Below are 57671 nucleotides of genomic sequence, written 5' to 3' on the forward strand. Positions count from 1 at the left end.
TTTTTTTTGCCTGAAAGTTTTGTGCTGTCTGGTCGGGCCTCTTCGCGGGCAAGCCTCGCTCCTACAAAGTTAGTGTCCTATGAACGTATGAACGTATGAACGTATGAGTGTAGGAGCGAGGCTTGCCCGCGAAGAGGCCATCAGCAACGCCTCAGCTATCAGTTCTCCAATGGAATCAACACTTTCTCATCCGGGGCCAACACCATGAACACCAATAGCTTGGCAGGCTTTGTGGCGCTGGCATTTTTCGAGACCAGATGTTCCGAGCCGGCCGGTTCGTACCAGAATTCACCAGCCTTGTAGGTGGTCGCTTTTTCTCCTTTGACTTGAGAAGTGATCTCTCCCGACAGCACGTAGGCCATGGCCGTGCCCTGGTGTTTATGGGCGATGGACGATTGGCCCGGCGCGTAATCGACTTCGATCATCAACGCCTTTTTGCCGGGGGCGTTTTTTAGCATCTGGTCCTGCAGGACGGTGACGTTTTCCGAAGGGGCGGCGGTTTTGTCGGCGAATGCCGAGGCTGAAACGCTCAGCGCCAGGGCGGTGAGAGAGGCGGCAAAAAAGCGAATTGCATTCATGGTTGATTACCTGTGGTGGTGAGTCGTCAGGGACCACAGTAAGCCGCGCTATCGGCGAATCAAACGGCCAATTTTCCGGAAGGTGAGGGGACCAATCACTGATGTTACGTTCCCTGTAGCAGCTGTCGAGCCTGCGAGGCTGCGTTCGGCTGCGAAGCAGTCGTCAAATCAGAACTCGCGGTGCGTCAGACAGATCGCGTCAGCTGGACTCACGACTGCTTCGCAGCCGAACGCAGCCTCGCAGGCTCGACAGCTGCTACGGGGCTGCGATCTTTTGATCTTGTTTTAGACGATAGGAAAGCTGTTGAAGTCGACGGCGTTGGCCAGTCGGCTGTCGATCAGGCCGATAAAGCCTTGCACTTCGGGGCGATTGAAATGCGCTTGCATGGCCGCTTCCGATTGCCAGCGGGCGCTGACCGTCCAGCGGGTGTCGTCTTCGGGGCAGCGGTCGACCATATAGCCGTCACAGCCCGGAAGTTCGCGCAGGGTGTCGACAATCTTTTGCAGTTGCTTGCCCAGTTCGTCCGAGCGACCGGCGGCAGCCTGCACCTTTACGGTGTTGAACACTTGGTTGGACATTACTCACACTCCTGAATCAGGCCGGACGAATCCTGCTCATTGAGGGATAACGCCCATTCAGGATAGGCCTGCACCCCCGGACCGCCAATAGCCAATCACCGGATAAACCCGCAGACCAATCCCTCAGGCAACCTGCTGCAGAATGTCGCGCAAGCGGTCCAGGGCGATGTCGATGTCCAGGGTTTCGATGGCCCCGAATCCCAGGAAAAGCCCGGCCCGTGGCGCTTGCTGGTAAAAAAAGTCGTCCAGGGTATAGAGCCCCACTTCGACTTTTTTCGCGAGTTCGATCACCAATGGAATATCGACCGGCACCTTGCACAGTACTGCCATGTGAAACCCGGCCGTGGTCGGCACCGCCTCGAACCATGGCGAAAGGTCGCCCGCCATCCGCGCCAGGATCCGTTCGCGGCGCCCGGCGTAAATCGTATGGCAACGCCGAATGTGCTTGAGCAGACAGCCTTCGGCGATGAACTTGGCCAGCGCCCATTGGGGCAGGGTGGAGGTGTGCCGGTCGGTGAGCTGCTTGGCACTGATCACCGCTTCGAGAATCGCCGGCGGCAAAATCGCGTACCCCAGCCGCAACTCCGGCAACAGGGTCTTCGAGAAGGTGCCGACGTAGGCAACGATGCCGCGCTCGTCCAGGCTTTGCAGCGAGTCGGTGGGCCGGCCTTCATAGCGGAACTCGCTGTCGTAATCGTCCTCGATGATGATCGCGCCCAGTTCGTGGGCCCGTTCCAGCAACGCCAGCCGACGCTCGTGGCTCATGGGCATGCCCAAGGGGAACTGGTGGGAGGGGGTGACATAAATCAGCCGCGTGCCGTCGGGAATGTGCTCGACCTGAATGCCTTGCGCATCGACCGGTATGCCGACCACCGTTGCGCCATGAGTCCCGAACAACAGGCGCGCTGGCGGGTAACCGGGGTCTTCCATGGCCACGAGGCTGCCCGGTTGGGTCAGCACCCGGGAGATCAGGTCCAGCGCCTGCTGCGCACCGTTGCACACCACCACGTCTTCGTCCTGACAATTGACCCCGCGGGAAAACGCGATATGCCGCGCAATCGCATTGCGCAACGCCGGCAGGCCTTCGGGCAGACTATAGAAACCCTTGGAACCGGCGATCTGGCGCAAGGCATGGGAAGTACAACGGCGCCAGTCGTCCTGCGGGAACTGGCCCTTGCTGGTAGCGCCACCGATGAAATCGTAGCGTAGCGAGCCTTCCAGTGTCGGGTGGCGCAAGAACGTCGGCAACTTGCGCCAGCTCTCGATGACGTCAAAGCTGGCCAACTCCGAATGGCTCTGTTTAAGGACGACTTTTGCCGCCCGGGCATTGACGTAGGTGCCTTTGCCGATCACCCCGGTGAGGAAGTTTTCGTAGGTCAATTGCGCATAGGTGTCGGAAATGGTCTTGCGCGAAATCCCCAGTTGTTCAGCCAGCAAACGGCTGGGCGGCAATTGTGTGCCGGCTGCCAGACGCCCGGATTCGATGGCGCTGCGCAGTTGCCGGTACAGCTGGCCTGCCAGATCCTTGCGGCCGTTGATGACAACATGAAGTTCCATACCGGCGAGGCTCCTGGGGCGATTGTGAGGCGACTGTACGTCGCGCCAGATTACCCGCATGAACGGCTGTGCAGAAGTTGCGTGGGTGAAAAACCTGCGATTGGCCTGCTACCGGGCGGTCCATGGCTTTTTCGCTGAATTGGCTCTGTAACGCTCGTGCATCAGCGCCTAACGTGGAGATACCGATTCGCGCCACGAGGCCGCCGCCATGACCGTTCGCCTGGATTACTACAGCGCATCGCCCAAGGCGATGAAAGCCATGATCGCCATGGAGGCCTTGACCCGTGATCTGAGCATCGAACCGGCGTTGCTGAACCTGATCAAGATCCGCGCCTCGCAGCTCAATGGCTGCGCCTTCTGCACGGACATGCACTCGGTGGACGCACGTCGTATCGGCGAGACCGATCGGCGGCTGTATGCGATCGTGGTCTGGCGTGACAGCGGCTTTTTCAGCCCTCGGGAGCGGGCGGCCCTGGCCTGGACCGAAGCGGTGACCCTGCTTGCGCAAAGCCACGTGCCGGACGATGTTTATGCACTGGCCCGGGAGCAGTTCGGTGAAGGGGAACTGGTCGACCTGACGATGGCCATCAGCGCCATCAACAGCTGGAATCGCCTGGCGGTGAGTTTTCGGCAAACGCCCAGCAGTTGATTATTGGTTTGGTTTTTACCCGTTTGTCACATCAGATTCATGAACGATCAGCAGGATGAAACGGTCAAGGACAGATCGACAGGGAGTCATCGATGTCATTCATGGAATCCGCCGGGCGTCAGGGCGTGGCCGAGTACCGTTCGCCCGTAGAACACAGCAACGCCTCTCACGCACGGATAGCCGGAATCGATCCGGTGTTGCTGCAGGCTTTCAGGGTCAGCGCCCGCTGTGGCTGTTTCATGCAAGCGGCCCGCAGTCTCAACATCAAGTCGACCCAGTTGCGTAAACAATTGGCGCAACTTGAAGCGCAACTGCAGCGCTCGCTGTTCTGCCATTCGGGCAATGGCTTTGCCCTCAGTCGTGACGGGTTGCAGCTTCAGGCGCAGTTGATGGCCTTGGCCCGTGAGCGCGATTTGCCAGTGATCGAACAGCCGTTGGTGCGCCTGGCCGTTGCCGAGTCGATCCTGCACGACATCCTCGGTCGCGACCTGGTCGCGCTGCTGCGGCGCAACGCCAGTGTGCGCCTGGACATCATCTCCCTCGATAGCGAGTTGTCCCTACGGGCGATCAGCGCCGATGTGGTGGTGTGGCTGGCGGGCACCGATTCGCCATCGCCCGGCCCCAGTTTCGCCATCAGCGAGCCCCAGCGTCTGGCACGGCTGGACTATCTGCCGCACATTGCCAAACGTTACTCGCGGGTCGCGGCCCGCCCGGACAGCCTGGGTGACCTGACCGATTTCATGCTGGTGCAATGGCAGCACGACCGCCAGGTCGACAACTTTCTACCGTGGAATAGCTTGGTGGAACAGCGTCTGGCGGGGGTGGTGCAGTTGCATTCCTATGAATTGATGCTGGAGATGATCCGTTGCAGTGCCTGCATCGGTTTGCTGCCGCACTACATGAGCCGATTCGATCGAGGGCTGCTGGCGTTGCCCGGGCTGTTCAACCAACCGATGCAGCGCCAGGTGTGGATGGCGGTTAATGCCGACTCCCGAAATGAGGCCGAGGTGCAGGGGATCGTCGAGCTGATCCGCAACACCTTCAACGAGCGGCGGGAGTGGTTCGAGCAGCTCGACTGAGCTTCTGGCAAGAGTGCGTTTGTGGCGAGGGGCTTGCCCCTGGCCACAGTGCCTGGGCGTCGACCTCAATCCCGCGCCCGAATCCGCCGCCCCAGCACATCCATCACATCACAACCATCGCGCAACAACATCGCCGCCGCGTGCGCCAGTTGCTGCACGTCGGCGCCTTTGGCCTGAGTGATATCAAGACTGGCCAGGCTTTCCATCATCTGCGTCACCGCCAGAAAGCGACTGGCGGCACTGCGGTGCAGCAGATCCAGTGGTGGCTCGGTGGCAACCAGCAGCACCGGCATGTCGCCGTCATTGTGGGTCATTGGCATGTGTGGGTTCATGCTTCACCCCCTGCTTGCGCGCTGTGCAGACCGTCGATGGAGGCCTGCACCAGAGACCGCGCGGTGCCGAGCATTTGCTGGCTGGCCCAGCGGAGTGAGGCGCTGTGCTCTGGGCGGGTGGCGCTGGGAGCTTGATGGGCGAGGGCTTCGGCGCAGCTGAGGTAGACCGCGGCGTGTTCCAGGGCATCGAGTAGCGGGATGCCGGGTTGTACGGCGAAGAGGTGGTGGTCGACGTGATCGCAGGGGGCGAAGGGGGTGGATTTTGTGGTTGGTTCCGTCATGGGTGTAGCTCCGTGAGATTCAAAAGAGCTGCCACGAAAATCGCCGTCAAACGAAATTGGGTGGCAACTGTGCGTGGGTTGACGGACCGGTCTCACGAACCCGGCGCACCCGAAGGTGCCCCGCGCACAGTCGCCATAAAGAAATGCAACGGGCACAAAAGTGCTCGAGCAGAGAAAGGCTATGCACGTCGTAAGAAAATTCGAGCCGTCAAACCCGATCACGAATGAGTCGTGACAGGCGCGAGGATAGGGAGTGAGGGCAGGGCAGTCAACCGCTGAAGCGCTGCTTTGCGTGTAGGTCTGTGTCGGTATGAATTCCACTCGTTCTGCCTTCTACAAGCGGCAGACCCGGTTCCAGAAATGACGCAGATCCCTGTGGGAGCGCGCTTGCTCGCGAAGGCGGTTATTCAGTCGACCTGGATGTTGAATGACACACCGCCTTCGCGAGCAAGCCCGCTCCCACATTTTAATCTCGCCACTCATGGGAATGGCGGTTTAGAGTGATCGGCCACATCTCGATCAAGGATGAACCCACCATGCCCGACCACGACCCGGCCATCCATCTTGAACGTTTCAACGAATCCCACATCGAGGGTGTCACCGCCCTCTACAACGACCCGGCTGTGGCCCGTCAGGTGCTGCAAATGCCGTTTCAGTCCACCGAAGTCTGGCGCCAACGCCTGATGGCGGACAATGAACGGGCGGTGAAACTGGTGGCGCTGCACCAGGGAATGGTCATCGGCAACATCGGTCTGGAACAGTTTTCGCGTGTTCGCCGCAGCCACGCCGGCAGCTTCGGTATGGGTGTGGCCGTGGCTTGGCAAGGCAAGGGGGTCGGTTCGAAGCTGCTGGCAGCGGCGCTCGACGTCGCCGATAACTGGATGAACCTGCAACGGGTCGAACTCTCGGTGTACGCCGACAACGAAGCGGCCGTCGGCCTGTACCGAAAATTCGGCTTCGAGACCGAAGGCCTGTTCCGCGACTATGCTGTGCGTGACGGTCGGCTGGTCGATACCCTGAGCATGGCGCGCCTGCGTCGCACGCCCAAGGCCGATTGAGTCAGTCGCCCAAGGCAAACGCCACCGCCGCCTGCGCGTGCAGTTCGGTGGTGTCGAACAAGGGCAGGGCGCTGTGCTCGGGTTTGATCAGCAGCCCGATCTCGGTGCAGCCGAGGATGATCGCCTGGGCGCCGCGTTCGGTCAGCGCTTCGATCACCCGTTGATAAACCTGGCGCGACGCCTCGCTGATTACCCCGACGCACAACTCGTCATAGATGATCCGGTGCACCGCCCGACGTTCTTCGGCCTCCGGCACCAGCACCGTCAGGCCTTTGGCCGTCAGACGTGCCTTGAGAAAGTCCTGCTCCATGGTGAATGCAGTACCGAGCAGGCCCACCCGCAGCGCACCGGCATCCAGCGCCGCCTGAGCGGCAGGGTCGGCAATGTGCAGGAACGGAACATCTATCGCGGACTGAATCTGCCCGGCCACCTTGTGCATGGTGTTGGTACACAGCACCACGCAGTCAGCGCCGCCAGCCTCCAGGCGTTGCGCGGCATCCACCAGAATCGCCGCCGCATCGTCCCAGCGCCCGGCATGCTGGGCCTGTTCGACAGGGCCGAAGTCGACGCTGTACATTAGCAATTTCGCCGAACGCAAAGGCCCGAGGCGATCGCGTACCTGCTGGTTGATGAGGCGGTAATACTCGGCGCTGGACTCCCAGCTCATGCCGCCGATAAGGCCGATGGTGCGCATGTCGTACTCCTGTGAATGGCAAACCCTTGGGGGAGAGTGTCCAGTGGATCATTGTTCCGATCTATCAGGAAATTTCACATGCCCGGTGTGCTGAACGAGAACCTGTTGGGCGGCAGACTCTGCCTGCAACTCTTGCCTCGTGCGCCTTACAGTGCGCGGGATCCGGCGCAGTCGCAAACCCTCGGGGTGACGCTGGAACGTCAGCAGGGCGTGCACGCGATCGATTCTGACCGGCGGACGGATTTCGATACCTGGCCGGGCGTATTGGCGTACACGCCGGTCGGCGTGGAGGTGTTTTCCGAATCGGCCTCTGGGGGGGAGTATCTACTGATGCGGCTGGACGAGCCGTTCGCCAGCGAACGGTTACCGGCTGTCGCTCACCGCATGCAATCTTGCGGCAATCGGCGTGCGCTGACCCTGGCGCGAGATATGCGGCGTCAGTTGCTCGCCACGCAGCCCGACCTGCTGGCGCTTGAGCAATCTGCCGTGGCGCTGGTTGGCGTCGCGGGTTCGATAACCGATACAACGCAGCATGCCACGTCCAAGGCCTTTGCCCGAGTCATGGAACAGATCGCCGAGCAGTTCCAGCACCCCCTCACGCTGGAACAATTGGCTGTCACCTATGGGCACAACGAACTGCGCTTTCTGCGTGATTTCACCCGCACTATCGGCCTGACACCCCACGCTTACCTCGTTGAAGTGCGGCTTCAGGCCGCACGCAGGCTGATCGAGCGCACGGCGCTACCCTTGGCCAGCATCGCTCTGGATGTCGGCTTCGCCCATCAGTCCCACATGGGCAGTGCCTTTCGCAAATACCTGGCCATGACCCCCAGCCAGTACCGCTCGCGCTTTTAGTCGTACGCCGGCAGCGCGCATCTGCCATGCTCAAAGTCCGCAGCAGCGCTTCAACCAAAGGAACACCGCAATGGACGATGTACAGCAACTGGGTGAGATGCTTCGCCACTACGCAGAAAGCGAAGCGCACAAGAAGCAACAGTTTGAGGCGCAATCGGCCGTGTGGGCGACGCGCATTGGTGAGTTGTTCGATCAGATCCAGCAGTGGCTGGCACCGGTCCTGGCGCCGAACCTGCTGGAAGTGAGCCGCGAGGCCTATGTCGCGTCCGGGCCGAGCGTGCCGGTGGAGACGTCGACGTTCAAGACCGAAAAACTGAGCATCGTCATCGCAGGGAAACCGGTTGAATTCGTGCCGGATGTGATGGGCGCGGGTGGGCAGATTTCCCTGGCCGTGATGGGGTTGACCGCGGCGCGCTATGGCAGCATTTCGCTGGTGTGCCTGCCACCGTCCAGCGCTTGGCAATGGCGCAAGACCAATGGCCTGAAAGACCCGGACACGTTTGCCTTCGATGCGAACTTTTTGGCGCAGCAACTGCAGAGCCTGATTCCCCGCGAGCGCAACTAATCGATACTCAACCCTGTGGGAGCGGGCTTGCCCGCGATTGCGGAGTGTCAGTCGATACAAATGTTGAATGTTAAGCCGCCATCGCGGGCAAGCCCGCTCCCACAGTGGATGGGGTGTACCTCAGATTTCGAGGTTGCCCCAGCCCGGCTTCGCCTCTTCCGGGGCGATGGCATTCACTTTCTTGCCGGTGGCCAATTCCACCCGCCGCGCCACCTCGGGGTCATCCGCAAACGGTATCAGGCTGGCATCGTCCAGGCTCTCGTTTGTCTGGTGTTTGAGGCAGTATTCGATCGCCAGCCAAAGCCCCAGCAGACCCAATAAATTCAGCGCCATCTCGATCATGTCGGGCTCCTTGCCTCAGGCATACTGCGCTTCAAGTTCGGCCATCTTCACATCTGCAACCCGCACCGTACGCCACACGTTATAAGCCATCAGCAGCATGCCGCTGAGGAAGAACACCCCGCCGACAAACCGCACGATGAAGCCCGGATGGCTGGCCTGCAACGCCTCGACGAACGAGTAGGTCAGCGTGCCGTCGTCGTTGATCGCACGCCACATCAAGCCCTGGGTGATGCCGTTGACCCACATCGAGGCGATGTACAGCACGGTGCCGATGGTCGCCAGCCAGAAGTGCAGGTTGATCAGCGGCACGCTGTGCATTTGCGTGCGGCCAAAGACTTTCGGGACCATGTGGTAGATGGCGCCGAAGGTGATCATCGCTACCCAGCCGAGCGCGCCGGCGTGCACGTGGCCGATGGTCCAGTCGGTGTAGTGGGAGAGGGCATTGACCGTCTTGATCGCCATCATTGGCCCTTCGAAGGTCGACATGCCGTAGAAGGCCAGGGATAGCACGAGGAAGCGCAGGATCGGGTCGGTGCGCAACTTATGCCAGGCGCCCGAGAGCGTCATCATGCCGTTGATCATCCCGCCCCAGCTCGGCGCCAGCAGAATCAGCGACATCGCCATGCCCAGAGACTGCGCCCAGTCCGGCAACGCGGTGTAGTGCAGATGGTGCGGGCCAGCCCAGATGTACAGGGTGATCAACGCCCAGAAGTGCACGATCGACAAGCGATAGGAATACACCGGCCGACCCACCTGTTTCGGCACGAAGTAATACATCATCCCGAGAAACCCGGTGGTGAGGAAAAAGCCCACCGCGTTGTGGCCGTACCACCACTGCACCATCGCGTCGGTGGCCCCGGAATACACCGGATACGACTTGAACCAGTCCACCGGAATCGACAGGTGATTGACCACGTGCAGCATCGCGATCACCACGATGAACGCGCCAAAGAACCAGTTGCCGACGTAGATATGCCTGGTCTTGCGGCGCACCACGGTGGTGAAGAACACGACGGCGTAGGCGAGCCAGACCACCGTCATCCACACCGCGCCGGAGAACTCGATCTCGGCGTATTCCTTGGTGGTGGTGTAGCCCAGCGGCAGGCTTATCAGCATCACCACAATCACCGATTGCCAGCCCCAGAAGGTGAATGCGGCGAGCTTGTCCGAGAACAGCCGTACCTGGCAGGTGCGCTGCACGGCGTAGTAACTGGCGGCGAATTGCGCGCTGCCGGCAAAGCCGAAAATCACCAGGCTGGTGTGCAGCGGGCGCAAGCGGCCGAAGGTGGTCCATGGCAGGTCGAGGTTCATCTCGGGCCATACCAGTTGCGAGGCGATCCATACCCCCATCGCCATCCCGACGACGCCCCATACCACAGTTGCCACGACGAATTGGCGGACGACCTTGTAGTTATAGGCCAGTCCGATTGTTGCTGTGCTCATGGTCAGTTCTTCCACGGTTGCAAAGTCTTGCCAGGCCACCCGGTCTGGCATGCCATGAACTGTAGAAACCCTGCCGGAAACAAAACAGTCTCAGGAAACTTTCATTTATACGGATCAGATGCGGGGCACGCCTGCGGCCATCAGTCGCGTCCTGATACGGTTTTTTAGTGTTTAGCTGAATCTGTAACGTACTGCGCTGTTGCTTCATAGTCATCACCACAAACATCCGAAACCCCGTAGCAGCTGCCGAGCCCGCGAGGCTGCGTTCGGCTGCGCAGCAGTCGTGAAAGCTAACGACGCGGTCTGTCAGGTGAACCGGGAGTGCAGGGTTTGCGACTGCTGCGCAGCCGAACGCAGCCTCGCGGGCTCGGCAGCTGCTACGGGCGATGCGGCGCCGCGGGTAGCGGGTGAGAACTTTCCTGATGAGGTAGCCACATGTATCAATACGATGACTATGACCGGGCCCTGGTGTTCGAGCGTGTTGCGCAGTTTCGCGATCAGGTCGAACGTTTCATGGCCGGCGAATTGAGCGAAGAAGAGTTCCTGCCCCTGCGTTTGCAGAATGGCCTGTACATGCAAAAACACGCCTACATGCTGCGCGTGGCGATTCCTTACGGCACCCTGAGCGCCAGGCAAATGCGCACTCTGGCGAGCATTGCCCGGGACTACGATCGTGGTTACGGCCACTTCACCACCCGGCAAAACATGCAGTTCAACTGGATCGAACTGGCTCAGGTTCCGGACATCCTCGAACGCCTTGCCCAAGTGGAAATGCATGCGATCCAGACCTCCGGCAACTGCGTGCGCAACATCACCACCGAAGCCTTCGCCGGCGTTGCGGCGGACGAGCTGATGGACCCGCGTCCGCTGGCGGAGATCCTGCGGCAATGGTCGACCATCAACCCGGAATTCCTGTTCCTGCCGCGCAAGTTCAAGATCGCCATTTGCTCGTCGAAACAGGACCGCGCGGCGATCATGATGCATGACATCGGTCTTTATCTTTATCGCGACGACAGCGGGCAAATGCTCTTGCGGGTGATTGTGGGTGGCGGGTTGGGGCGTACGCCGATTCTCGGTCTGCAGATTCGCGAAGGCTTGCCGTGGCAGCATTTGCTGTCTTATGTCGAGGCGGTGCTGCGGGTCTACAACCGCCACGGACGGCGTGATAACAAGTACAAGGCGCGGATCAAGATTCTGGTCAAGGCGCTGGGGATCGAAGCGTTCGCCAAGGAAGTGGAGGAGGAGTGGCAACACCTCAAGGACGGCCCGGCGCAGTTGACCGACGTCGAGTATGAGCGTGTCGCCAGTGCCTTTGTGCCACCCGATTACCGTTCACTGGCCGGCACCGACCTGGACTTCGGCACACGCCTGGCCGAGCACCCGGCGTTCGCCCGTTGGGTGGCGCGCAACGTTCAGCCGCACAAGGTGCCGGGGTATGCCAGCGTGGTGCTGTCGACCAAACCGGGCATCGCCGCGCCGCCGGGGGATGTCACGGCCGAGCAAATGGAAGCGGTGGCGCAGTGGTCCGAGCAGTTCGGTTTCGGCGAAATCCGCATCGCCCATGAACAGAACATCGTCCTGCCGGATGTGCCCAAGGCCGATCTTCATGTGCTGTGGTGCCTGGCCTGCGAGCAAGGCCTGGGGAGTGCCAACATCGGCTTGCTGACCGACATCATCGCTTGCCCCGGCGGCGACTTCTGCGCCCTGGCCAACGCCAAGTCGATCCCCATCGCGCAAGCGATTCAGGCGCGTTTCGACGATCTGGATTACCTGCATGACCTGGGCGACATCAGCCTGAACATCTCCGGCTGCATGAACGCCTGCGGCCATCACCACATCGGCAACATCGGCATCCTTGGCGTCGACAAGAACGGCAGCGAGTGGTACCAGATCACCCTCGGCGGCGCCCAGGGCAAGAACAGCGCGTTGGGCAAGGTCATCGGCCCGTCCTTCAGTGCCGCCGAAGTGCCCGATGTGATTGAACGGATCATCGGCACGTTCGTGCGCTACCGCGAGAGCGAAGAACTGTTCGTCGATACCCTGGCGCGCATCGGTCTGGAGCCATTCAAGGAGCGGGTTTATCCGAAGGTGCTGGAGGTGTCGGCATGAACAATCTGGTGCGTTTGCGAGAGGGCGGTGCCGAGTGGGTGCGCGATGACCCGTGGCAGTTGATTCGTGAAACGACCGGTGAACTGCCAACCGGGCCGCTGATCCTGCCATTACCCCAGTGGCTGGCGCTTAACGCCGATACCACAACCGCGCTCGAAGGTGTCTGGCTCGGTCCAGACGATGAAGTGACAAATCTGATTCCGTGGTTCCCCGACCTGCCGCTGATTGCCCTGGACTTCCCGAGTTTTCGCGACGGACGCGCTTACAGCCAGGCCTATCTGTTGCGTACGCGATTCGGTTGGCAAGGCGAATTGCGCGCGATTGGCGATGTGCTGCGCGATCAACTCAGCCACATGCGCCAATGCGGCTTCGACAGCTTTGCCGTGCGCGAAGACAAGTCTGCCGAAGATGCGCTGAAGGGATTGGCGGGGATGAGCGTGTTGTATGGGCGTTCGGTGATTGAGCCGCGGCCGTTGTTTCGACGGCGTTGAGGCTTGCCCCGATGCCAGTGAGCTAAGCGCAATTCTTGTGGGAGCGGGCTTGCTCGCGAAGGTGGTAGATCAGTCAATTTATTTGTTAAGTGACACACCGCACTCGCGAGCAAGCCCGCTCCCACAAGGACTGCGTTTTAACTCGCCGACTTGAATCTAACCCCTTGGCTACAGGGATCTTCCTTGTCCAGGTCTTTTTGCTTGGGCCACTGATGGCATTTTGGTAGAGTCCGCGTCTCTTAAGGAGCTGGTGAAGAAAGGAGTCTGGTTTGGGCGCGGGCAAGAAGATTTTAGGGTTGATGGCGCTGTTGCTGATGGCGGCCCTGTGGGGCAGTTACTTTTATGTGTTCAAAGAGAACCGTAACGGCCAGCTCGGGGATGCATTCGACAGCTACGCCTGGTGCGGCACGCCGCCCGCCAGCGATAGCAGCGGGCAGGGCAAGGATCAACTGTCGCTGCGTATCACCAACAACGTTCACGGCGAGTTCATGCTCTCGGGGGCGGTTGTCGTGTCCGAGCGCACCTTTGATCGCTATGACCTGGGCCGCAACGAACTGCGGCTGCGCATGGAGCCGCTGCAGTGGTCCTACGGCGTTGCGCCGATTTTCATGGAACAGGTCAAGATCAAACCCCTGAGCCGCAATCTGTCTTCAGTCAACAAAAGTGCCTACGCCGAACTTGAGTCCCGGCCCATCGACGTCCAGGGGCGTGCGACGGATTTTCCATTCGACACCTACCGCTACGGCTACAAACCGGTGCTGTACTACCTCAAGGGTAACGAGCGCGTCGACCTGCGTTTCAAAAACGTCACCACCAGCATGCAGATGTCGAACACCTTCACTCCGATCCAGAAATACAACCGTGCCGAGTACATCAACGAGAAAAATTCGTTGATCAGCGAGCAAGACTATAAGCCCTACGGCGCCAACGAATGTGCATTCAGCGTCGAGCGCAAAGGCTCGTTCAAGGTGATTGTGTTGCTGTTGTTGCTGGTGATGTGCCTGCCGCTGCTGCACGTGTTCTATCGCGACGAGCCGGGGATCGACTTTCTCGCGACGCTGGTGAGTATCGGCGCGATCCGGGTGTTCCTGGTGGGGCCATTGAACGACTTCCAGCTGTACACCATCGACTTCCTGTTCGGCGCGGTGATTATCCTGGTGGGCACGGTGTCGTTGATCAAGGCGATGCGGGCCAATAGCCGGCGGGAGTTGGCAGCGAAAAGCGGGTCTTCGTGGTGAACCGGATTCGGGGACGCACGAAGCGTTCGTTGCCCGTGAAGGGGTCTTTGAATAGTGCCGCATTGTAATTTTCGATACAAAAACGCCGAGCATTAGCTATACCTGTAACTCCCGTATGCAATACCGTGGCCGTCCTTCTGACAGGAGTTAAAGCATGAAGCTTGCGTTAATGATGAGCACACTGTGCGTCGCCTCGATCGGGGTAGTGGGTTGCGCCAGCAAAGTCGTCGAGCCAGACCAGTACTCCGGCTTTCTCAAGGATTACAGTCAGCTCAAGGAAGCCAAGTCGCCATCGGGCGCCGTGGTTATGCGTTGGGTCGATCCCAAGCTCAATGTCAACAAATACACCAGTGCCTACATCGAGCCGACTCAGCTCTACCCCAAACCGCAACCGACAGCGAAAATCCCTCAGACAACGCTGAACGGCATTACCAGCTACTACGATCAGGCGCTCAAGCGCGAACTGGGTAAATCCCTGCCACTGGCCAGCGGCCCCGGCCCGGGCGTGATCGTGGTGCGTGCGGCGATTACCGCCGTCAGCAGCAAGACCGAAAGCCTCAAGCCTTATGAAGTGATCCCGATCGCCTTGGTGGCGGCGGCCGTCAGCACCGCGAGCGGTATTCGCGATCAGCAAACCGATCTGGCCACCGAAGCGGTGTTTCTCGATGGCAGCACCAATAAAGTCATCGCCCAGGTGGTGCGCAAGGGCACCGGCAAACCGCTGGAAAACGAAGATCAGGTGATGAAGGCCGATGACGTGAAAAACGTGATCGATGGCTGGGCTTCGGACATGAATCAGTCGTTTGTAAAGTTCAAGTCCAAGTAACGCGGGTTTATTGCTCGCGCAAGATCGTTCCCAGGCATGGGAACGATCAATCCCCCTTGGCTATTCCCCCAAGATGTCGGCCTGTATGACAGTGAGCGCAATCGGCGCTGCATGACTTTGCATTGTCTGGGCACCGACACCACAACTGGCGAAAAGCGCCATCAGGCTGAATCCCGCGACGCGAAGCAAACCTTTCATAGACGTTTCCTCATTTTCCGACGATGACATTCGGTCTGGCCTGCATGAAGGCTTTTTTTACTCTAGCAGGTGGTTGTCGCGTCAACTGTCTAATCATGCTGCTCTTTTGTCGACCCAATCCCTTTGAATGTCGAACCTCGCGTAGGAGCTGCCGAAGGCTGCGATCTTTTGATCTTGCTCTTTCCGAGCGAGCCAACAACAGGATCAAAATATCGCAGCCTTCGGTAGCTCTTACGGGGGTGTCAGGATGTGCTTCAGTGTTTCTTTATCGGCTCTCGCGATCTAAATCCACACCTATAACTATGTACCGCACCTGACTGCGGCTTGATCGACATGCTGTGCCCTACAGACAAGGAGTGGCTGTATGGCACAAAACATATTGAACGATGAATCGACAGGAGAAGTTGTCATCAGGCCGGGACCATCATCCTCGGGCAGCGTTTTAAGCGTCGGTGGAGGGGTTTCAGGCGGATTCGGTGGTACGAGCAGCAAGAAGAGAAAAAGGGCCCGAAAACGGACGCTGAAACGTCGTTGGTGGTCGCGCAAACACAACTCGCTGATGAGCGCTATCAGCAAGGAGTAGGGCCGACTCAGGCGTCCGGGCTGTTTTTTGCACCGCTTGCCTTCGCCGATGCGCGACCGGCTATTTTCCTGGATAGCGGCCTTTCGCGACCCTTGGAAATCCATCGGGTTGCGCTGCAAAAGGCCATACGTTGATCGTAAGGTCACTCCGTTTCCATGAACAGCATTGCCCCGAGTGGTTATGTGAGTCCCGCAACTAGTGTTCCCTTAGGGCCTGTGGTGCTAGTAAATGAAACTCTTTGTCCTTCCTTGAAATGCGGCTTTTCAGATCTAACCGTGACTTCATTGGAATTGCCATCGACAATAACGACGACATCGTATTGTCTTGGAGGGGTATAACCTCCTGAGGAGGGGTAGCTGAAGGAAGTAACGGACTTGATGACCCCGTAATATGTCGTGGTCACTATTGGCGTTGGCATGCTGGCTCTCCTTGCTCTAAAAAGCTTAAGGTTTTTGCGCGCTAAAGAAGCTTATCGCTGCCAAACCGATGTAACTCCGTGTCTTCAAGGATTGCTACTGACATATTTGACAGGTTGAACGTTTTTAGAGAGCGAAAGCGCTACCGATCGTCGTTTTGTCCAAGTGAGTTGTTCGCGGGCCCAGAAAACCGCCTTCTCCTGTGTTGGAAAAAGCGGGTCAATTGGCCAATGTTTCCGGGATAGCTAGCAATTACGCGATACGATGTAGTTCCTATCTCGGAACTGATCAGTTTTTTTTCATTTGCTCGCGTATCTGCTCTTCCTGCTCGCGCAGTTGCGGGGTGAACTCCTCGCCGAAATCCTCCGCCCCATAGATCGGGCGGATCTCGATCTCTGCTTCGGTGCCCGGCATCGGATTCGGGCAGCGTTTAACCCACTCGATCGCTTCCTCTTTCGACTTGACCTCCCAAATCCAGTAACCGGCGATCAGTTCCTTGGTTTCAATAAACGGACCGTCGATCACCGTGCGCTTGTCACCCGAGAAACGCACGCGCGCGCCTTTGCTGCTGGGCTGCAGGCCATCGCAATCGATGAGGATGCCGGCCTTGGCCAGTTCCTCGTTGTAGTTGCCCATCGCGGTCATCAGTTCTTCGCTGGGCATCACGCCGGCCTCGGAATCGGGGCTGGCCTTTACAATGATCATGAATCGCATGGTTTTGTCTCCGTTGTAATGTGAGTTAATCACTGTCTAGTCGAATGGCCAGGCGCAAAATCGACAACGCGGCTAAAGAAATATCGCACAAACCTTCTGACGCCCCGTATCCCGCGGGGGGATAGGTCGGATTTTAGTGTAGTGGTAGTCTGCGAATTCTCTGGCCATTGGAATGCCACTGTTTATGCCCGTACTGGAACTCACCACGCTGATCCCCAATCGCACGCCCTCGCAAGTCCTCGACTTCTGCCTGGAAGGCGTGAATTTCCCGAAGATTTTCCCGGAACGGGTTACACCGTTGGGTGATATCGACCTGAACAACCTGCGCATCGAAGCCGGCCGCCAGTTCCGGTTTCGACACTGGATGTTCAACGTCATCCCGTCGAACTGGACGGTGGTGATCCGGGAGGTTGGCGACACGCATTTCATCGATGAAATGCTCAAGGGGCCGCTGCGTGCCTTTCGTCATGAACATCGGGTGGGGGTGGGTGAGGGCGGTACGCTGTACACCGACCGCGTGACCTATGCGGCGATTGGCGGTGCTTTGACTGAAGGGCTGCTGGTGAATGCTTACATGCGGCGGATTTTCGCGGCGCGGCACCGCAATATGTTGCGGTTGCTCGGATAGTGCGAGCAGGTATGCGGTCCCACAGGGTTGTGCAGTGTTTGTAAGTTTTGTTGGAGCGCTTGTATCCAGTTTGCGCGACGACCTATCACAATTTGTATCTGGGCATAGGTCCTCAGCCCATTTCGTGGTTAACTTCGGCCTCGTCAAAATTCTCTACATCAACGTTCAGAAGGACTCCGTTCATGGCTCAAGTCACTCTTAAAGGCAACCCGGTTCAAGTCAACGGCCAACTGCCACAAGCCGGTTCCCAGGCGCCAGCCTTTTCCCTGGTTGCCGGCAATCTGTCCGACGTGACCCTGGCGAGCTTCGCCGGCAAGCGCAAAGTGCTGAACATCTTCCCAAGCGTCGACACCCCGACCTGCGCCACCTCGGTGCGCAAGTTCAACGCCCAGGCCAATGATGTGGCCAACACCGTCGTGCTGTGCATCTCCGCCGACCTGCCGTTCGCCCAAGCCCGCTTCTGCGGCGCCGAAGGCCTGGAAAACGTACAGAACCTGTCGACTCTGCGCGGTGCCGAGTTCAAGGAAAACTACGGCGTGGCCATCGCCGATGGTCCACTCAAAGGCCTGACCGCCCGTGCCGTCGTGGTTCTGGACGAAAACGACAAGGTTCTGCACAGCGAACTGGTCAAGGAAATCGCTGAAGAACCGAACTACGACGCAGCGCTCGCCGTTCTGAAGTAAGCAAAGTTTTACAATTGTTAACGGCCTGGCCCTGTCCAGGCCGTTTTCATTTGTGTCCTAACTTCCTGTTACGTAAGCCAAAGGTAAATTGCCGGTAAAGGCGCTTTGCTTAATACCCGCCAGTGCTTATCGTTCAGCCTCCCGTAGAAAAAAGCGCACGCGCCCAATGGTTGATCATTCCATGCAATCCTCCGCTTCCCGCAATCCTCGTCGCTGGCTGTTCGGCCTGCTTGTCCTGTTGGTCATCGCCGGCCTGTGCTGGAAGTTCTGGCCCGCTGGCAGCACCCCGAAGGAGGGCGCAGGGCAGAAAGCCGTTGCCGGGCATACCGGTCGGTCGGGGGGGATGCGTCCGGGATTCGGCGGGGCGACGGGACCGGTTCCGGTGCGCGTGGCGCCGGTGGTCAAAGGCGATTTTCCGCTGTATTACAAGGCGCTGGGCACGGTCACGGCGCTGAACACCATCAATGTGCGCAGCCGCGTCGGTGGCGAACTGGTCAAGGTCTATTTCGAAGAAGGGCAGATGGTCAAGGCGGGTGACTTGCTGGCCGAGATCGATCCACGTCCCTATCAGAATGCCTTGCTCCAGGCCGAAGGCACCTTGCTGCAGAATCAGGCGCAATTGAAAAACGCCCAGGTCGACGTCGAGCGCTATCGTGGCCTGTACCGCGAAGACAGTATCGCCAAGCAAACCCTGGACACTGCCGAAGCGCTGGTCGCCCAGTATCAGGGCACGGTCAAGACCAATCAGGCGGCGGTCAACGACGCCAAGCTCAATCTCGAATTCACCAAGATCCGTGCTCCGATCACCGGGCGTGTGGGCCTGCGGCAGCTGGACGTCGGCAACCTTGTGGCGGCCAACGACACCACGGCGCTGGTGATCATCACCCAGACCCAACCGATCAGCGTGGCGTTTACCTTGCCGGAAAACAGCCTGGACACCGTGCTGACCCGCTATCGCACCGGCGCCAAGCTGCCCGCCGAAGCCTGGGACCGCGGCGACACCCAATTGCAGGCCACCGGCGTGTTGCAGAGCCTCGATAACCAGATCGACGTCACCACTGGCACCCTGAAATTCAAGGCCCGCTACGAGAACCGCGATCAAGCGTTGTTCCCGAATCAGTTCGTCAACGTGCACCTGCTGGCGGATACCCTCAAAGACGTGATGCTTGCGCCCTCGGCGGCGATTCAGTTCGGCACCAACGGCACGTTTGTCTATGCCCTGGACGGCGACAAGAAAGTCGCGATCCGCCAGTTGAAAGTCGGTGCCAGTGACGGGGAAAACACCGTGATCACCGAAGGCCTGGCCATCGGTGATCGGGTGGTGCTGGAAGGCACCGACCGCCTGAAGGACGGCAGTGAAGTGGAAGTGGTCAACGACAGCAAGGATGTACCGACCACTCCGACCGAACATCTGCAAGGCAAATCGGCGGCGACCCCAGGCGAGCCGGCGACCACCGACAAGGCGAAAAAGGGCGGCGCATGAACATCTCGCGGCTGTTCATCCTTCGCCCGGTCGCCACGACCCTGAGCATGCTGGCCATTATTCTGGCCGGGGTGATCGCTTATCGGCTGCTGCCAGTGTCGGCATTGCCCCAGGTCGATTACCCGACCATCCGCGTCATGACGCTCTATCCCGGCGCCAGCCCGGATGTCATGACCAGCGCCGTGACCGCGCCGCTGGAGCGTCAGTTCGGCCAGATGCCCGGCCTGACCCAGATGGCTTCGACCAGTTCCGGTGGTGCCTCGGTGCTGACCCTGCGGTTCAGCCTCGACATCAACATGGACGTCGCCGAGCAGCAGGTGCAGGCGGCGATCAACGCCGCGACCAATTTGCTGCCCAAGGATCTGCCCGCGCCGCCGGTGTACAACAAGGTCAACCCGGCGGATACCCCGGTGCTGACCCTGGCCATCACCTCCAAAACCATGCTGCTGCCCAAGCTCAATGACTTGGTCGATACCCGTATGGCGCAGAAAATTGCGCAGATCAGCGGCGTCGGCATGGTCAGCATCGCCGGCGGTCAGCGTCAGGCGGTGCGGATCAAGGTCAACCCCGAGGCCTTGGCGGCCAACGGCCTGAACCTGTCGGACGTGCGCACCTTGATCGGTGCCTCCAACGTCAACCAGCCCAAGGGCAACTTCGACGGCCCGACCCGGGTGTCGATGCTCGACGCCAACGACCAGCTGACTTCGCCCAAGGACTACGCCAACCTGATTCTGGCCTATAAAAACGGCGCGCCGTTGCGGCTCAAGGACGTGGCGGAAATTGTCGATGGCGCCGAGAACGAACGCCTGGCGGCATGGGCCAATGAAAACCAGGCCGTGCTGCTGAACATCCAGCGTCAGCCCGGCGCCAACGTCATCGAGGTGGTCGACCGGATCAAGGCCTTGCTGCCGAGCATCACCGACAACCTGCCGGCCGGCCTCGACGTCACGGTGCTCACCGACCGCACCCAGACCATCCGCGCCTCGGTCACCGACGTGCAACACGAACTGCTGATCGCCATCGCCCTGGTGGTGATGGTCACGTTCCTGTTCCTGCGGCGGGCCAGTGCCACGATCATTCCGTCGGTGGCGGTGCCGCTGTCGTTGATCGGCACCTTCGGCGTGATGTACCTCGCCGGGTTTTCGGTCAACAACCTGACCCTGATGGCGCTGACCATCGCCACCGGTTTCGTGGTGGATGACGCGATCGTGATGCTGGAGAACATCTCCCGCTTCATCGAAGAGGGCGACAGCCCGCTGCAAGCGGCGCTCAAGGGCGCCAAGCAGATCGGCTTCACCCTGATTTCCCTGACGCTGTCGTTGATCGCGGTGCTGATTCCGCTACTGTTCATGGCTGACGTGGTGGGGCGTTTGTTCCGCGAGTTCGCGATCACGTTGGCGGTGGCGATCCTGATTTCGCTGGTAGTGTCTCTGACACTGACGCCGATGATGTGCGCGCGGCTGCTCAAGCGTGAGCCCAAGGAAAAAGACCAGGGCTGGTTCTACCGCTCCAGTGGCGCGACCATCGACTGGATGATCGCCGCCTACGGGCGCAAGTTGCAGTGGGTGCTCAAGCATCAACCGCTGACTTTGCTGGTGGCCATCGGCACCCTGGCATTGACCGTGTTCCTGTACATGGTGGTGCCCAAGGGCTTCTTCCCGGTGCAGGACACCGGGGTGATCCAGGGGATTTCCGAGGCGCCGCAGTCGATTTCCTTCGCGGCGATGAGCGAGCGCCAGCAGGAACTGGCCAAGGTGATCCTGGCTGACCCTGCGGTCGAAAGCCTGTCGTCCTATATTGGTGTCGACGGTGATAACTCGACGCTCAACAGCGGCCGGTTACTGATCAACCTCAAGTCCCACAGCCACCGCAACCTGAGCGCCACCCAAGTCATTGCCCGCTTGCAACCGGAGCTGGACAAGCTGGTTGGCATTCGCCTGTTCATGCAGCCGGTGCAGGATCTGACCATCGAAGATCGGGTCAGCCGTACGCAGTACCAGTTCAGCATGTCGTCGCCGGATGCCGAGTTGCTTAGCCTGTGGAGCGGGCGTCTGGTCGAAGCCCTGGCGCAACGGCCGGAACTGACCGATGTCGCCAGCGATTTGCAGGACAAGGGTTTGCAGGTTTATCTGGTGATCGACCGCGATGCGGCGTCGCGGGTCGGTGTGTCCGTATCGAACATCACCGACGCGCTGTACGACGCCTTCGGTCAGCGGCAGATTTCCACCATTTACACCCAGGCCAGCCAGTACCGCGTGGTGCTGCAATCGCAGTCCGGCGAGAAGATCGGCCCAGATGCGCTGAACCAGATTCACGTCAAGACCACCGATGGCGGGCAAGTGCGCCTGTCCAGCCTGGCGCATGTCGAGGAGCGTCAGGCACAACTGGCTATCACCCACATCGGCCAGTTCCCGGCGGTGATGATGTCCTTCAACCTGGCACCCGGCGTGGCACTGGGGCATGCGGTCGAGATCATCGATCAGGTGCAGAAAGACATCGGCATGCCGATTGGCGTGCAGACCCAGTTCCAGGGCGCGGCTGAAGCCTTCCAGGCGTCGCTGTCGAGCACCTTGCTGCTGATCCTGGCGGCGGTGGTGACCATGTACATCGTGCTCGGCGTGCTCTACGAGAGCTACATTCACCCGATCACCATCCTCTCGACCTTGCCCTCGGCGGCGGTCGGCGCCTTGCTGGCGCTGCTGTTGAGCGGTAATGACCTGGGGATGATTGCGATCATCGGCATCATCTTGCTGATTGGTATCGTGAAAAAGAACGCGATCATGATGATCGACTTCGCCCTTGAAGCTGAACGCAATCAGGGCATGGACCCGCAGGCTGCGATCTATCAGGCGGCGCTGCTGCGCTTCCGGCCGATTCTGATGACCACCCTGGCCGCGTTGTTCGGTGCGGTGCCATTGATGCTGGCCACCGGCTCCGGCGCGGAGTTGCGCCAGCCTTTGGGTCTGGTAATGGTCGGTGGCTTGCTGGTGAGTCAGGTGCTGACGCTGTTCACCACGCCCGTTATCTACCTGTACTTCGATCGCCTCGGGCGGCGCTGGGGCCGTAAGTCCGAGTCCGTGGACCCGGTAGAGCAGCCATGAACCTGTCCGGACCGTTCATCAAGCGCCCCGTCGCGACGATGTTGCTGAGCCTGGCGATCATGCTGCTGGGCGGCGTGAGTTTCGGCCTGTTGCCGGTATCGCCGCTGCCACAGATGGATTTCCCGGTGATCGTGGTCCAGGCGAGCCTGCCCGGTGCGAGCCCGGAGGTCATGGCCTCCACCGTGGCCACGCCGCTGGAACGGTCCTTCGGCGCGATCGCCGGGGTCAATACCATGAGCAGCCGTTCCAGCCAGGGCTCGACCCGGGTGATTCTGCAGTTCGACCTGGACCGCGACATCAACGGCGCGGCGCGGGAAGTGCAGGCGGCGATCAACGCCTCACGCAACCTGCTGCCGAGCGGGATGCGCAGCATGCCGACCTACAAGAAGGTCAACCCGTCCCAGGCGCCGATCATGGTGCTGTCGCTGACCTCCGATGTGCTGGAAAAAGGCCAGCTCTATGATTTGGCCTCGACCATCCTGTCCCAGAGCCTGTCCCAGGTGCAGGGCGTGGGTGAGGTGCAGATCGGTGGCAGTTCGTTGCCGGCGGTGCGCATCGAGCTCGAACCCCAGGCGCTCAACCAGTACGGCGTGGCACTGGACGATGTGCGTACCACCATTGCCAACGCCAACGTGCGCCGGCCCAAGGGCTCGGTCGAAGACGGCCAGCGGCTGTGGCAGGTCCAGGCCAACGATCAGCTGGAAAAGGCCAAGGATTACGAGTCGCTGATCATTCACTACGCAGACGGCGCGGCCCTGCGCCTGAAGGATGTGGCGAAGGTCAGCGACGGTGTCGAGGATCGCTACAACAGCGGGTTCTTCAACGATGACGCAGCGGTGCTGCTGGTGATCAACCGCCAGGCCGGCGCCAACATCATCGAGACGGTCAACGAGATCAAGGCGCAGTTGCCGGCCTTGCAGGCGGTGCTGCCGGCCAGCGTCAAGCTGAACCTGGCGATGGACCGTTCACCGGTGATCAAGGCCACCCTGCACGAAGCGGAAATGACCCTGCTGATTGCCGTGGCGCTGGTGATTCTGGTGGTGTTCCTGTTCCTCGGTAACCTGCGCGCCTCGCTGATCCCGACCCTGGCGGTGCCGGTTTCGCTGGTGGGCACGTTTGCGGTGATGTACCTCTACGGTTTCTCTCTGAATAACCTGTCGCTGATGGCGCTGATTCTGGCCACCGGGCTGGTAGTGGACGATGCCATCGTGGTGCTGGAGAACATTTCCCGGCACATCGACAAGGGCGTACCGCCGATGAAGGCCGCGTACCTCGGGGCGCAGGAAGTCGGCTTCACGCTGCTGTCGATGAACGTCTCGCTGGTGGCGGTGTTCCTGTCGATCCTGTTCATGGGCGGGATCATCGAAAGCCTGTTTCGCGAGTTTTCCATCACCCTGGCGGCGGCCATCGTGGTGTCGCTGCTGGTGTCGCTGACGCTGACACCGATGCTCTGCGCGCGCTGGCTCAAGCCACATACGCCGGGGCAGGAAAACCGTCTGCAACGCTGGAGCCAGCGGGCCAATGAGTGGATGGTCGGCAAATACGCCACCAGTCTCGACTGGGTGCTGCGTCATCGCCGACTGACCTTGCTCAGTCTATTCGTGACGATTGGCGTAAACATTGCGCTGTATGTTGTTGTTCCTAAAACCTTTCTTCCCCAGCAAGACACCGGCCAGCTGATCGGTTTCGTGCGCGGCGATAATGGCCTGTCGTTCAGTGTGATGCAGCCGAAGATGGAAACCTTCCGCCGCGCCGTGCTCAAGGACGAGGCGGTGGAAAGCGTCGCCGGCTTCATCGGTGGCAACAACGGCACCAATAACGCGTTCATGCTGGTGCGGCTCAAGCCGATCAAGGAGCGCAACCTGTCCGCGCAGAAAGTCATCGAGCGATTGCGCAAGGAAATGCCCAAGGTGCCCGGTGCGCAATTGATGCTGATGGCTGACCAGGACCTGCAATTCGGCGGCGGTCGCGAGCAGACCACCTCGCAGTATTCCTACATCCTGCAAAGTGGCGATCTCGGCGCTTTACGCGAGTGGTATCCGAAAGTCGTTGCCGCCTTCAAGGCCCTGCCTGAGCTGACGGCGATTGACGCCCGCGAAGGCCGTGGTGCCCAGCAAGTCACGCTGATCGTCGATCGCGACCAGGCCAAGCGCCTAGGCGTGGACATGAACATGGTCACGGCGGTGCTGAACAACGCCTATAGCCAGCGGCAGATTTCGACGATCTACGACAGCCTCAACCAGTATCAGGTGGTGATGGAGGTCAATCCGAAATACGCCCAGGACCCGGTCACCCTGAATCAGGTCAAAGTGATCACTGCCGACGGCGCGCGTATTCCGTTGTCAACCATTGCCCATTACGAAAGCAGTCTGGAAAACGACCGGGTCAGCCACGAAGGCCAGTTCGCTTCGGAAAGCATTGCCTTCGACATGGCCGACGGCGTGACGGTGGAGCAGGGCTCGGCGGCCATCGAACGGGCGATTGCCAAGGTTGGCCTGCCGGAAGACGTGATCGCGAAAATGGCCGGCACCGCCGACGCCTTCGCCGCTACCCAGAAGAGCCAGCCGTGGATGATTCTCGGCGCGCTGGTGGCGGTGTATCTGGTGCTGGGCGTGCTGTATGAAAGCTACATTCATCCGCTGACCATCCTGTCGACCTTGCCGTCGGCCGGTGTCGGTGCGTTGCTGTCAATCTATGTGCTGGGCGGCGAGTTCAGCCTGATCTCCTTGCTCGGGCTGTTTCTGCTGATCGGCGTGGTGAAGAAAAACGCCATCCTGATGATCGACCTGGCGCTGCAACTGGAACGGCACCAAGGCCTGGAGCCGCTGGAATCGATCCGCAGCGCCTGCCTGCAACGGCTGCGACCGATTCTGATGACCACCCTGGCAGCGATCCTCGGTGCCTTGCCGCTGCTGCTGAGCCGCGCCGAAGGGGCGGAAATGCGTCAGCCACTGGGCCTGACCATCATCGGCGGGCTGGTCTTCAGCCAAGTGCTGACCCTTTACACCACCCCGGTGGTTTACCTCTATCTCGACAAACTGCGCCATCGTTTCAACCGCTGGCGCGGGGTGCGTACCGATGCTGCTCTGGAAACTCCGCTATGACTGATCGTTCGCTTCTCAACCTGGCTGCACCGCTGATCACGGCCCGAGGCTCGCGTTTACTGAGCCTGTCGCTGTGCGTGGCGATGCTCAGCGCCTGCGCTATCGGCCCGGATTACCAGCGCCCGCAAACCGCCGCACCTGCGCAGTACAAAGAGGCAGCCGGCTGGCGTCAGGCTAACCCCAGCGATTCGTTGGTGCGCGGTGCCTGGTGGGAGCTGTATGGCGATCAGCAGCTCAACGGCCTGATCGAAAAACTCAACAGCGCCAACCAGACCGTCGCTCAGTCCGAAGCCCAGTACCGTCAGGCCCAGGCCTTGGTGCGCAGTGCCCGGGGGGCGTTTTTCCCGACGGCGGACCTGACCGTCAGCAAGAACCGCTCCAGCCAGGGCACCGGTAGCAGCAGTTCGAGCCTGAGCAGTTCGTCCAGCGGCATCCGTGACACTTACTCGGCACAGGTCGGGGTCAGTTGGGAAGCCGACATCTGGGGCAAATTGCGTCGAGGCCTGGAAGCCGACACAGCCAACGCCCAGGCGAGCTTTGCCGACTTGGCGGCGATGCGCCTGAGCCAGCAGTCGGAGTTGGTGCAGAACTACTTGCAACTTCGAGTGATCGACGAGCAGAAACGCCTGCTGGAAGCGACGGTCGAGGCCTATCAGCGCTCGCTGACCATGACCGAAAACCAGTACCGCGCCGGGGTTTCCGGTAAGGATGCAGTGGCCCAGGCCACCACACAGCTCAAAACCACTCAGGCGGAAATGGTCGACCTGATCTGGCAGCGTGCGCAGTTCGAGAACGCCATCGCCGTGCTGATCGGCCTGCCGCCGGCGGAATTCAGCCTGGCCGAAACCCCGGACATCCCTGCGTTGCCCCACGTGCCGCTAAGCCTGCCTTCGCAGTTGCTGGAGCGCCGCCCGGACATCGCCGCCGCCGAGCGCTCGGTGATGGCCGCCAACGCCAACATCGGCGTGGCCAAAGCTGCCTACTACCCGGACCTGACCCTGAGCATGAACGGCGGCTATAGCAGCAGCACCTACGCCAACTGGATCAGCCTGCCGAACCGCTTCTGGTCGGTTGGGCCGCAACTGGCCATGACCCTGTTCGACGGCGGGCAGCGCTCGGCCGAAGTCGATCGCAGCGAAGCGGCTTACGACGAGACCGTCGCCAAGTACCGCCAGACTGTGCTCGATGGCTTCCGCGAAGTGGAAAACTATCTGGTGCAGCTCAAGGTGCTGGAAGACGAAGCCGTCGTGCGCCAGGAAGCACTGGATGCGGCACGCGAGTCCCTTCGCTTGACCCGGAACCAGTACAAGGCCGGGTTGATCGCTTATCTGGATGTGGTGGTGGTTCAGGCTACGGCGTTGAACAACGAACGCAACGCGCTGAGCCTGTTGCAGAGCCGGCTGATTGCCAGCGTGCAGTTGATTGCCGCGCTGGGCGGCGGGTGGGACGGGCAGCTTCAGGTGAGTGACAAGCAATAACTCCATCCCTGTGGCGAGGGAGCTTGCTCCCGCTCGGCTGCGAAGCAGTCGCAAACCGATTGATGCGTTTGACTGAATGTACGCGTGAGTATCTTTGGGACGGCTTCGCCGTCCAGCGGGAGCAAGCTCCCTCACCACAATCATCTTGGTGGCCTTTTGATTACTTTGTGAGTGCGTTCGTCCACGGAATCAGTACAATCGCCGGCTTTGCTCCCCGAGAACAAACTACAGTACGGCGGGGGCGGTTGCGAGAAGTCCCATGCTCATCGGTAGTTATTCCCTTTCGCTGGTTTTCATATCGCTGTGCGTGGCGATACTGGCCTCTTATACTGCGCTCGACCTCACCGGACGCATCGCCACGGCCAAGGGCCGAGCGGTGCATTTATGGACGGCGGGCGGCGCTTTTGCGATGGGCATTGGCGTGTGGTCGATGCATTTCATAGGCATGCTCGCGTTCACATTGCCAATCGACCTGGGCTACGACACCACCCTCACGTCGCTGTCACTGTTGATTGCGGTCCTGTCTTGCGGCTTTGCCCTATGGCTGGTCAGTCAGCCACGGTTGCCGGCCTGGCAACTGGCGTTTGGCGCGCTGGTTATGGGCGCGGGCATCAGCGCGATGCATTACACCGGCATGGCTGCGATGCGCATGCAGCCGGGCATCGATTACGACCCGACACTGTTTGGCGCGTCGTTGCTGATTGCCGTCGGCGCGTCGGGCGCGGCGCTATGGATCGCTTTCCGTCTGCGCCAGCACACGCCGTATGTTCGCCTGTTCCGTGCGGGTGCTGCAGTCATCATGGGCATTGCCATCGTCGGCATGCACTACACCGGCATGGCCGCTGCGCGCTTTGCCGACGGCAGTTTCTGTGGTGCGGCGGTCAGCGGCTTGAACGGCAAGGGCCTGGACAGCCTGGTGCTGATCACCACCTTGGCGATATTGAGCATCGCCTTGCTGACGTCGGTCCTCGATGCCCGCCTGGAGGCTCGCACGGCAGACCTCGCCCATTCGCTGACGGTGGCTAACCGCGAACTCACTCAACTGGCTCTGCACGATACCCTCACGGGTCTGCCGAACCGGGTATTGCTGGCTGACCGTATCGATCAGGCCATGTCGAAAGTGCAGGAGCAGGGCGGTTGTTTTGCGCTGATGTTCATTGATCTGGACGGCTTCAAACCGGTCAACGACGCATTCGGCCATCACATGGGCGACCAACTGTTGCGTGAAGTTGCACTGCGCCTGCGCGAAGACCTGCGTAGCCAGGACACCCTGGCGCGGATCGGCGGCGATGAGTTCGTGTTGTTGGTGCGCCTGAACGAGCCGAACGATGCGCTGAGCCTGGCGGAGCGTCAGGTCGGGTTGATTGCACGCTCGTTCCGGGTCGCTGAACATGACTTGCAGATTTCCGCCAGTGTCGGCATCGCGCTCTATCCGGGCAACGGTCAGACGGCCGATGAGTTGCTGATGAACGCCGACGCGGCGATGTACCACGCCAAAGGCGCCGGGAAAAACGGGCATCGCTTCTTCGACGCCTCGATGAACAGCAACGCGCGCAAACAGCTGCAATTGCTTCAGGATCTGCGCAATGCCGTCGATCATCAGCAGTTCAAACTTTATTACCAGCCCAAATTCGACGCCGGTCATGGCCGACCAGTGGGCGCCGAGGCGTTACTGCGCTGGGAGCATCCGACCCAGGGCCTGCTGCAGCCGGACACGTTCATTGACCTTGCGGAGAAGACCGGGCTGATCATTCCGATTGGCGAGTGGGTGCTCAACGAGGCCTGCCGGCAGATGCGCGAGTGGTACGTGCTCGGTTACACCGATTGGCGTATCGCGGTGAACCTCTCGGCCTTGCAATTCTGCCATGCGGGGCTGGTGCAGAGCGTTGCCAAAGCCCTGGCCACCCATCATCTGCCGGCCAACAGCCTGACCCTGGAAATCACCGAAACCACCGCCATGAGCGACGCCGATGCGAGCATGACGGTGTTGCAGGAGCTGTCGGAAATGGGCGTCGACCTGTCCATCGATGACTTCGGTACCGGCTATTCGAGCTTGATGTACCTCAAGCGCCTGCCGGCCAATGAACTGAAGATCGACCGGGGTTTCGTCCGCGATCTGGAGCACGACAGCGACGACGCAGCCATTGTCTCGGCCATCGTCGCCCTGGGCCAGGCGCTGGGCTTGCGGATCGTCGCCGAAGGGGTGGAAACCGATGTTCAGCAAAACTTCCTGACCCAGCTGGGCTGCGACTCGTTACAGGGTTACCTGCTCGGGCATCCGCTGCCGGCCGATCGCTTCATGGTCGACATACACCGAGCGGAACAGGTTGGGGACGTCGTACCTGTAGCAGCTGCCGAGCCCGCGAGGCTGCGTTCGGCGGCGAAGCCGTCGTAAACCCTACATGCAAGGTTGTACCGACACACCGCGATAGCCCATTTCACGACGGCTTCGCCGCCGAACGCAGCCTCGCAGGCTCGGCAGCTGCTACAAGATGTACCATGCCCCTTGATGTGGACCCATGCAAAACCGCGCAATGGCGGTTATTCTTGGCCCCGACTGCTTACGCTTGGAACGGGGGGAAGCCAGCATGGACAAAGTTATCGTCATCACCGGCGGCAGCCGTGGAATCGGCGCCGCCACGGCCCTGTTGGCCGCCGAACAGGGTTATCGGATCTGCATCAATTATCAGTCCGACGAACAGGCGGCGCTCAGTGTGCTGGAGCAAGTCCGCGCACGCGGTGCCCAAGCCATTGCCGTGCGTGCCGACGTCAGCATCGAAGACGAAGTGATCGCTCTGTTTCATCGGGTGGACACCGAACTGGGTCGGGTCACCGCGCTGGTGAACAACGCCGGCACCGTCGGACAAAAGTCGCGGATCGACGAAATGTCGGAATTCCGCATTCTGAAAATCCTCAAGACCAACGTCCTGGCGCCGATTCTCTGCGCCAAACACGCGATTTTGCGCATGTCGCCCAAACACGGCGGGCAGGGCGGCAGCATCGTCAACGTCTCCTCGGTCGCCTCGCGTTTGGGCTCACCCAACGAGTACGTGGATTACGCCGCGTCCAAGGGGGCGCTGGACACCTTCACCATCGGCCTGTCCAAGGAAGTGGCGGGCGAGGGGATTCGCGTCAATGCGGTGCGTCCGGGTTACATCTACACCGATTTCCATGCATTGAGCGGCGATCCGGACCGGGTCAGCAAGCTGGAATCGGCGATCCCGATGGCCCGTGGTGGGCGGCCGGATGAAGTGGCGGAGGCGATTGTGTGGTTGTTGTCGGATAAGGCGTCGTATGCGACGGGGACGTTTGTCGATCTAGGTGGCGGGCGTTAGTTTTCGAAATTTGTGTTGTCCCGGCTGGCCCCTTCGCGGGCAAGCCGCGCTCCTACAGGATTTGCGGTGTTCGCGAATTCCGTAGGAGCGAGGCTTGCCCGCGAAGAGGCCGGTACTGGCAACATCAAACCCTCAGAACGACCGCACAATCCGCCCCAACGTCTCCATCGCCTTCTCCGAATCCTCGGTCCACGGGCTGCCGTAATTCAACCGAATACAATTCCTGAACCGCTGAGTCGGTGAAAAAATCGGCCCCGGCGCAATGCTGATCCCCTGCGCCAGTGCCATCTGAAACAACTTCAACGAATCCATCTGCGGCGGCAGTTCCAGCCACAGGAAGTAACCGCCGGCCGGTTGGCTGACGCGGGTTTGGGCCGGGAAGTAGCGGGCGATGGCGGCGAGCATGGCACTTTGCTGTTCTTCCAGGGCGTAACGCAGCTTGCGCAGGTGCCGATCGTAGCCGCCGTGTTGCAGGTAATCGGCGATGGCCGCCTGGGCGGGCATCGAGGCGCATAGCGAGGTCATGAGCTTCAGCCGTTCGATTTTCTGCGCATAGCGCCCGGCGGCGACCCAGCCGATGCGGTAGCCGGGGGCCAGGCTCTTGGCGAACGAACCACAATGCATCACCAGCCCTTCGGTATCGAAGGCCTTGGCCGGTTTCGGCGCCTGCTGCCCGTAATAGAGCTCGGCGTAAACGTCATCCTCGATCAGCGGCACCTGATGGCTGCGCAACAACTCCACCAGTTCCTGTTTCTTCGCCTCGGGCATGGTCGCGCCCATGGGGTTCTGGAAACTGGTCATGCACCAGCAGGCCTTGATCGGGTGCCGTTCGAGGGTCTGGGCGAGTACGCCGAGGTCGATGCCGTCTCGCGGGTGGACGGGGATTTCCACGGCTTTGAGTTTCAACCGTTCCAGCACTTGCAGGCTGGCGTAGAACGCCGGGGCTTCGATGGCCACCAGATCGCCAGGCTCGGTGACGGCTTGCAGGCACAGGTTCAGCGCTTCCAGCGCACCGTTGGTGATCAGCAGTTCTTCCATCGGCAGCATCAGCCCGCCGACCATGTAGCGCAGGGCGATTTGCCGACGCAGTTGCGGGTTGCCCGGCGACATGTCGGTGACCACCATGCGCGGGTCCATCTCCCGGGCGGCACTGGCCAGCGAGCGGGACAAACGCTGCAGCGGGAACAGCGTGGGGCTGGGGAAGGCCGAGCCGAAGGGCACGGTGGTGGGGTCCTTGATCGAGTCCAGCACTGAGAACACCAGTTCGCTGACGTCGACTTCGGTGGACTCGTTGACCTGGCTGCTGATCACCGGCTCCGAGAACGGGCTTGGTGCATGCGCATTGACGAAGTAGCCGGAACGCGGTCGCGCGCGGATCAGGCCGCGACGTTCGAGCAGGTAATAGGCCTGGAACACCGTGGACGGGCTGACGCCGTAGGTCTGGCTGGCGTAGCGTACCGACGGCACCCGATGGCCGGGGCCAAGAACGCCGGAGCGGATCAGTTCAGCGATGTCGTCGGCGAATTTTTCGTAGCGTTTCATCGAGTGCCCGGTTTTAAGTTATTCAGTGGGTGCGCTGTTGTGGCGAGGGAGCTTGCTCCCGCTGGGGTGCGAAGCGCCCCTGAAAATTTACGACTGCTGCGCAGCCGAGCGGGACGGTGCGGCGATCCGACAAGCTCCCTCGCCACAGAGGACCGCATCCGACAAAGGATTGCATCTTAAAGGCTCAGCGGTTCATCGGTGCAACAAACCGGCTCTTGGCCACGCTATGGATGTCCGGCTCATCGCTGTCGACAATCTTGAAACTGATCGTCTGCGAGCTGCTGCTCGGCCGCTCCGTGGTCATCGCCACCGACACCGGCACATCGACAATTTCACCGGGGGCCAGGCTCAGTTCGGTCCTGCCTTGCAACTGGAAGCCGTCGCCATCGACCAGCGTCAGGCGGTAATCCTGACGTTGCTGGGTCTTGTTGATGACCTTCAGGCTGTAGATGTTTTCAATCTGGCCTTCACTGTTCTCGCGGAACAGGCCACGGTCCTTGCTCACGTCCAGCGACACCATCGGTCGCTCCACCAAGGCCAGGGCGAAGGCGCCGATCATCACCAGCAGCACCGCGGTGTAACCGATCAGACGCGGGCGCAGCAGGTGGGTCTTGCCACCCTGCAATTGATGCTCCGAGGTGTAGCTGATCAGCCCTCGGGCGTAGCCCATTTTGTCCATGATCGAATCGCAGGCGTCGATGCACGCGGCGCAACCGATGCATTCCATCTGCAAGCCATCGCGGATGTCGATGCCGGTGGGGCAGACCTGCACGCACACCTGACAGTCGATGCAGTCGCCCAGTCCGACCTCGGCGGGTTTCACCTCACGCTTACGCGGGCCACGGTTTTCGCCGCGAGCCACGTCGTAGGAAATGGTCAGGGTGTCCTTGTCGAACATCACGCTCTGGAACCGTGCGTACGGGCACATGTGCATGCACACCGCTTCACGCAGCCAACCGGCGTTGATGTAGGTGGCACCGGTGAAAAACAGCACCCAGAACAGGCTGACACCGCCGATTTGCAAGGTCAGCAGTTCTTCGGCCAGGGGCCGGATCGGCGTGAAGTAGCCGACAAAGGTCAGGCCGGTGAGCAGGCTGATCGCCAGCCACAGGGTGTGCTTGGCCGAGCGGCGCAGCAGTTTGTTCAGGCCCCAGGGCGCGGCTTGCAGCTTGATCCGCTGGTTGCGCTCGCCTTCGGTGATTTTCTCGCACCACATGAAGATCCAGGTCCAGGAGCTCTGCGGGCAGGTGTAACCGCACCAGACCCGGCCTGCGAACACGGTGATCGCAAACAGGCCGAACGCAGCGATGATCAGTAGCGCCGACAGCAGGTTGAAGTCCTGGGGCCAGAAGGTCGCGCCGAAGATGTGGAATTTGCTTTCGGACAAATCCCAGAGCACTGCCTGACGACCGCCCCAGTTCAGCCACACGGTGCCGAAGAACAGCAGAAACAGAAACCCCGCGCCGCTCATGCGCAGGGTGCGGAACAGGCCGGTGAAGCTGCGGGTGTGGATCAGGTTGTCGCTGGACTTGGCCTTCATCTTCGGACGCGAAGGCTCATTGCTTTTTATGAATGAGGCAGGTTCAACGGTTCGGACAGGGATTCTATCGCTCATGGTCTTTCGCTCATCAGCCTCCATCAGGCCTGAGCACTATGACCAGCGATCTGTTTGCATAACAGACTCAGCTAACGCAATAAAAAGCGGATCAGATGGTTTGCCCGCACCCGCCTGCGACAAGTTGATGCACCCGCAAGGGCGGGCTGCAAATACCTATGTCAGGCGCTGGCGGGGTGTGTTGATGCGGGTCAGTCAAATCACCGAATCACTGTTCGTGGCCTTCAGATGCCGGCGACCGTCCGCAGCGCCTGCTACGGTCAATGCGTCGGCTTCTGCTTCGGTGATGTAGAAGCGTCGGCCGTCGAAGTCCACTGCCGACATGGATTTTTCCTCATCAGTGATTATGGTGATATCAGGGCAAAGGCGAATTTCTTCGCTGTCCTCGGTGATGAAGAAACAGGTCTGGTTTTCGATTCGCACGGTCATGGAGGAGGCCTTTTTGCGGATTCATTAAGTGTTAGGACGCATTTGCCGGTGATTGTTCTGTGCAGCCGATAGATGGCGTGAGTCGTGCTTAAGTTGGTTGACCCGTGCCCGAAGGATTCGATTCCCCGAAGGGCCTGGCAAATCCCTCTGAACTTTGCCGGCGCCTGTGGCTCGGAACTTATGTGTGTTCATACCCTTGAGTTCATCTCGGGGCAGATTGCTTCGTGTGAGTGATGACCAGGCACAAGAGCGTCCTTGGGGCGTAAGGAGAGATGCTCGATGACCGCTGAAAAACCCACAGAACTGAGCTACAACCCGCATATACCGCTGTCCCAGGCGTTACTGCTGCCGCGAATCGTGATCGAAAGCACCATGCCGACCCTCGATGGCGGGCAATTTGCCGTTAAAGCCGTGGTCGATCAGGACGTGGTGGTGACCAGCAAAGTGTTTGCCGACGGTCATGACAAACTGGCCGTGCGCATCCGTTGGCGTGCCGAAGGCGACGACACCTGGCAGAGCGAGGTAATGGCCGAGTTGGGCAATAACGGCTGGCAGGGCCAGTTTCGTGTCAAGAAGCAGGGCCGCTATACGTTCTGCATCGAAGCCTGGATCGATCAGTACGCCAGTTTTTGCTATGAACTGAAAAAAAAGCACGGGGCCTGCATGTCGGTCAGCCTGGAATTACAGGAAGGGCGCCTGCACGTCCAGCAGGCAGCCGAACGCAGCGAAGGCCACCTCAGCGAGCAGCTGATGGCGTTACACCGTGAGTTGTCCGGTCTGCTCGAAACCGAGCAGGTTGCCTTGTTTCTGCACCAACGCAGCGCGGACTTGATGGCCCAGGCCGATCATCGTCCCTTCCTCAGCCTGAGTCCTGAATACCCGGTGGACGTGGAACGGGAGTTGGCGCAGTTCGCCAGTTGGTATGAATTGTTTCCGCGCTCGATCACCGATGATCCGGCCCGTCATGGCACCTTTAATGACGTGCATACGCGGCTGGCGATGATTCAGGACATGGGGTTCGACGTGCTGTACTTCACGCCGATCCACCCGATCGGCCGCAGCTACCGCAAAGGCCCGAATAACTCGTTGACCGCTGGCCCCGACGACCCGGGCAGTCCTTACGCCATCGGCAGCGAAGAAGGCGGGCATGAGGCGATTCACTCGGAACTGGGCAGCCGCGAGGACTTTCGCCGGCTCGTCGCGGCGGCTGCCGAACATGGGCTGGAAGTGGCCCTCGACTTCGCGATTCAGTGTTCCCAGGATCACCCGTGGCTCAAACAGCATCCGGGCTGGTTCAACTGGCGGCCGGACGGCACGATCAAATACGCCGAGAACCCGCCGAAGAAATATCAGGACATCGTCAACGTCGATTTCTATGCCGTGGACGCGATTCCCAGCCTGTGGGTTGAATTGCGCGACATCGTGGTGGGCTGGGTCGAAGAGGGCGTGAAGCTGTTTCGCGTCGATAACCCGCACACCAAACCGCTGCCGTTCTGGCAGTGGCTGATTGCCGATGTACGGGCGCTGTACCCCGAGGTGATTTTCCTCGCCGAAGCCTTTACCACGCCGGCAATGATGGCGCGTCTGGGCAAGGTCGGTTATTCCCAGAGCTACACCTATTTCACCTGGCGCAACACCAAGACCGAACTGGCGACCTATTTCACCGAACTCAATGAATCGCCGTGGCGTGAATGCTACCGACCGAATTTTTTCGTCAATACGCCGGACATCAACCCGGCATTCCTGCATGACTCCGGGCGCCCGGGTTTTCTGATTCGCGCGGCGCTTGCGACCATGGGTTCCGGGTTATGGGGCATGTATTCGGGCTTCGAACTGTGTGAAGCGGCGCCGGTGCCGGGCAAGGAGGAGTACCTCAATTCCGAGAAGTACGAGATCCGCCCACGGGACTTCAACGCGCCGGGCAACATCATTGCCGAAATCGCCCAGCTCAACCGCATCCGCCGGCAGAACCCGGCGCTGCACACGCATCTGGGCCTGAAGGTCTACAACGCCTGGAACGACAACATTCTGTATTTCGGCAAGCGCAGTGAGGATGGCAGCAATTTCATTCTGGTGGCCGTCAGCCTCGATCCGAATAACGCCCAGGAAGCGAATTTTGAATTGCCGCTGTGGGAAATGGGCCTGCCCGACGATGCCCGCACCCAAGGCGAAGACTTGATGAACGGTCACCGCTGGACCTGGCACGGCAAGTACCAGTTCATGCGGATCGAACCGTGGCATCTGCCGTTCGGGATTTGGCGGATTACTCATTCCTGAGGGTGGTAAGGGGGGCTTTCTCCTGTACCGGTAAGTGAAGCGGCAAGTGCGATCTATAGCAGCTGCCGAGCCTGCGAGGCTGCGTTCGGCTGCGAAGCAGTCGTGAAATCAAACGACGCGGTCTTGCAGATATACCGTGCACTCATGTTTTACGACGGCTGCGCCGCCGAACGCAGCCTCGCGCTGCTCGGCAGCTGCTACAGCCGGACGCAGCCTTCGGCTCATGACGAACTCGAATTCAACAGGAGTTACAAATGGCGAAGAAACCCAGGTCTGCCACCTTCATCAAGGACCCGCTCTGGTACAAGGATGCGGTGATCTACCAGGTTCACGTTAAGTCTTTTTTCGACTCCAACAATGACGGGATCGGCGACTTTCCCGGTCTTATCGCCAAACTCGATTACATCGCCGATCTGGGCGTCAATACCATCTGGCTGTTGCCGTTCTACCCCTCGCCACGCCGCGACGACGGCTACGACATTGCCGAATACCGTGGCGTGCACGCCGACTACGGCACCCTGGCCGATGCCAAGCGTTTCATTGCCGAGGCCCACGAACGCGGCTTGCGGGTGATTACCGAACTGGTCATCAACCACACCTCGGACCAACACCCGTGGTTCCAGCGTGCGCGCAAGGCCAAGCCCGGCTCGGCGGCCCGCGACTTCTACGTCTGGTCGGACAACGACCAGAAATACGACGGCACCCGCATCATTTTTCTCGACACTGAAAAGTCCAACTGGACCTGGGATCCGGTGGCCGGTCAGTACTTCTGGCACCGCTTCTATTCCCACCAGCCGGACCTCAACTTCGACAACCCGCAAGTGATGAAAGCGGTGCTGTCGGTGATGCGCTACTGGCTCGACATGGGCATCGACGGCTTACGGCTGGACGCAATCCCGTACCTGATCGAGCGCGACGGCACCAACAACGAAAACCTCCCCGAGACCCACGACGTCCTCAAGCAGATCCGCGCCGAGATCGACGCCAATTACCCCGATCGCATGCTGCTGGCCGAGGCCAATCAGTGGCCGGAAGACACTCAGCTGTATTTTGGAAACACCGACGCCAAAGGCCAGAATGGCGATGAGTGCCACATGGCGTTTCACTTCCCGCTGATGCCGCGCATGTACATGGCGCTGGCCCAGGAAGATCGTTTCCCGATCACCGACATTCTGCGCCAGACCCCGGAAATTCCCGCCAACTGCCAGTGGGCGATTTTCCTGCGCAACCACGATGAGCTGACCCTGGAAATGGTCACCGACCGGGAGCGCGATTACCTGTGGAATTATTACGCGGCCGACCGTCGGGCGCGGATCAATCTGGGGATTCGCCGGCGTCTGGCGCCATTGATGGAGCGTGATCGCCGCCGTGTGGAGTTGCTCAACAGCCTGCTGCTGTCGATGCCCGGCACGCCGACCCTGTATTACGGCGATGAAATCGGCATGGGTGACAACATCTACCTCGGCGACCGCGACGGTGTGCGCACGCCGATGCAATGGTCAATCGACCGCAACGGCGGCTTTTCCCGCGCCGACCCGGCCAGCCTGGTGTTGCCTCCGATCATGGACCCGCTATACGGCTACCTGTCGGTCAATGTCGAAACCCAGGCCGGCGACCCTCATTCATTGTTGAACTGGAACCGGCGCATGCTTGCGGTGCGCAAGCAATCCAAGGCTTTCGGTCGCGGCACGCTGAAAATGCTCTCACCGAGCAATCGCCGGATTCTGGCCTATACCCGCGAATTCACCGGTGAGGACGGCAAGCACGAGATCATTCTGTGCGTGGCCAATGTGTCCCGCAGCGCGCAAGCGGCGGAGCTGGATTTGTCGGCTTATGTCGGCATGGTTCCGGTGGAGATGCTCGGCGGCAATGCGTTTCCGCCCATCGGCCAGTTGAATTTCCTGCTGACGCTGGCGCCTTACGGCTTCTATTGGTTCGGCCTGGCGGCGGAGAACCAGATGCCGAGCTGGCACGTGGAGCCGGCGCAAAGCCTGCCGGATTTCACCACCCTGGTGCTGATGAAGCGCATGGAAGAGCTGCTCGAAGCACCGTCCCGGCAATCGTTGGAGCAGGGTATTTTGCCGAGCTGGTTGCAGAATCGCCGCTGGTTCGCCGGCAAGGACGGCACCATCGACAGCGTCAATCTCGCTTACGGCGTGCGCTTCGGCGATCCGCAGCATCCGGTGCTGTTGAGTGAAGTCGACGTTACCAGGGCTGGCCAGACCAGCCGCTATCAATTGCCGTTCGGCTTTATTTCCGAGGAGCAGGTTGGTGCAGCCTTGCCCCAGCAATTGGCGCTGGCCAGGGTCCGGCGCGGTCGGCAGGTCGGTTTGATCACCGACGCCTTCAGCCTCGACAGCTTTGTTCATGCCGTGTTGCAGAGCATGCAGGCCGGCATGGTGTTGCCGTCGGACGGCGGCGAGATCCGCTTCGAGCCTACCGACGAATTGGCCAGGCTCGGCCTGACCTCTGAGTCGGAGGTGCGTTATCTGTCGGCCGAGCAATCCAACAGTTCGGTGGTGATCGGCGGCAGTATGGTGTTGAAGTTGATTCGCAAGGTCGCGTCAGGGGTGCACCCGGAACTGGAAATGAGCGCGTACCTGACCCATGCCGGTTTCAAAAATATTTCGCCGCTGTTGGGGGCGGTGATCCGTCGCGATGCGGCGGGCGAGGACACGCTGTTGATGATCGCCCAAGGCTATTTGAGCAATCAGGGCGATGCGTGGGAGTGGACCCAGAACAACCTCGAACGGGCGCTGCGCGACGAACTCGCCGATGCCGTGTCCGAGCAGGCGCAGCACTACAACGCCCTCGGCGAGCTGAAGGATTTTGCCGGCATGCTCGGCCAGCGGCTTGGGGAGATGCATCAGGTATTGGCTACCCCGAGCGCCAACCCGGACTTCGCCCCACACATCATGAGCCAGAAAGATGCCCTGGCCTCGGCCAAGGACGTGGCGGCGCAGCTGGAACACGCGCTGAAGCTGCTCAAGCAACATCAATCCGAACTGAACGCGGCGGATCAGACGTTGGTTGGCCGATTGCTGGACAACAAAAAAGCCATCCTCGGTCATGTTCAGGAGTTGGGTAAAAAGGCCGCTGGCGGCTTGCGCATTCGCGTTCACGGCGACTTGCACCTGGGACAAGTGCTGGTGATCAAGGGCGATGCCTACCTGATCGATTTTGAGGGTGAACCCGCGCGGCCGCTGCGTGAACGCCGCGGTAAACACAGCCCCTATAAAGACGTCAGCGGCGTATTGCGCTCCTTCGATTACGCTGCGGCGATGGCGATCAACGTGCACAACGTCGACAACACGGCGGATGCCCAGGCGGCGCGTCAACGAGTCGCCGATCGTTATTTGAAAGAGGCGCGACAATCATTTGTCGACGCTTATCGGCTGGCGGCAGCTAGTCTTGCTCATGCATGGCAAGATCCCGAAGGCGAGGACGCTGCGCTGGCGTTGTTCGGGCTGGAGAAGGCGGCTTATGAAGTGGCCTATGAGGCGGAAAATCGCCCCACCTGGCTGCCCGTGCCGTTGCACGGTTTATATGGATTATTGAGTGGGCTTAAACCCTTTTCCGATCTTGGTGGAGAGTAGTCATGAGTTTCTCGAACAAGGAACAGGGGCACGTTAAAGAGGCGCTGCTGCCCAGGGCGCGGGACATCGACGCATTGGTACGCGCCGAACATCAGGATCCCTTCGCAATTCTCGGCCCACACAGCGATGGCGCTGGCGGGCAATTCATACGGGCCTATCTGCCGGACGCCTTGAGCGTGCAGGTGGTGGACAAGGCGTCCGGGGAAGAACTCGGCAGCCTTGAGGCGACCCAGACTCCGGGGTTGTTCGTCGGGCACTTCGAGCGGGCCCAACCCTATCTGTTGCGGACCCGTTGGGCCGGCGGCGAGCAACTGGCCGAAGACCCTTACAGCTTTGGCCCGTTACTCGGCGAGATGGATTTGTACTTGTTCGCCGAGGGCAATCACCGCGACCTGAGCAGTTGCCTCGGCGCGCAGCTGAAGACGGTCGATGGCGTGGACGGCGTGCGCTTCGCCGTGTGGGCACCGAACGCCCGGAGGGTTTCGGTGGTCGGCGATTTCAACGTATGGGACGGTCGTCGGCATCCGATGCGCCTGCGCCATCCCACTGGGGTCTGGGAGTTGTTCATCCCGCGCCTGCAAGCGGGGGAGGCCTACAAATACGAAATCCTCGGTGCCCACGGCATTCTGCCGCTCAAGGCCGACCCGATGGCGCTGGCCACCGCGTTGCCGCCGGATACCGCATCGAAAGTCGCTTCGCCGCTGCAAGTCGACTGGCAGGACCATGACTGGATGCAGTCGCGCAGCGAGCGTCAGCGAACCAGTGCACCCCTGTCGATCTACGAATTGCACGCCGGTTCCTGGCAATGCGAGCTGGATGACCTGGGCGAGGTCGCCCGTCAGTACACCTGGCCCGAGTTGGCCGAGCGGCTGATTCCGTATGTCAAAGAGCTGGGCTTCACCCACATCGAACTGATGCCGATCATGGAGCACCCGTTCGGTGGCTCCTGGGGTTATCAATTGTTGTCGCAGTTTGCCCCGAGCGCCCGTTACGGCTCGCCGGATGAATTTGCCGCTTTCGTCAACGCCTGTCACCAGGCCGAAATCGGCGTGATCCTTGATTGGGTGCCGGCGCATTTCCCCACCGATGTCCACGGCCTGGCGCAGTTCGACGGCACGGCGTTGTACGAATACGGCAACCCGATGGAGGGCTTTCACCAGGATTGGGACACACTGATCTACAACCTGGGCCGCACCGAGGTGCATGGTTACATGCTGGCGTCGGCGCTGCACTGGCTCAAGCATTTCCACGTCGATGGCCTGCGGGTCGATGCTGTGGCGTCGATGCTGTATCGCGATTACTCGCGCAAGGCTGGCGAGTGGGTGCCCAATCGTTACGGTGGTCGGGAGAATCTGGAGGCCATCGATTTCCTGCGTCATCTCAATGACGTGGTGGCCCTGGAAGCACCGGGCGCTCTGGTGATTGCCGAGGAATCCACCGCGTGGCCGGGTGTCAGCCAAAGCACGCAACAGGGCGGGCTGGGGTTTGCCTATAAGTGGAACATGGGCTGGATGCACGATTCGCTGCATTACATTCAGCAGGATCCGGTGTACCGAGCCCATCATCACAACGAGCTGAGTTTCGGCCTGGTGTATGCCTGGTCCGAGCGTTTCATCCTGCCGATTTCCCACGATGAAGTGGTGCACGGCAAGCATTCGCTGATCGACAAGATGCCTGGCGATCGCTGGCAGAAATTTGCCAACCTGCGGGCTTACCTGAGTTTCATGTGGACCCATCCCGGCAAGAAGCTATTGTTCATGGGCTGCGAGTTCGGCCAGTGGCGGGAGTGGAATCACGATCAGCAGCTGGACTGGTACTTGCTGCAATACCCAGAACACCAGGGTGTGCGCAAACTGGTCGGCGACCTGAACCGGTTGTACCGAGAAGAGCCGGCGCTGCACGATCAGGACGATGCGCCGCAAGGCTTCCAGTGGTTGATCGGCGATGACGCGATCAACAGCGTCTATGCCTGGCTGCGCTGGAGCAAGGAGGGCCGGCCGGTGTTGGTGGTGGCCAACTTCACCCCGGTGCCGCGTCAGTCCTACCGTATCGGCGCGCCGTTTGCCGGGCGCTGGGTCGAGTTGATCAACAGCGACGCCGACACCTATGCCGGGTCCAATTACGGCAACGGTGGCGGGGTGTTCACCGAGGAGGAACCGAGCCATGGGCAGGCGCTTTCACTGGTATTGAATTTGCCGCCGTTGGCGGTGTTGATCCTGCGTCCGGAGGGTTGATCCAGGACCGAGTCGCTCCTATCGCGAGCGGGCTTGCTCGCGAAGGGGCCAGACCGAACAAAGCGTTTCCTGAAGTCATGCGCTCACCAACGCATCCGCACACCCAAGCTGCCAATCAACCCATTCAAATCATTGTCATCCACATCGCTGCTGTAATCGGCGCTGACATACAGGCTGACCAACGGCGTCACTCTGGCCACCAGTCCCAGCCCCACATCCACCGTCGATGAATTGCGGCTGCTGCTGATTTTGTCGACCTGATCCAGGCTCACGGTGTTGCCGGTGTACACCGTGTGCCACAAATTGGTCCGCACATAGGGTTCGACCGGCAGGCCGTTGATATCGTAACTGCCTTTCAAGCGTGCACCGACCCGTCCGCTCCAGGAGGTCATGTCGCTGGACGACGCGTTGCCTGACCCGGCATACGGCGTATCCAGCGTGATGCGTTGATTGATCAACTGCGCCTGGGGTTCAACCACCCAGTTTTCGCTCAGGCCTATCGGGAAACCACCTTCCACCGACACTGTCATCGCGCTGCCTTCGGTGGTCTGTCGCACGCCCTGGTCGTTGCGGCTAAAACCGCTGACCCGGCCGCCGCTGGCCGTCAAGTCGACGTGCCAGCCTTGTGGCCCGGTCAGGCTCCAGTAGGCGCCAAAGCTTTGGCCTTGAAGGTTGAGCGTGTCATGGCTGGGGTCAGCGAGGGCGCGATTGGTCAGCAGGCCGTTGTCATTGCCCTGGAATTGAGCGGTGCCGCCGATCAGGCCGAGCCGTTGGGTATGGCCGCTGTTGCTTTGCACGGTCAAGAGCGCCGGGCCTTTGAGTTCGCTGGCGCCAGGGATAGAACCCAAGGCCAGGTAATCAGTTTGAGCCTGCCGCGATGACGGCCCATAAGTCTGGTCCCAGGCCGAAGGTGCGGCGTCTTCGATCGTCAGGCGTGAGCTTGGTAAGTCGGGATTGACGGGTAAACGGTCGGGATACGTGGTGGAGCCAAACGGCAAGGTGAGTGTCGGCAGTTGCTGGCTGTGCCAGGGCGTCGTTTCGTCCCCGGCAGGTGACGCTTGCACCTCCATGGATGAGCACAGCAGCAGTGAACCCGAAACAATGCAGAAAGTGATTTTTATCTCTTGTGAGGTGAGTGAATTTTTCATGGGGGGCTACCTTGCAGTTGCATGCGTATCTCGCCGTGGCGTCTCTCCTACCCCGAATGAGGGGCGACCGAATGGATTGAGGCAAGGTCCGACCCGCCCGTTTTGCGGGTGTCTGGAGACTTGCCCCTGATGGATTTCCGGGGGTAGTAAGGACTAGCTAAGAAGACCGATGGTGTCGCGTCAAGAAAATGGCCGATAAGTGGTATGGCTATTTTAGAGTCTGTAAGTGACTGATTTTTGGCGCTGATCTAAGTTGTTGTTTGTGCGAAAAATCATCCTGAAAGGTGCAATCCAGACGTGTTGGGTAGTGGGCTATCGGTTGCGTGACAGATGAGCAGTGCAAAATTCATGAGCAAGTCCGTGACGTGATTACTGTCATTTTTTCCGTTGCAAACGGTCGTCCTTGGCGCCTGTCGCTTGACGGTGTTACAGACGAACTTCCACCGCCAGCGGCAAATGGTCCGATAGGTGCGTCCAGGGTTTGTAGCCGAGTATGCGCGGTTCATGGCTGCTGGCATTGCGCAGGTAGATGCGGTCCAGGCGCAGAAGAGGAAACCGCGCCGGGTAGGTTTTTGCCGGTCGGCCGTGGTGGCGTTCGAACGCTTCATGCAGGTAGTCGCGTCGGGCGAGGGTGGCATTGCCTTGCAGCTGCCAGTCGTTGAAATCGCCGGCAATGATCACCGGCGCATCCTCGGGCAGCGATTCGAGCAACAGGCAGAGCAACTGCAGCTGGAGTTGTCGATGGCTTTCCAACAGGCTCAAGTGCACGCAAATGGCGTGAACTTCGGCATGGCCCGGTACATCCAGCACACAATGCAGCAACCCGCGCCGCTCGGGGCCGGTGATCGAGGCATCGAGGTTGCGAAATTCGCGAATCGGGTACTTCGACAACAGGGCATTACCGTGGTGACCGTCGGGGTAGACTGCGTTGCGACCGTAAGCAAAATCGCTCCACATACTGTCGGCCAGGAACTCGTATTGCGAGGTTGGGGGCCAGTCGTTGTAACGTGAAGAATACCGGTCGTGCTCACCGACTACTTCCTGCAGAAACACCAGGTCTGCGGACGTACTGCGTACCGCTTCACGCAGTTCCGGGAGGATGAAGCGTCGATTGAGGGCGGTGAAACCCTTGTGAGTATTGACCGTCAGCACTCTGAGTCGGTGAATCGTCGAGGGCGTGTTCGATGGCACTGATTCGACGGCTTGGCGTTCGGCATCGTGGGTCACGTTCACTCCTCTGAATCAGGGTTGCTGTATGTATGCGACTGATGTATGGGCGAGCAGTTCAGTTTGAGCTACGCCAATCCATGTGGGAGCGGGCTACTGTGGCGAAGGGGCTTGCCCCGTTGGGTCGCGAAGCGGCCCCAAAAACTTTGCGACTGCTTCGCAGCCGAACGGGGCGATGCGGCGTTCCGACAAGCCCCCTCGCCACAAAAGCCCCCTCGCCACAAAAAACATTCTTCGAGTCATTCAGACAAACACAATTTCATACGGCAACCGCATGCGTTCCAGAATCACTCGCGGCAGCAGCGGGGCGATGCCGATCGCCGGTTCGCCGTCGAGCTGGCTGGCGTAGGCATAGGTGGCGTGGCTTTTGCGCGCGACAGTCCAGGTGTCGAGGCGTAGCTTGCGCGCGCGATGCCAAGGAAGTTGCCCGTGGTCGCGCATCGGCCAGTGCCAGGCCCAGACCGGTATTTCGTTGAGCGTCGCCCCGACCAGGGCTGCGGCCCTGGCGCTGGCCCGGCCGACAGCGTCGTGGTCGACGATGCCGTCTTCGCGCCAGGTGGTGAACACTACATCGCCGGGGCGCAGGTAGCGGATGATGAATTGGGTCAATTCAGACTCCCGCTCTGCCAGAGCGTTGTCGGCGAAGCCGCCGCGAATCCATTTCAGGCTGTGCATCGGCAATCCGAGCCGACGCAAGGCTTCGACGCTTTCCTGGGGGCGGAACACACTCAGGCGTTTTTCCGACCACTGGCGCGACCCCGGATGGCTGGCACTGCCGTCGGTGATCGAGATCAATTGCAGAGGATGGCCGAGGGAGCACAGCAGTTGCAGCAGGCCGCCACAGGTCACCACTTCATCGCCGGGATGCGGGGCGATCACCACCGCGCGTGCCCCGGTCGGGACCAATGTTTCGGTGTTGATGACAGGAATGTTGTCCAGTTGCGAGGCGCTGTTCCAGATCTGCGCAGGCAAGCTGTTTTCGCTGATGGAAACCGGTTTCATAGGCGCTACGTCCTTGTTTTGTCTTGCCCTCAGTCGTGCGCGATGCTTGCGTGGGTGCAAGCTGGCAGACCCGTGAAGGCGGATAGATAGCAATCTGCAGCGCTCCGAACCCTGGATTGCCGCCGGCAGAGTATTGCCCATGAAACGCTATTCGTCGCCTCAGCCTTTGGTCTGATGCGGTTTTTTTAACCCAGGCTGTGTCGGGTTTCGCAAATAACCAACAAAACCTGTAGGAGCGAGGCTTGCCCGCGAAGGCGGTGTATCAGGTAACGAAGATGTCGACTGACACACCGCCTTCGCGGGCAAGCCTCGCTCCTACAGGATGTCCCTGATCACTTTCACTCTTCTTCCTCATGCTGCAATTCAAACAACAGCAGCGAACGGCCAGTAACCGAGTATTGGCGACCAAACTCAAAACGTTCCTGGCCCCGAATCGACGGTTGATTGGTATCGATCATACAGGTCCAGAAACCGCCGTCAGGCACTTCCGGCAGCAGGAAGTTGACGATGTCATGGTGCGCGTTGACCACCAGCAGCAAGGTCGCGTCGGCGCCCTTGCGACGGATACCGGTTTCCTGGGCGCGGCCATCGAGCAGCATGCCCAGGCAGCGACCGTGGCCTTCTTCCCATTGCTCATTGGACATTTCGCTGCCGTCCGGGGAAAGCCAGGTCACGTCCTTGACGCCGATGTCTTCGTTGTAATTGCCCACCAGGAAGCGCCCGCGCCGCAGGATCGGATAGGCCAGGCGCAACTTGATCAGGCGTTTGACGAACTTGAGCAGCGCCTTGCCGTCTTCGCTCAGGTTCCAATTGACCCAACCGATTTCGCTGTCCTGGCAATAGGCATTGTTGTTGCCTTCCTGGGTGCGGGCGAACTCGTCGCCGGCCACCAGCATTGGTGTGCCTTGAGCCAGCAGTAACGTTGCGAAGAAATTACGCATTTGCCGGTGGCGCAATGCATTGATCTCGGGGTCGTCGGTCGGGCCTTCGACGCCGTGGTTCCAGGATAGATTGTTGTTGCTGCCGTCCTGATTGTTCTCGTCGTTGGCCTCGTTGTGCTTGTCGTTGTACGACACCAGATCGTTGAGGGTGAAGCCGTCATGGGCGGTGACGAAGTTCAGCGAAGCATACGGTCGACGGCCGCGCTGGTTGAACATCTCACCGGAGGCGGTCATGCGGCTGGCGAAGTCGGCGAGCTGGCCGTCGTCACCTTTCCAGAACGCGCGCACGGTGTCGCGAAATTTGTCGTTCCATTCGACCCAGCCCGGCGGGAAGTTCCCGACCTGATAACCGCCGGGGCCACAGTCCCAGGATTCGGAAATCAATTTCACCTGACGCAGCACCGGGTCCTGACGACAGGCAACAAGGAAGCTGTGCCGTTCGTCGAAGCCATCGTGGTAGCGGCCCAGGATGGTTGCCAGGTCGAAACGGAAACCGTCCACGTGCATTTCCGTGGCCCAGTAACGCAGCGAGTCAGTGACCATTTGCAGCACGCACGGGTGGCTCAGGTCCAGGGTGTTGCCGGTTCCGGAATCGTTGATGTAGTAGCGCTTGTCGTCGGGCATCAAACGGTAATAGGAGGCGTTGTCGATGCCGCGCATCGAGAGAGTCGGACCTTGTTCATTACCCTCGGCGGTGTGGTTGTAGACCACGTCGAGGATCACTTCCAGATTGGCCTCGTGCAGATGCGCGACCATCTCCTTGAACTCGGCGATCTTGCCGCTGGCCAGGTAGCGCGGGTCCGGGGCAAAGAACGCGATGCTGTTGTAACCCCAGTAATTGGTCATGCCTTTGTGCAGCAGATGCTGGTCGTTGACGAAGGCATGGATCGGCAGCAGCTCCACGGTCGACACACCGAGCTTGCGGATGTGTTCCAGCACGTCATCGACCATCAACCCGGCGAAGGTGCCGCGCAGGTTCTCGGGAACGGCGGGGTGAAGCATGCTGAAACCGCGTACGTGAGTCTCATAAATGATCGTCTTGTCCCATGGCACGCTGACCCGATGGTCATGGCCCCAGGTGTGGGCCGGGTCGATCACTTTGCACTTGGGCACGAAGGGCGCGCTGTCCCGCTCATCGAAACTGAGGTCGGCGTCGGGGTGGCCGATGGTGAAGCCGAACAACGCTTCGGACCATTTCAATTGGCCGACCAACTGTTTGGCATAGGGGTCGATCAGCAGTTTGTTCGGGTTGAAGCGATGACCGTTGGCCGGGTCGTAGGGCCCGTACACGCGATAGCCGTAGATCAGCCCCGGATGGGCGTCGGGCAAGTAGCCGTGGTAGATCTCGTCGGTGTATTCCGGCAGCTCGATACGCTCCAGTTCCACCTCGCCGGCATCGTCGAAGATGCACAGTTCGACCCTGGTCGCGTTAGCTGAAAACAGCGCGAAATTGACCCCCAGGCCATCCCAGGTCGCGCCTAGAGGGAAGGGCAAGCCTTCACGGATTCGCGAGGCCTCGCGAGGTTCGGGCGCGGTTTTCTTTGGACTGGTCATAGCTGCTCCTGCAACGTTTTTTCGAGGCCGAATGCGCTCTCGGTGGCGAGAGCGCTCGCCACGCAGTCAATCAGCACAAGGCAGTGAAGCGTCAGGTCGTTGGCGGTTTACGCGCGACGCGAGGCTTTTTCACAGTGGCTTTTTCACCCGGCGGGACCACTGCCGAAGCGGCGTCGGGTTTGGCTTTGGGTTTGGCACGGGGTTTGGTTTCGATACCCTTGGCAGTGACCAGCTTGCCGTCGGGCTTGCCGACCGCGGGCTTGGTGCCTGCGGTTTTACTGCCGCTCGCCTTGGCTGATTTGCCGGGCGCCAGCGCTTCGGCTTCGGCGAGTTTGCAGGCCATCTCCCAATGGCGGGTTTCCTGACCTTCGGGTTTGCCTTCGGATTCCCAGATTTGATAGGCAAATTCGCGGATGCGTTTATCGTCGATACTCATCGCAATGCTCCTGAACTGTACTCAAGCTTGGGTAGTTTGGATAAAGAGATTGACCGGGAAATCCCCCAGCGCGGCGCTGACCATCAGCTCCCTGTGTTTTGTGACTGCGACGCTGGTAAAAAGTCCCTTCAGATTTTCTTCAGTAACCGCGAACGGCAATTTGATTCGGGTATCGCCCCACAGCGACGCATCGACCAGGGGGGCGGCACTGTTTTCCAGCAGTTCGGCACAGCGTATCGGCACTGTCACGATAGCCCGTTCTCCCTGCCATTCTCGAGCAAACGCCAGCACCCGATGGGCCTGGCTCCCCGTCACTTCAAGGGCTTGATAAGTGCCTTTTTGAAACAGCCCGGCATGCTCGGCCCGTCGGTTCAACCCCCGGGCGATCAGCGTTTGCTTGATCCGCCCATCACGCCAGTTCGCCAACAGATCAGGCAGGTCAAACGGTAGGTGCATGGCCTGCTGACGGCTGGCGTAATCCACTGGCCGACGGTTGTCCGGATCGACCAGCGTGAAGTCCCAGAACTCGTTGCCCTGATAGAGGTCAGGCACTCCCGGCACGGTCATTCGCAGCAAGGTTTGCGCCAATCCATTCAGTGCACCCGGGACCGCAATACTCTGCGCGGCAGCACCTACAGCCGCACGCCAAAGCTGACCTTCGGGGCTCAGCAGCAGGCGTTCGAGAAACCCGTGGGTCGCCTGTTCATAGGCCTCGTTTGGTGTGCTCCAACTGCTTTGCAACTTGGCTTCACGCAGGGCTTTTTGCTGCCACTGCCAGAGGCGCTTGGCGTAATTCTCAAGCGCGGACGGATCGTCGCTACGCAATTCCAGTGGCCAACTGCCGAGGATTGCTTGATAGAGAATCAGCTCGTCGGCCGCCGAGGGCGCGCCGGGGTCGCTGCGCAGTTCGCCTGCGAGGGTTCGCCAGTGCTCGACCTGTTCGGCGTACCAGGCGCTGCGCTCGCTCAACACCGCCAGCCGCGCGCGGGTGTCTTCACCGCGTTTGTGGTCGTGGGTCGCGGTGGTCAGCAGGTTGTCGGGGAACTCGGCGAGGCGATTGGTGCAGGCGGCATGGAAGTCGGCAACCGGGGCGCTGAACTGCTCGGTGTTGTAGCCGACATCGTTGCGCGACAGCAGCACCGCCGAGCGATAAAGCGCGGTGTCTTCCACCGCTTTGGCCGCCGTCGGTGAGGTCAGTTGCTGGAAGCGCACGCACGCATGCTTGAGCAGTTTGCGCGGGCGGCCCGCTGGACGCTTGCGCCAGGGTTGGCCACCGAGCCAGCCAGCCAGGCAATCGAGCACCGGCCAGTCGGCCTCGCCAAGGGTTTGCCTGGCACCGGCCATGGCCTGCTGGAAAAACACCTCGTCCTGAGCAGAGCGGCCCAACGGACTGATGTAAGTTCGGTACACCGGGAAGTGCACGATCAGCTCCTGCAAGGCCCGCCGGATTGCGCCGAGGGTCAGGTCCCGGGTCATCAGGTCGTCCCGGGCCACTTGCAACAGGGCGTGGGCAACACTTTCGAAATCCCCGGCGAGGGAGCCGTTGAGAATCTGCTGGCGCGCCAGTTGCGCTTCTTGTCGAAAGTCCGCGGGCCGTTCACTGTGCCGGCTCCAGAGTTCGCCCAGGGTCTGAGCACCTTCGGGGGCGTGTTGCAGCAATGACAACTGGTTCATGAGTTCATAACCGGTGGTGCCATCGACGCACCAGTCGCGGTGCAGGGTTTCGCCTTCGCCGAGGATCTTCTCGACGTAGATCGGCAGGCGTCGGCCCGGTGCCAGGCGATCGATCCTACGCCGCAGTTTGCGGCAGTAGCCATGCGGGTCGGCGAGGCCGTCGATGTGATCGATGCGCAGTCCGTCGACCAGACCTTCGGCCACCAGCTCGAAGATTTTTGCATGGGTCGCTTCGAACACCGCCGGCCGCTCGACGCGCAGGCCGCCCAGTTCATTGATATCGAAAAAGCGCCGCCAATTGATGTCGTCCGCTGCGGTGCGCCAACTGGCCAGGCGATAACTCTGGCGCTCCAGCAGGTTATGCAGGCGCTGGAAACCGTCGGGGGTGAGCGAGTCGTAAGTGTCGAGGGTGTGCTGGATGGCGTGCAGAATGGCCGGATCACTGGCCAGTTCCCGCAACTCGACTTTCAGTGGAATCGCCAGGCTGTACACGTCGGACTGATAACTCAAGGTACTGAAGCGGTCTGCCAGGGATTTGAGCCGTTCGGCCTGCTCGGCATTCAACTGATCATCGGCCTTGAGCAGTTCGCCGTAGTCGGTGGGGCAGATGGGGAAGTGGTGTTCATAGTGTTCGACATGGAAGGCGCCGCGCCGGGCATCGAAACGCAAGGGCAGGGTGCCGCTCTGCAAGGCAACGCCGTAATCGCTGCCCAGGAAGGGCAGCAGCAACTGGCCTTCCATCAACGGGTCGGGCGAGTGCCATTGAATGTCGAAGAACTCGCCGTAAGGGCTCAGTCGTCCCCATTCCAGCAAGTCGAGCCACCAGGGATTGTCGCCACCGCCGACGGCCATATGGTTGGAAACGATGTCGAGGATCAGCCCCATGTTGTGTTCGCGCAACGCAGCGACCAAATGGCGTAACGCCGCTTCGCCGCCCAGTTCAGGATTGACCGTGGTCGGGTCTACCACATCGTAGCCGTGCATGGAGCCGGCGCGGGCGGCGAGCAGCGGCGAGGCATAGAGATGACTGATGCCCAGACTGGCAAAATACGGCACCAGCGGCACCGCTTGATCCAGGGTGAAGCCTTTATGAAATTGCAGCCGCAGGGTCGCCCGCAGCGGCTGGATGAGCAGTTGATTCATTGGTCACGCTCGGCCGCCTGAAGTCGCGCACAGGCGAGCAGTTCCAGGCGTCGGGCAGCATCCGGATCATCGAGCAGGGCTTCGCTGTCGCCGGGCAGCCGGCGGGACCAGTTGGGGTGGGTGTCGGTGGTGCCGGGCAGATTGGCTTGCTGTTCGATACCCAAGGCATCTTCCAGCGGCAGCAACACCAGCGGCGCGCGGGTATGCCCGAGGAACCGGATGGCGGCGTCGAGCACCTGATCGGTTTCATGGTGCTCTTCGCGAAAGTTCTGCGGATCCTGGCTCAGCACCCGGCGCAAGCCTTCACGCTCGCGTTCGCGATGTTGACGCCATTCGATTTCACCCGTGGCGTCGACCAGGCCCAGGCGTGCGCTCCAATCGATATCGCGGCCATGCCACCAGCCATTGAGTGTCGGCAGATCGTGGGTGCTGGTGGTGGCCAGGGCGTTGTCCGGCCAGTCGAGAATCGGTTTGAAGTGTGTGTTGTCCTGTTCGAACAACAGCACGCGCATGCCGAGGATCGAGCGCGCGATGAGTTTTTCGCGCAGGCCATCAGGCACGGTGCCGAGGTCTTCACCGAGGACGATGGCCTGATGCCGATGGGATTCGAGGGTCAGAAGGCGCAGCAGATCATCCACCGGATAATAAAGGTACGCTCCGTCGCTGGGCGGTGCGTCTTTAGGGATCACCCACAGCCGTTGCAGGCCCATGACGTGATCGATGCGCAGGCCGCCGGCATGGGCGAAATTGGCCCGCAGCATTTCGATGAACGCGCGAAAGCCGTTACGCACCAGACCTTCGGGGGAAAACGCGGAAATCCCCCAGCCCTGGCCGGTGCGGTTGAGGATGTCGGGTGGCGCACCCACGGTCAGCGAGGCGAGTAGTTCGTCCTGGCGACTCCAGGCCTGGCTGCCGCCGCCGTCAGCGCCCACCGCCAGGTCGGCGATCAGGCCGATTCCCATGCCGGCACCACGGGCGGCGGTTTGTGCGCGCTCAAGGCTGCGGGCAATCAGCCATTGGCAGAACGCGTAGTAGCCGATGCGGGCCGAGTTCTCTTCGGCAAATTGCGCCAGGGCGGCGCTGCGCGGGTTACGCCATTGCTCGGGCCACTCGCGCCAGTCCAGGCTTTCACCGCGCCTTGCTCGGGCCTCCTGGATCGCTTCGAAGCGGCAATGATTTTCCAGCGCTTCGCCACCGGCGTGGCGGAAGCTGCTGAAGTCGGCATGCAAGGGGTGTGCGCCGTGGGTGAATCCTTCGTACAAGGCTTCCAGCAAGCGATGCTTGGCCTCGGCGGCGGTGGGCCAGTCGATCAGCTGTAAGGTTTCCAGATGCTTGAGTTCGCCAGCCAGGCCCGTGGCGTCGATTGCGGTGCGCAGGGCACGCTCACCGAGAATCGCGCCGGGCGCTGCGTACAGGCTATTGAGAAACAGACGGCTGGACGGCGAGTAAGGGCTGTAGCGCTGGGTGTCGCCGCTGAACATCGCATGCAGCGGGCTGATCGCTAATGCTTCGGCGCCCCGTTCGCCGGCCACCCGGGCCAGATCTTCGAGAGCCTGGGTATCGCCGAAACCGCCATCGCCAGGACGGCGCAGCGAATACAACTGCACGCTCAGGCCCCAGACGCGAGGGGTTTGACTGTCAACGGCGTCGCCGACGCTGTAGCAGCGCTCGGGGGCCACCGCCAGGGTGAACGACTGATCGTCGATGCTGACATGCTGATAACCCACCGGCACCAGCCCGGGCAAAACAGCGTTGTCATCGAGCTTGAGGTTGAGCCGCGAGCCGTCTTCCAGATGGATCTCACACGGGGTTTGCGGTGCGAAGTAGTGGGCCAGATCAAGCCCGACGCCAACGTCGCAGGTCAGCATCGGCGGCAGATGTCGGGTTTGCTGCACCTCCTGCAGTTGCCGCAGGCTGGCGTCGATTTCATGGGCGGTGCCGGCGGGGTGGCCAAGCCCTGCAAGCACCGAACGCAGTACCGCCGGGGTGACTTTTTGTGGCCGGCCGTTGGCGTCGATCCAGTCGACAGCCAGGCCGGCTCGGCTGGCCAGTATTTCCAGTTGCGCATCGCTCATGGGCGCTCTCCATCCAGGGGTAGCAAAGGGGCTGCGGCTGTGAGGCTGACGAGCGCGCAATACGGGGCAAGGGTGCCCTGATCCAACAGACCGGCCGAGTGCGACGGGTATTCGAACAGCAACGTCGCGTCGGCCTGTGGGGTGTGGACCACGGGCGTGTCGCTGAGGTTCAGGTCAATGCGCAGCTGACGGCCATCGCCCAATCGCCAGCGCGCCGTCACCGCGCCCCTGGCCAGTGCCTGCGCGCCCAACGCCTGGGCGCCGGGCAGGTGCGGGATGATGTGTCGATGGCGGATTTGCAGCAGTTGGCGATACAGATCATGAGTCGCCGATTGCCCGGTGGCGGTCAGTTTCGGCCGCGACGCCTCGAAAGTCTGCGTCGCGTTCGGGTCGGGAATCTGCTCGCGTTTGTGCGGGTCGGCAAAGGCGCTGAAGGCCGCGAATTCATTACGCCGACCTTCGCGCACCAACTCCGCCAATTCACCGTGGTGGCTGGTGAAGAACAGGAACGGTTGCTCGGCGGCGAACTCGTCGCCCATGAACATCAACGGGATCATCGGCGATAACAGCAGTAACACGGTGGCGGCGTTCAGGGCTTCGGAACGGGCCAGTTGATGCAGGCGCTCGCCAAAGGCGCGGTTGCCAATCTGGTCGTGGTTCTGCAGGAACAGCACGAAGGCCGTCGGCGGCAAGTGACCGCTCGGTTCACCGCGCGGCGTACCGTGGCGGGTGATATGGCCTTGAAACACGAAACCCTGGCTCAGGCAACGGGCCAGTTGTTCGGTGGGGTTTTGGGCATAGTCGGCGTAATAGGCATCGGTTTCACCGGTGAGCAGAACGTGCAGGGCGTTGTGGCCATCGTCGTTCCACTGCGCATCGAAACCTTGCTCCAACAGGCTGGCTTGATTGTGCTCGTTTTCTGCCATCAACCACACATGCCGCGCCGGATTGATATGTTGGCGAACCCGTTGTGCCAGCTCTTGAAGGAAGTCTGGGTCTTCGATGGCGTGCACCGCATCCAGGCGCAGGCCGTCGAAACGGTATTCCAGCAACCACATCAGCGCGTTTTCGATAAAGAAGTCGCGCACCTCGCGTCGGCGAAAATCGATGGCAGCGCCCCAGGGGGTGTGTTGGTCTTCGCGGAAAAAGCCTTTGGCGTAGTGATGCAGGTAATTGCCATCCGGGCCGAAGTGGTTGTAGACCACATCGAGAATCACCGCCAGGCCATGTCCGTGGGCCGTGTCGATCAAGTGTTTGAGTTGTTCGGGCGAGCCGTAGGAGGCCTGCGGCGCATATGGCAGAACCCCGTCATAGCCCCAGTTGCGCTCGCCGGGAAACTGCGCCAACGGCATCAGTTCGATGGCGGTAATCCCCAACTCGATCAAGCGCGCCAGATGCTGTTCGACCTCGCTGAAACCGCCGAGCGCACCGACATGCAATTCGTAGATCACTGCCTCGTTCCATGGCCGACCTTGCCAGGCAGTGTGTTGCCAGCGATAGGCGAGGGGATCGACCACCACGCTGGGGCTGTCGATATCGCCCGCTTGCGCGCGGGAGGCCGGGTCCGGCACCTCCAGCTCGCCATCAATGTTGTAGCGGTAGCGGGTACCCGCGGGACAGCGGGTCTTGATCACAAACCAGCCGTCGGCCTGAGGCAGCAGCGGCAGGGATTGTCCATTTTCCAGCTCAAGACTGACGTAAAACGCATCTGGCGCCCACAAGGCAAAACGCGTGTGTTCAGCGTCCAGCATGATTGCGCCGTGGGGCCAGGTTTCAAGAGTCCGTAACGGCATCGTTGAAAACCTCTTACTGTTTGCCCGATTTACCCAGCGCTTTAGCCACCAGTTGTTCGTAGAGTTCGGCGTAGGGTTCGACCGCCTTGCACCAGTTGAAAGGCGCCGCCATGGCCCGGCAACGCATGGCGTTGAGCAGGCCGGGGAAGGCGAACACCTTGAACGCGCGGCTCAGGGCTTCGCGATAGCTCTCCACGGTGGATTCGTCGAAAAGAAAACCGGTCACGCCGTTTTCAATGGTGTCGGCCAGGCCGCCGGTATTGCGCGCCACCGGCAATGAACCGAAGCGCTGGGCGTACATCTGGCTCAGGCCGCAAGGTTCGTAACGCGAAGGCATCAGCAGGAAATCACTGCCGGCAAACATCCGGCGGGCGTCGGTTTCATTGAAGCCGATGTGCACGCCGATTTGCCCGGGGAAGCGCAACGCCAGCTCACGCATGGCTTGTTCTTCTTCCGGTTCGCCACGGCCGATAATCGCGATCTGCCCGCCGTTGGCGACAATGTATTCGGCCACCGCTTCGGTCAGGTCCAGGCCTTTCTGGTACACCAGCCGCGAGACCACGGCGAACAGTGGGCCTTCGGAATCATCCAGGCCAAACAGCCGGCGAACGTGCGCCGCGTTGACTGCTTTACCGTCCCAGTCGCCGATGCCGAACGGGCAGAATAGGTGCGGATCGGTGGCTGCGTCCCAGCTTTCATCGATGCCATTGGGAATCCCGCTGAGCAGACCTTGCTGGGTCTTGGCGGCGAGAAAACCGTCGAGACCGCAGCCGAAGGCCGGCGTGGTGATTTCCTGGGCATAGGTGGCGCTGACGGTGGTGATGTGGCTCGAGTAGGCCATGCCAGCCTTGAGGAACGACATCTTGCCGTAAAACTCCATGCCTTCCTGCTGCAAGGCATGCACGGGAATACCGAGTTCCGGGCATGAGCCGAGGCTGGTGACGCCCTGGTACGCCAGGTTATGGATGGTGAACAGGGTCGGGGTGCGTTGGCCACGCCAGTGCATATAGGCAGGGGCCAGGCCGGCGGGCCAATCGTGGGCGTGCACCAGATCCGGGCACCAGTGAATTTGTGCGAGGTTGGCGGCGATATCGGCGGCCGCAAGGCCCAGGCGGGCGAAACGAATATGGTTGTCTGGCCAGTCACGGCCGTTGTTGGCGCCGTAGGGTGAACCTTCGCGCTCGTACAGTTCAGGGCAGATCAACACGTAAATGACCAGGCCGTCGGGCATGTCCATGCGCCCGATCTTGCAAGGCGGCAACGCGGCGTGCCCGCCCAGTTCACCGATGATATGAATCGGGTTTTCGCTGTTCAGCACTTGCGGGTAACCGGGGATCAACACCCGGACATCGTGCAGGTGAGCCATGGCTCGCGGCAGCGCGGCGGAAACGTCGCCCAGGCCACCGGTCTTCACCAGATCGGCAATTTCCGAGGTGACGAACAGCACTTTCTTCTTGTTGGGATTCTGACTGACTACCGGTGCCAACGTCTTGGTGACCGGGACGCTGACCGATTTGGCTGTGAGGGCCACGGTGCTGGCTTCGCCGACCTGCTGATGAGCACGTTCTCCCTGAACATCTAACGCCGTACTGATCATATGCATCTCCCCGTGTTGTTGATCTGATTCCAGGCCTGGCACAAACGGTGTTGGCCAAATCCTGTGGCCGGGCGCAAACGCGCTACGCATCGGTGAGCAAGTGCTGCCCATGCGCTGAAGCTCAATGGGTGAAGTGGCTGTTGCAAGGAATGCACCAGTCTCTGCGGCCCTACTTTTCACCTGACCTGAAGCCAGCACCAAAAGTTTCGATTTTTTTCACCGAATGACCAGTCGGTTTTATTCCCCGAAATCAGTCTAGGCCAGAACCTGGAGGGGGACGGTCAACCAGCCGGATTGTTCGACAATCGGTTGCGGGAGGGTACAAAAACAGGGGCTTTAATGGGGAAACGCACCGACGAAGGGCAGGTTTCATTCTGGGTGTGGGTCAAATCGGGACCATTGAGTCACGATTGTTGGGCGCGACGGAATGTGGGCCGCACCATTGCGGTGCGTATGTTTTGGGAGGCTGGATTTGAGGGCCTCATCGCGGGCAAGCCCGCTCCCACAGGGGATCGGTTGTGTTCACCGATTTTGTGTACACACGAGATCAATGTGGGAGCGAGCTTGCTCCAGGTGGCGATCCGACGATGAACGATAACGCGGTCTCAGCCCAGCAACCGAATCGGCTCTCCCGCCGCCCAGGCTTGAATATCCTCGATCATCTGCGAAAAGAACAGCTGATAGTTCTGTCGGCTGACGTACCCGACATGGGGTGTGGCCAGCACATTGTCCAGGGTTCTGAACGGATGATGGCGAGGCAACGGCTCGTGCTCGAACACATCCAGCGCAGCACCCGCCAGGCGTTGTTTCTGCAGGGCCTTGATCAGCGCCGCTTCATCGACAATCGGCCCGCGCGCGGTATTGACCAGCCATGCCGTGGGCTTCATCCAGTCCAGCGCCTGAGCATCCACCAGCCCGCGACTGCGCTCGCTGAGCACCAGATGGACCGACAGCACATCAGCTTGTTCGAACAGTTCCTGCTTGCTGAC

Annotated in this window: 43 protein-coding genes (1 of these 43 running past the window's edge); 20 read left to right on the top strand and 23 right to left on the bottom strand. The window is 60.5% G+C overall.

Annotation, left to right across the window (positions count from 1 at the left end):
• Positions 1-158: 158 nt before the first annotated feature.
• The 3 genes from AC30D7_RS03470 to pdxR all read right to left on the bottom strand — a co-directional run bounded on the left by AC30D7_RS03470 (position 159) and on the right by pdxR (position 2714).
• A complete protein-coding gene (locus AC30D7_RS03470) occupies positions 159-578 on the bottom strand; it encodes a cupin domain-containing protein (protein ID WP_490133060.1) in 420 nt (139 codons plus the stop codon).
• A 285-nt stretch (positions 579-863) separates the two neighbouring features.
• Entirely contained in the window at positions 864-1157 is a 294-nt protein-coding gene (locus AC30D7_RS03475; protein WP_490133061.1) for a putative quinol monooxygenase, read from the bottom strand.
• 123 nt (positions 1158-1280) lie between these two features.
• Entirely contained in the window at positions 1281-2714 is a 1434-nt protein-coding gene (pdxR, locus tag AC30D7_RS03480; RefSeq protein WP_490133062.1) for a MocR-like pyridoxine biosynthesis transcription factor PdxR, read from the bottom strand.
• A 208-nt stretch (positions 2715-2922) separates the two neighbouring features.
• Between pdxR and AC30D7_RS03485 the strand changes: the two genes are divergently transcribed.
• Together AC30D7_RS03485 and AC30D7_RS03490 are read left to right on the top strand one after the other, a co-directional pair.
• The gene (locus tag AC30D7_RS03485) at positions 2923-3363 is read left to right on the top strand and encodes a carboxymuconolactone decarboxylase family protein (RefSeq protein WP_019579292.1); all 441 of its coding nucleotides are present in this window, start codon (positions 2923-2925) and stop codon (positions 3361-3363) included.
• A gap of 92 nt (positions 3364-3455) precedes the next feature.
• Entirely contained in the window at positions 3456-4442 is a 987-nt protein-coding gene (locus tag AC30D7_RS03490) for a LysR substrate-binding domain-containing protein (RefSeq protein ID WP_490133063.1), read from the top strand.
• 65 nt (positions 4443-4507) lie between these two features.
• Here AC30D7_RS03490 and AC30D7_RS03495 read toward each other — a convergent pair whose 3' ends face one another.
• Together AC30D7_RS03495 and AC30D7_RS03500 are read right to left on the bottom strand one after the other, a co-directional pair.
• Entirely contained in the window at positions 4508-4774 is a 267-nt protein-coding gene (locus AC30D7_RS03495) for a short-chain dehydrogenase (protein ID WP_490133064.1), read from the bottom strand.
• Positions 4771-5055 (bottom strand): DUF3077 domain-containing protein, encoded by a 285-nt coding sequence (locus AC30D7_RS03500; protein WP_490133065.1) that lies wholly within the window; start codon positions 5053-5055, stop codon positions 4771-4773. Before AC30D7_RS03500 ends, AC30D7_RS03495 begins: the two co-directional genes overlap by 4 nt.
• Before the next feature lie 536 nt (positions 5056-5591).
• Here AC30D7_RS03500 and AC30D7_RS03505 point away from each other — a divergent pair.
• Entirely contained in the window at positions 5592-6113 is a 522-nt protein-coding gene (locus AC30D7_RS03505) for a GNAT family N-acetyltransferase (protein WP_490133274.1), read from the top strand.
• Position 6114: 1 nt separating this feature from the next.
• On the opposite strand, the gene AC30D7_RS03510 is transcribed toward AC30D7_RS03505, so the two are convergent.
• Complete coding sequence (locus AC30D7_RS03510; RefSeq protein WP_490133066.1) at positions 6115-6807, bottom strand: aspartate/glutamate racemase family protein; 693 nt, start codon at positions 6805-6807, stop codon at positions 6115-6117.
• A gap of 78 nt (positions 6808-6885) precedes the next feature.
• Here AC30D7_RS03510 and AC30D7_RS03515 point away from each other — a divergent pair, with 78 nt between their 5' ends.
• Entirely contained in the window at positions 6886-7662 is a 777-nt protein-coding gene (locus AC30D7_RS03515) for a helix-turn-helix domain-containing protein (protein ID WP_490133067.1), read from the top strand.
• A gap of 70 nt (positions 7663-7732) precedes the next feature.
• Positions 7733-8227 carry a hypothetical protein gene (locus AC30D7_RS03520; RefSeq protein WP_490133068.1) on the top strand — a complete coding sequence of 165 codons (495 nt, stop codon included), beginning with the start codon at positions 7733-7735 and terminating at the stop codon, positions 8225-8227.
• A gap of 120 nt (positions 8228-8347) precedes the next feature.
• On the opposite strand, the gene AC30D7_RS03525 is transcribed toward AC30D7_RS03520, so the two are convergent.
• Both AC30D7_RS03525 and ccoN read right to left on the bottom strand, forming a co-directional pair.
• Complete coding sequence (locus tag AC30D7_RS03525; protein ID WP_490133069.1) at positions 8348-8569, bottom strand: cbb3-type cytochrome c oxidase subunit 3; 222 nt, start codon at positions 8567-8569, stop codon at positions 8348-8350.
• Positions 8570-8584: 15 nt separating this feature from the next.
• A complete protein-coding gene (ccoN, locus tag AC30D7_RS03530) occupies positions 8585-10012 on the bottom strand; it encodes a cytochrome-c oxidase, cbb3-type subunit I (RefSeq protein WP_490133070.1) in 1428 nt (475 codons plus the stop codon).
• Between the two features lie 435 nt (positions 10013-10447).
• Between ccoN and AC30D7_RS03535 the strand changes: the two genes are divergently transcribed.
• The 4 genes from AC30D7_RS03535 (at position 10448) to AC30D7_RS03550 (ending at position 14676) form a co-directional block, all read left to right on the top strand.
• On the top strand, positions 10448-12121 hold the full coding sequence (locus AC30D7_RS03535; RefSeq protein WP_490133071.1) for a nitrite/sulfite reductase: 1674 nt from the start codon (positions 10448-10450) through the stop codon (positions 12119-12121).
• The gene (locus tag AC30D7_RS03540) at positions 12118-12612 is read left to right on the top strand and encodes a DUF934 domain-containing protein (protein ID WP_490133072.1); all 495 of its coding nucleotides are present in this window, start codon (positions 12118-12120) and stop codon (positions 12610-12612) included. Before AC30D7_RS03535 ends, AC30D7_RS03540 begins: the two co-directional genes overlap by 4 nt.
• 269 nt (positions 12613-12881) lie before the next feature.
• Positions 12882-13850 carry a hypothetical protein gene (locus AC30D7_RS03545; RefSeq protein ID WP_490133073.1) on the top strand — a complete coding sequence of 323 codons (969 nt, stop codon included), beginning with the start codon at positions 12882-12884 and terminating at the stop codon, positions 13848-13850.
• Positions 13851-14004: 154 nt separating this feature from the next.
• Positions 14005-14676, top strand: a complete 672-nt coding sequence (locus tag AC30D7_RS03550) for a DUF3313 domain-containing protein (RefSeq protein WP_490133074.1) — start codon at positions 14005-14007, stop codon at positions 14674-14676.
• 60 nt (positions 14677-14736) lie between these two features.
• On the opposite strand, the gene AC30D7_RS03555 is transcribed toward AC30D7_RS03550, so the two are convergent.
• Together AC30D7_RS03555 and AC30D7_RS03560 are read right to left on the bottom strand one after the other, a co-directional pair.
• Positions 14737-14874 (bottom strand): hypothetical protein, encoded by a 138-nt coding sequence (locus AC30D7_RS03555; protein ID WP_490133075.1) that lies wholly within the window; start codon positions 14872-14874, stop codon positions 14737-14739.
• A 1287-nt stretch (positions 14875-16161) separates the two neighbouring features.
• The gene (locus tag AC30D7_RS03560; protein ID WP_490133076.1) at positions 16162-16587 is read right to left on the bottom strand and encodes a YciI family protein; all 426 of its coding nucleotides are present in this window, start codon (positions 16585-16587) and stop codon (positions 16162-16164) included.
• A gap of 184 nt (positions 16588-16771) precedes the next feature.
• Here AC30D7_RS03560 and AC30D7_RS03565 point away from each other — a divergent pair, with 184 nt between their 5' ends.
• From AC30D7_RS03565 to AC30D7_RS03600, 8 genes are all read left to right on the top strand, one after another.
• Complete coding sequence (locus AC30D7_RS03565) at positions 16772-17215, top strand: SRPBCC family protein (RefSeq protein ID WP_490133077.1); 444 nt, start codon at positions 16772-16774, stop codon at positions 17213-17215.
• Positions 17216-17397: 182 nt separating this feature from the next.
• The gene (tpx, locus tag AC30D7_RS03570) at positions 17398-17898 is read left to right on the top strand and encodes a thiol peroxidase (protein WP_018926141.1); all 501 of its coding nucleotides are present in this window, start codon (positions 17398-17400) and stop codon (positions 17896-17898) included.
• A 166-nt stretch (positions 17899-18064) separates the two neighbouring features.
• Positions 18065-19381 (top strand): MdtA/MuxA family multidrug efflux RND transporter periplasmic adaptor subunit, encoded by a 1317-nt coding sequence (locus AC30D7_RS03575; RefSeq protein ID WP_490133078.1) that lies wholly within the window; start codon positions 18065-18067, stop codon positions 19379-19381.
• Positions 19378-22482 (top strand): MdtB/MuxB family multidrug efflux RND transporter permease subunit, encoded by a 3105-nt coding sequence (locus AC30D7_RS03580; protein WP_490133079.1) that lies wholly within the window; start codon positions 19378-19380, stop codon positions 22480-22482. Before AC30D7_RS03575 ends, AC30D7_RS03580 begins: the two co-directional genes overlap by 4 nt.
• Entirely contained in the window at positions 22479-25586 is a 3108-nt protein-coding gene (locus AC30D7_RS03585; RefSeq protein ID WP_490133080.1) for an efflux RND transporter permease subunit, read from the top strand. Before AC30D7_RS03580 ends, AC30D7_RS03585 begins: the two co-directional genes overlap by 4 nt.
• A complete protein-coding gene (locus AC30D7_RS03590; protein ID WP_490133081.1) occupies positions 25583-27064 on the top strand; it encodes an efflux transporter outer membrane subunit in 1482 nt (493 codons plus the stop codon). The genes AC30D7_RS03585 and AC30D7_RS03590 overlap by 4 nt, the downstream gene beginning before the upstream one ends.
• A 259-nt stretch (positions 27065-27323) precedes the next feature.
• A complete protein-coding gene (locus AC30D7_RS03595) occupies positions 27324-29459 on the top strand; it encodes a putative bifunctional diguanylate cyclase/phosphodiesterase (protein WP_490133082.1) in 2136 nt (711 codons plus the stop codon).
• A 193-nt stretch (positions 29460-29652) separates the two neighbouring features.
• Positions 29653-30399: an SDR family oxidoreductase gene (locus AC30D7_RS03600; RefSeq protein WP_018926135.1), complete on the top strand. Its 747-nt coding sequence runs from the start codon at positions 29653-29655 to the stop codon at positions 30397-30399.
• Positions 30400-30531: 132 nt separating this feature from the next.
• Here the strand turns inward: AC30D7_RS03600 and mapR are convergent, their stop codons facing one another.
• The 3 genes from mapR to AC30D7_RS03615 form a co-directional block, all read right to left on the bottom strand.
• A complete protein-coding gene (gene mapR, locus AC30D7_RS03605) occupies positions 30532-31941 on the bottom strand; it encodes a GntR family transcriptional regulator MpaR (protein WP_019579269.1) in 1410 nt (469 codons plus the stop codon).
• A gap of 184 nt (positions 31942-32125) precedes the next feature.
• A complete protein-coding gene (gene ccoG, locus AC30D7_RS03610) occupies positions 32126-33556 on the bottom strand; it encodes a cytochrome c oxidase accessory protein CcoG (protein WP_490133083.1) in 1431 nt (476 codons plus the stop codon).
• A 195-nt stretch (positions 33557-33751) separates the two neighbouring features.
• Positions 33752-33985: a DUF3203 family protein gene (locus tag AC30D7_RS03615; RefSeq protein ID WP_490133084.1), complete on the bottom strand. Its 234-nt coding sequence runs from the start codon at positions 33983-33985 to the stop codon at positions 33752-33754.
• Positions 33986-34264: 279 nt separating this feature from the next.
• Between AC30D7_RS03615 and AC30D7_RS03620 the strand changes: the two genes are divergently transcribed.
• The 3 genes from AC30D7_RS03620 (at position 34265) to glgB (ending at position 42092) form a co-directional block, all read left to right on the top strand.
• Positions 34265-36262 (top strand): alpha-1,4-glucan--maltose-1-phosphate maltosyltransferase, encoded by a 1998-nt coding sequence (locus tag AC30D7_RS03620; protein ID WP_490133085.1) that lies wholly within the window; start codon positions 34265-34267, stop codon positions 36260-36262.
• A gap of 254 nt (positions 36263-36516) precedes the next feature.
• Positions 36517-39858 carry a maltose alpha-D-glucosyltransferase gene (gene treS, locus AC30D7_RS03625; RefSeq protein ID WP_490133086.1) on the top strand — a complete coding sequence of 1114 codons (3342 nt, stop codon included), beginning with the start codon at positions 36517-36519 and terminating at the stop codon, positions 39856-39858.
• A 2-nt stretch (positions 39859-39860) separates the two neighbouring features.
• On the top strand, positions 39861-42092 hold the full coding sequence (gene glgB / locus AC30D7_RS03630) for a 1,4-alpha-glucan branching protein GlgB (RefSeq protein WP_490133087.1): 2232 nt from the start codon (positions 39861-39863) through the stop codon (positions 42090-42092).
• Between the two features lie 83 nt (positions 42093-42175).
• Here glgB and AC30D7_RS03635 read toward each other — a convergent pair whose 3' ends face one another.
• The 10 genes from AC30D7_RS03635 to AC30D7_RS03680 all read right to left on the bottom strand — a co-directional run.
• Entirely contained in the window at positions 42176-43240 is a 1065-nt protein-coding gene (locus tag AC30D7_RS03635) for an autotransporter domain-containing protein (RefSeq protein WP_490133088.1), read from the bottom strand.
• A gap of 426 nt (positions 43241-43666) precedes the next feature.
• Entirely contained in the window at positions 43667-44467 is an 801-nt protein-coding gene (locus tag AC30D7_RS03640) for an endonuclease/exonuclease/phosphatase family protein (protein WP_490133089.1), read from the bottom strand.
• A gap of 243 nt (positions 44468-44710) precedes the next feature.
• Complete coding sequence (locus tag AC30D7_RS03645) at positions 44711-45469, bottom strand: PIG-L deacetylase family protein (RefSeq protein WP_490133090.1); 759 nt, start codon at positions 45467-45469, stop codon at positions 44711-44713.
• 338 nt (positions 45470-45807) lie between these two features.
• Positions 45808-47964 (bottom strand): glycogen debranching protein GlgX, encoded by a 2157-nt coding sequence (gene glgX, locus AC30D7_RS03650; RefSeq protein WP_490133091.1) that lies wholly within the window; start codon positions 47962-47964, stop codon positions 45808-45810.
• Positions 47965-48055: 91 nt separating this feature from the next.
• Complete coding sequence (locus tag AC30D7_RS03655) at positions 48056-48400, bottom strand: DUF2934 domain-containing protein (RefSeq protein WP_490133092.1); 345 nt, start codon at positions 48398-48400, stop codon at positions 48056-48058.
• A 21-nt stretch (positions 48401-48421) separates the two neighbouring features.
• A complete protein-coding gene (locus tag AC30D7_RS03660) occupies positions 48422-51217 on the bottom strand; it encodes a malto-oligosyltrehalose synthase (RefSeq protein WP_490133093.1) in 2796 nt (931 codons plus the stop codon).
• Positions 51214-53292: a 4-alpha-glucanotransferase gene (gene malQ / locus AC30D7_RS03665; RefSeq protein WP_490133094.1), complete on the bottom strand. Its 2079-nt coding sequence runs from the start codon at positions 53290-53292 to the stop codon at positions 51214-51216. Before malQ ends, AC30D7_RS03660 begins: the two co-directional genes overlap by 4 nt.
• Complete coding sequence (gene treZ / locus AC30D7_RS03670; RefSeq protein WP_490133095.1) at positions 53289-55085, bottom strand: malto-oligosyltrehalose trehalohydrolase; 1797 nt, start codon at positions 55083-55085, stop codon at positions 53289-53291. The genes malQ and treZ overlap by 4 nt, the downstream gene beginning before the upstream one ends.
• Before the next feature lie 13 nt (positions 55086-55098).
• Positions 55099-56682 (bottom strand): glycogen synthase GlgA, encoded by a 1584-nt coding sequence (gene glgA / locus AC30D7_RS03675; protein WP_490133096.1) that lies wholly within the window; start codon positions 56680-56682, stop codon positions 55099-55101.
• A gap of 605 nt (positions 56683-57287) precedes the next feature.
• On the bottom strand, positions 57288-57671 hold the 3' end of the coding sequence (locus AC30D7_RS03680; protein WP_490133097.1) for a D-2-hydroxyacid dehydrogenase family protein. Its footprint extends 570 nt past the window's final position; 384 of the gene's 954 nt are visible here — the last part of the coding sequence; its start codon lies off the right edge, out of view — the gene reads right to left on this strand; it ends in the stop codon at positions 57288-57290.

The organism is Pseudomonas sp. DF5 (genome assembly GCF_058148225.1).

Coding starts and splice junctions, on each gene's coding strand:
- AC30D7_RS03470 (WP_490133060.1), bottom strand. CDS start 578: ATGAATGCAATTCGCTTTTTTGCCGCCTCTCTCACCGCCCTGGCGCTG.
- AC30D7_RS03475 (WP_490133061.1), bottom strand. CDS start 1,157: ATGTCCAACCAAGTGTTCAACACCGTAAAGGTGCAGGCTGCCGCCGGT.
- pdxR (WP_490133062.1), bottom strand. CDS start 2,714: ATGGAACTTCATGTTGTCATCAACGGCCGCAAGGATCTGGCAGGCCAG.
- AC30D7_RS03485 (WP_019579292.1), top strand. CDS start 2,923: ATGACCGTTCGCCTGGATTACTACAGCGCATCGCCCAAGGCGATGAAA.
- AC30D7_RS03490 (WP_490133063.1), top strand. CDS start 3,456: ATGTCATTCATGGAATCCGCCGGGCGTCAGGGCGTGGCCGAGTACCGT.
- AC30D7_RS03495 (WP_490133064.1), bottom strand. CDS start 4,774: ATGAACCCACACATGCCAATGACCCACAATGACGGCGACATGCCGGTG.
- AC30D7_RS03500 (WP_490133065.1), bottom strand. CDS start 5,055: ATGACGGAACCAACCACAAAATCCACCCCCTTCGCCCCCTGCGATCAC.
- AC30D7_RS03505 (WP_490133274.1), top strand. CDS start 5,592: ATGCCCGACCACGACCCGGCCATCCATCTTGAACGTTTCAACGAATCC.
- AC30D7_RS03510 (WP_490133066.1), bottom strand. CDS start 6,807: ATGCGCACCATCGGCCTTATCGGCGGCATGAGCTGGGAGTCCAGCGCC.
- AC30D7_RS03515 (WP_490133067.1), top strand. CDS start 6,886: ATGCCCGGTGTGCTGAACGAGAACCTGTTGGGCGGCAGACTCTGCCTG.
- AC30D7_RS03520 (WP_490133068.1), top strand. CDS start 7,733: ATGGACGATGTACAGCAACTGGGTGAGATGCTTCGCCACTACGCAGAA.
- AC30D7_RS03525 (WP_490133069.1), bottom strand. CDS start 8,569: ATGATCGAGATGGCGCTGAATTTATTGGGTCTGCTGGGGCTTTGGCTG.
- ccoN (WP_490133070.1), bottom strand. CDS start 10,012: ATGAGCACAGCAACAATCGGACTGGCCTATAACTACAAGGTCGTCCGC.
- AC30D7_RS03535 (WP_490133071.1), top strand. CDS start 10,448: ATGTATCAATACGATGACTATGACCGGGCCCTGGTGTTCGAGCGTGTT.
- AC30D7_RS03540 (WP_490133072.1), top strand. CDS start 12,118: ATGAACAATCTGGTGCGTTTGCGAGAGGGCGGTGCCGAGTGGGTGCGC.
- AC30D7_RS03550 (WP_490133074.1), top strand. CDS start 14,005: ATGAAGCTTGCGTTAATGATGAGCACACTGTGCGTCGCCTCGATCGGG.
- AC30D7_RS03555 (WP_490133075.1), bottom strand. CDS start 14,874: ATGAAAGGTTTGCTTCGCGTCGCGGGATTCAGCCTGATGGCGCTTTTC.
- AC30D7_RS03560 (WP_490133076.1), bottom strand. CDS start 16,587: ATGCGATTCATGATCATTGTAAAGGCCAGCCCCGATTCCGAGGCCGGC.
- AC30D7_RS03565 (WP_490133077.1), top strand. CDS start 16,772: ATGCCCGTACTGGAACTCACCACGCTGATCCCCAATCGCACGCCCTCG.
- tpx (WP_018926141.1), top strand. CDS start 17,398: ATGGCTCAAGTCACTCTTAAAGGCAACCCGGTTCAAGTCAACGGCCAA.
- AC30D7_RS03575 (WP_490133078.1), top strand. CDS start 18,065: ATGGTTGATCATTCCATGCAATCCTCCGCTTCCCGCAATCCTCGTCGC.
- AC30D7_RS03580 (WP_490133079.1), top strand. CDS start 19,378: ATGAACATCTCGCGGCTGTTCATCCTTCGCCCGGTCGCCACGACCCTG.
- AC30D7_RS03585 (WP_490133080.1), top strand. CDS start 22,479: ATGAACCTGTCCGGACCGTTCATCAAGCGCCCCGTCGCGACGATGTTG.
- AC30D7_RS03590 (WP_490133081.1), top strand. CDS start 25,583: ATGACTGATCGTTCGCTTCTCAACCTGGCTGCACCGCTGATCACGGCC.
- AC30D7_RS03595 (WP_490133082.1), top strand. CDS start 27,324: ATGCTCATCGGTAGTTATTCCCTTTCGCTGGTTTTCATATCGCTGTGC.
- AC30D7_RS03600 (WP_018926135.1), top strand. CDS start 29,653: ATGGACAAAGTTATCGTCATCACCGGCGGCAGCCGTGGAATCGGCGCC.
- mapR (WP_019579269.1), bottom strand. CDS start 31,941: ATGAAACGCTACGAAAAATTCGCCGACGACATCGCTGAACTGATCCGC.
- ccoG (WP_490133083.1), bottom strand. CDS start 33,556: ATGAGCGATAGAATCCCTGTCCGAACCGTTGAACCTGCCTCATTCATA.
- AC30D7_RS03615 (WP_490133084.1), bottom strand. CDS start 33,985: ATGACCGTGCGAATCGAAAACCAGACCTGTTTCTTCATCACCGAGGAC.
- AC30D7_RS03620 (WP_490133085.1), top strand. CDS start 34,265: ATGACCGCTGAAAAACCCACAGAACTGAGCTACAACCCGCATATACCG.
- treS (WP_490133086.1), top strand. CDS start 36,517: ATGGCGAAGAAACCCAGGTCTGCCACCTTCATCAAGGACCCGCTCTGG.
- glgB (WP_490133087.1), top strand. CDS start 39,861: ATGAGTTTCTCGAACAAGGAACAGGGGCACGTTAAAGAGGCGCTGCTG.
- AC30D7_RS03635 (WP_490133088.1), bottom strand. CDS start 43,240: ATGAAAAATTCACTCACCTCACAAGAGATAAAAATCACTTTCTGCATT.
- AC30D7_RS03645 (WP_490133090.1), bottom strand. CDS start 45,469: ATGAAACCGGTTTCCATCAGCGAAAACAGCTTGCCTGCGCAGATCTGG.
- glgX (WP_490133091.1), bottom strand. CDS start 47,964: ATGACCAGTCCAAAGAAAACCGCGCCCGAACCTCGCGAGGCCTCGCGA.
- AC30D7_RS03655 (WP_490133092.1), bottom strand. CDS start 48,400: ATGAGTATCGACGATAAACGCATCCGCGAATTTGCCTATCAAATCTGG.
- AC30D7_RS03660 (WP_490133093.1), bottom strand. CDS start 51,217: ATGAATCAACTGCTCATCCAGCCGCTGCGGGCGACCCTGCGGCTGCAA.
- malQ (WP_490133094.1), bottom strand. CDS start 53,292: ATGAGCGATGCGCAACTGGAAATACTGGCCAGCCGAGCCGGCCTGGCT.
- treZ (WP_490133095.1), bottom strand. CDS start 55,085: ATGCCGTTACGGACTCTTGAAACCTGGCCCCACGGCGCAATCATGCTG.
- glgA (WP_490133096.1), bottom strand. CDS start 56,682: ATGATCAGTACGGCGTTAGATGTTCAGGGAGAACGTGCTCATCAGCAG.